The sequence below is a fragment of the Streptomyces clavuligerus genome, from assembly GCF_005519465.1.
Lineage (GTDB): Bacteria > Actinomycetota > Actinomycetes > Streptomycetales > Streptomycetaceae > Streptomyces > Streptomyces clavuligerus.
This window is the reverse complement of record NZ_CP027858.1, coordinates 631,285-688,955: the sequence shown is the minus strand read 5'-3', so window position 1 is coordinate 688,955 and position 57,671 is coordinate 631,285. Positions and strand designations below refer to the sequence as shown.

Sequence of the window (57,671 nt, the reverse complement as noted above, 5' to 3'; positions counted from 1 at the left end):
GCGCGTTCCTCCGTGTTCAGCTCCTGGGCCGACGGCAAGGACACCCGCATCCGGCCCGAGGAGTACGCCCAGGCGCGTACGGCCCGCATCGCGATGCGGCACCTGCCCACCGGCCGTGACTCGGTGCTGGAGGCCAACCCGGCCGCCGCCCCGGTCAACCCGGACCCGGCCGAGGGCGCCGGCCGCTCCCCGGCGCTCGGCGTCGCCCCCGCGGGCAGCCCGAGCACGGCGGGCGGCAAGGCCCGGCTGAGCATCGCCGAGCCGGAGGCGGAGCGCACCTGCGCCGTCGAGCGCGGCAACCCGCAGAAGCAGGCGTTCCAGCCCAAGCCGCGGCAGATCGAGTGGGCCGTCAACCGCGCCATCGAGGGCACCCTCGACGCGAAGGTCTCCCGCCCGGCCAACTGGAAGAACATGGGCATGGGCGCCTACTCGCCGCAGGCCCTCGCCGGCGGTCTCACCGCGCTCACGGGCGGCGGACGCATCCCGGCGCAGGTGTTCCTCGGCATCACCGCCCAGGAATCCAACATGTGGCAGGCCACCCGCTTCGCCGCGCCGGGCACCACCGCCAACAGCCTCATCGGCAACTACTACGGCGTCAAGCACAACGCGCACGGCCAGGTCAGCGACCCGTGGCTGATCAACTGGAAGGCCGCCGACTGCGGCTACGGCATCACCCAGGTCACCGACGGCATGCGGCTGCCGAACAAGCCGTACGAGAACGGCACCGTCCGGCCGTCCAAGCCGCGTCTCTACCAGGAGGCCGTGGCGCTGGACTACACCGCGAACGTCGCGGCAGGTGTCAACATCCTCGCCGAGAAGTGGAACCAGACCCGCGGCGAGGGGATGACCGTCAACAACGGCGACCCCAAGCACATCGAGAACTGGTTCTTCGCCCTGTGGGCCTACAACTCGGGCTTCTACCCCCAGGCGAACGCGGGCACCAACAGCGGCAAGTGGGGCGTGGGCTGGGCCAACAACCCCGCCAACCCCACCTACAAGCCGAACCGCACCCCGTTCCTGGAGGGTCCGACCGGCGCGGACGACTACTCCCACGCCGCCAAGCCGCAGTTCTGGCCCTACCCCGAGAAGGTCATCGGCTGGGCCGCCCGCCCGCTGGAGGCCCTGGAGGAGCCGGGCAAGATGGTCCACGGCTACCGTGCCGCGTGGTGGACCCAGACGTCCTTCCGTACCCTGGCCAAGCCCCCGGTCGGTCTCTTCTGCAACACTTCCAACGAGTGCGACCCGATGAAGATCCAGGACGGCGCGTCGAACGACTCGCCCGCGACCGGCCCGTGCCAGCGCGCGGACTGGAAGTGCTGGTGGAACGCGAAGGTCGAGTGGAAGAAGTGCGAGAGCTCGATGTGCGGCTTCGAGCTGTTCCGCTTCAACAGCACCTATCCCGAGGAGGCGGACGGCAACTCGCACCCGCCCCGGTGCAACTCCGGACTGCCGATCGGCACCACGATCGTCGACAACGTGAACACCGGCCAGCGGATCGCGGGCGCGGACTTCCGGCGCTGCACGGACACCGCGCAGTCGTCAGGCTCGTTCTCGTTCAACTTCGCCTCACCCTCGGCCAAGATGGACACCCATCAGCTCGGCGTGGGCTACGGCAACCACATGTGGTTCTCCACCACCCGTAAGGCCGCCTCCGCCGAGGCGCCCCGGATGAAGGTCACCGGCACCTGGACCGGCCCGAGCACGGTCTCCGGCTGGACCCGTGTCCTCGTCCACATGCCGAATGTCGCGGCCCGCTCGCAGCATGCCAAGTACACGGTGTCGGGCACCAACTCCACCTCGCCGCAGCGGGTCGCCCCGCAGCGCATCCGCAGCAACGAGTGGCGTTCGCTCGGTGTCTTCAACTTCACCGGCACCCCGTCGGTGTCCCTCTCCAACATCACCGAGGAGAAGGTCGGCGTCGACATCGCGTGGGACGCCGTCGCCTTCCAGAAGCTCAGCTCCAACCCGACCCACGTGGTCGGCATGGGCGACTCCTTCGCCTCGGGCGAGGGCGCCGACACCGACGGCGGCAAGGACTACTTCCGCGAGACGGACTACAAGGAGTCCCTCGGCGGCACCGAGGTGAAGAACACCTGCCACCGCTCCAAGCACGCCTGGGTCCGGCAGGCGACCCTGCCCGGCAAGACCCAGTCCATCGGCGCCATCTCCGACGCCTACGGTGATGTCGACCTGAACTTCATCGCCTGTTCCGGAGCGCAGACGTTCAACATCTGGAAGGGCGGGAAGCTCCAGGAGAACTCCCTGCCGCAGATGGAGCTGGGCTACCTGGACAACAACACCGACATGGTCACCCTCGCCGTCGGCGGCAACGACAGCCTGTTCGTGCCCATCATCGAGGAGTGCATCTACAAGGCCGGTCTGCTGATGTGCCAGGACGCCGAGATCGGCGTTCCGGACCCGAACACGGGTGACGACACCGGGACGAAGAGCGGGCCGCTGAAGAACTTCATCCCCGGCTGGATCACCAATCAGGTCAAGCCGAAGATCATCAGGGTGCTCAACGAGATCAAGACCGCGGCTCCGAACGCCAAGATCTTCCTCATGGGCTACCCGCCGCTCCTCAGCGGGCTCGGCCAGTGCATCCCGGGCATCGGCACCGGCGAGGCGCCGTGGCTGAACGAGCAGGTCGCCCCGCACCTGGCGACGGAGATGGGCAACGCGGCGGCGGCTGTCGGCGCCACGTACGTCAACCCCGCGCAGGACTTCGCGGGCAAGGCCGTCTGCGGTAACCCCGAGTCCATCCACGGCATCGTGCTCAGCGGCCGTTCCGAGGCCGACACGGACGCGCCCCTGCCGTCGATGAAGTCCTTCCACCCGAAGATCGAGGGCGCGCGTCTCTACGCCAACGCCCTGGACCGCCACCTGTAGGGGTCCCCGGACGGATCGTCACTGATCACGTCCCGGTCCGAACGATGTGAACGGTCTGAAACGATGGGCCCCGGCGCACTCCGCGCCGGGGCCCATCGCCGTGTCCCGGGCTAGGATTCGCCATGCCACTTCACCGCGTACGACTTCTCAAGGGCACCCTCGCCGCCGCGGTCGCCGCGGCCGTCTGCCACTCCGTCATGTCCGTCGGGTATACCTCGGCCCGTGAAGCGGGAGCCGATGACGGCCCCTGGGGCGGCATCGTCGAGTTCGGTTTCGCCACGGGTGCCTCGTGGATTCTCATGCCGATCCTGCTGTGGGCCGGTATGCGGCTGATGCGGGAGAAAGGCACCGTCCTGCTCGCCGTCGTCGGCGGCTTCGTCTGGTTCCTGGTCTCCGGCTGGTTCATCGACGACATCGACAGCGTGGGCGGCCATATGCCGTTCGCCGTCCTCATCGCGTACGCCCTGACGGCGGGAGCCCTGGCGGGCGTCGAGCCTGCCCGGAGGTGAACGGCCCGCCTGCGCCCGCCTCCGGGCCGGACGATTACCCCGTGCCCCGTGCCCCGTGTCGGCGTGGACGATGGCCCCGTCCCGGGGCGGTTCCCCCGGGGCGAGTGAGCCCTCGCCCTTTGCCCTGCCCCGTCCCTGGGCCGGGCGTTTGCCTCCGCCTTGAGGCGAGTGAGCCGAAGGGGTGCCGCGGGTGCCGAAAGTGGAGAGCGCGCGCAGGCCGTGAGGAACGAGCGGCCGAGCACGGTCGACCGTCGGCGCACGCTTCAGCACCCCGGAGGCGAACCGAGCCACAAAGAATCAGGGCGTCACCGGGACGGTCCATTTCTGGGGGGTGCCGCCGTCGCAGTCGGCGAGTTCGAGGGCGGTGCCGTTGGCCGAGGAGCCGCCGTGCGGGGCGAGGCAGCGTTTGGAGGCCGGGTTGAGCAGGGTGCCGTTCTGGGCCCGCCACTGCTGGCCGGTGCCTCCGTCGCAGGTCGAGACCTGGACGGGGCTGCCGGCGGCGGTCGCGTTGTTCGCGACGGTGAGACAGAGTCCGCTCTTCATCAGGTGCACGGCCCCGTCCGCGCCGAGGACCCATGCCTGATTGGCCTTGCCGGTCGCGCGGTAGAGGATCGCCTTGGTGCCGTTGGTGGCCCCGCCCGAGGCGTCGATCACCTTGCCGCCGAGACCGGTGATCGGTCCGCGGACGGAGTTGCCGATGCCGTTGGTCTGGACGCTGCCGGTCGTGGTCCTGTCCACCTGGCTCACCTTGGCACAGGCCGCGCTGACCTTCGTCGAGGAGACGGAGGCGGACACGGTTTCCTTGTCACCCTTCGGCAGTCCGAACTCGGCCCGTGAGTAGGGCTGGTCGTAGCAGGAGGCCCGGGGGTCGTTCCACTCGAAATACTCGGTCCAGTCGACCATGCCGCTCGGTGAGATCGTCGAAGCGGCGGCCCGGATGCTGCCCAGGGTGAAGCTGTCCTTGGTCGTCTCGTCGGTCACGGTCGCCGCGAACCAGCGATCGCCCTCATGGGTGACGGTGGTGCGGTAGGTGTGCCCCTGCACCCACTCGCGGTGCAGTCGGCAGCTCTTGCCGACGCCCTCACCGCCGAAGTCGACGCACTCGCTGCCCGTGCTCCCCGCCTTCGCCTCGGTCGCGTCCCAGACCGAGAAGAGGAAGGTGCGCTGCTGATCGGGACCGTTGGCCTGCATCCCGGTGTACGCGGTGTGCCCTCCGGTGAAGTCGAACTGGTGGCTCCAGAAGACGTTGGCCGCCTGGCCGGGGTCCTGGGTGACCGTGGTACGGAAGGTGATGTCCGAGAACCCGGAGGTGCCGACCGGGAATCCGTAGTTGGTGTAGCTGCCGGGAGTCTCCGAAGCGACCGCGTCGGACACCGGGACGAGCGCCGTGCCCGCCGCCGTCAGCAGCGTCGCCGCCGTCGCGAGGAGGGTACGGGCGAGGGATCGCGTACGGTGCCGGCGCGGGGTCCGGCACGAGGCGCGCCGGAGCGCTGTCTGCCATGCCATGAGATGGTGCCTTTCAGTCGGATATATCCGTTCGGCGTCCCTATCGGCAGGTCAGCCGACCAAGTTGAGCCGCCCCGCCCTTTTTGTGGCTCGGTTCGCCTCCGGGGTGCCAGAGCGTGCGCCGACGGTCGACCGTGCTCGGTTCCTCGTTCCTCGGAACCTCCGCGCGCTCTCCGCTTTCGGCGCCCGCGGCACCCCTTCGGCTCACTCGCCGCGGGGTCGAGGCAAACGTCCAGCCCAGGAGACAGGGGCGCGCTCTCCGCTTTCGGCACTCGCGGCACCCCTTCGGCTCACTCGCCGCAGGGTCGAGGCAAACGCCCGGCCCAGAGGAGACAGGGGCCCGCTCCCCGCTTTCGGCGGTCACGCGCCCCTTCGGCCCACTCGCCCCTGGGCCGAGGCAGTCGTTCGGCCGCGCACGGGGTGCGGGTGGCCCTTCCCCGGGCCGAGTGGCGGAAGAAGGAGGGCTTGCCGAGGGCGGCGCGGCTTTGTAGCTTGGCGAAAGCGCTTTCCGTAAGCGCTTTCTCCATGCATCCGCAGTCGAGCCGCCGCGCCATCGACCGATGAGGTGAACGGGATGCCCACGCCACGAAGAGCCCGGCTGGCGATATCCGCCGGGGCCCTGCTCATCGCACTGTTCGTTCCTCCAGCACACGCCGGGGACGAGTCCCCCATCGCCGATCCGTTACCCGACCCGACACCGTCCCGGCAGGGTCTGGTGCTGACCGAGTTCGCCACGCTCCCGCAGTCCGCGCCGGTGCCGCCGCCCACCGACGCCCGGCTCAAGCGCTGGGCCCGGATCGCCCAGCTCGGGGAGGTGCCCGGCCGCTCCGGCCGGCTCTATGTCCCCGACCTCAACGGCACGCTGTACCTCGTCGACCGCGCGGGCGCCTCCCGCCCCTATCTGGACGTGGGCACGGCCGTCGGCCCCGACTTCTGGTCCCATCAGGGGCTCGGCAGCGGTCTCGGCTCCGTCGCCTTCCACCCCGGCTTCGCGCACAACGGCGTCTTCTACACCGCGCACACCGAGGGCCGGGACGCGCTCACCACCAGAACGCCCGATCTGCCCGCCCCGCAGGGCGCCCGGCTGCACAGCGTCATCACCGAGTGGACCGCCGACGACCCCGCGGCGGCGACCTTCAGCGGCAGCCGCCGCGAGGTGATGCGCCTGGGCTTCGCCAACACATACCACACCATCCAGGAAATCGCTTTCAACCCCCGCACCCCCCGCTGGAGCCGTGCGTACGGACTGCTGTACGTGGGCGTCGGCGACGGCGCGGCGGGCGCGGGCGGCACGGTGCCGCAGGATCTCTCCGTACCCCAGGGCAAGATCCTGCGGATCGACCCCGACAGGCGGGACGGCCCCGGCGGCAAGTACGGCGTCCCCGCGGGCAACCCCTTCGCGTCCGACCCGCCCGAGGCGGGCACCCTCGGGGAGATCTGGGCGTACGGGCTGCGCAACCCCCACCGTTTCAGCTGGGACACGGCAGGCCGGGGGCAGATGTTCACCGGCAACATCGGCGAGCACCGGGTGGACTCGGTGTACGAGGTCCGGGCGGGCGACAACTTCGGCTGGAGCCACCGCGAGGGCCCCTTCGCGTACCGCAAGGCCGACAATCCGACCTGCGGGGTCTTCGCGCTGCCCGCCGACGACGCCCGGTACGGGTACACGTATCCCGTCGCCGCCTTCGATCACACGCCCCGGGCCGACCGGCCCTGCGGCGACAGCGGCAACGCCCTGGTCGGAGGGTTCGTCTACCGGGGGTGGCGGATTCCCGAGCTGTACGGGAAGTACCTCTACGCCGAGGGCGTGGGCGGGCGGATCTTCGCGTCCGACGTACGGGAGATGCGCCGGGGCGGGCCGATGGCCACCACCTACCAACTGCCGCTCTTCGACGCGTCCGGCGCGCCGACCACCATGCGGGACCTGGCCGGGCACGCCCGCGTCGATCTGCGGCTCGGTACCGACCGATCCGGCGCGATCTATGTGCTCTCCAAGGCCAACGGCAGGATCTGGAAGGTGACCGATGTCGCCATCGCCCCCTGAGCGGACGCCGGACGCTCCCGGGCGGGTCCGCCGCTCCGCCGCGGCGGTGGCCGGGGCGGCCCTGCGGCGCCGGGCCGCGCCGCCGCTCGTGGCGCTCGCCCTGGCCCTGCTGCCGTCGCTGTCCGGCTCCGCCGTCGCCGGGCCGGTGAAGGGGCCGGTGAAGGAGGGGCACGGTGGCCCGGCGCGGGACACCGTGCCCGACCCGCGCTCCGGGCGGCAGCCCGTCGCCCACTACGACTTCTCCCACCCCGTCCCCGGCGACCCGGCGCGCGAGCGCGACCTCGGCCGTTCCGGGACGGTGCTGACGCTCGTCAACGGCGGGTCCGCGCAGCGGGTGCGGGACGACCGGCGCGGCGCGGTCCTCCAGACCGGACAGATCACCCCCGCCGAACGGGGCAACGACGACTGGAAGGCGGGGGTGTACGCCGTCGGTGGGGTGCCCTCGCTGCGGGCGTTCAACGCGGCCCGGCAGATCACCGTCATGGGCTGGTTCAAGCCGACCGGTGAGAATCCGGCCCCGAACTCCAACTCCGCCGACCCCGCCGACCGCTACGGGGCCGTCGGGCTCGCCGGGGTGCTCTCCGGGACCTCCCAGGGCCACGACGTCCGCGCCCTGCTGGAACTCATCCAGGTCGACGGGGTGCTGAAGGTGGTGGCGCTCGGCCGCCGTGTCGACAGCGGCGGCTCCCAGACCTTCGCCGCCGACGAGGACTGGCGCACCCTGCTGCCGCACGGCCGCTGGACCCATCTCGCGGCCACCTTCGACTTCGACACCGGCGCCATGGGGCTGTACCGCAATGGCCGCCCGCTGCCCGGCTCCTCTGTACGCCCCGGCGACCCCTGGGAGGTGGCGGGCCCGCCCGAGCCGGACACCGCGTCGCCCAGTGACCCCCGGGGCATCAAGATCGGCGGCAGCTATCCGCAGAACACCCGGGAGGGCAACCCCTGCGCCTGCCGGATGGACGATCTGATGTTCCTCGACCGGGCGCTCACCACCGGCGAGGTCAGGGCACGGTACCGATCGACCCGACAGAGAGGGTAGGCATGCGTTCGACTCTCCGGCCCCTGGTGGGACTTCCGGGGCTCGCACTGGCCGCCACGCTGCTCACCGTCCCGGCCCAGGCGGCCGGGGCGCCGGGCGGGGCGGCCGGGGAGCCCGCCGCCCGCGCCCCGGCGGCGCCCGCCGCCTCGGCCCCCGTCCCCCCGGCCCTGTGGCCAAACCGCTCACCCCGGCCCCCGGCCGCCCGCGCGAACGGCTCGCCCCGGCTCCCGGACGGGCTGGCCCGCACCCCGCCCATGGGGTTCAACAACTGGAACTCCACCGGCTGCGCCATCGACGAGAAGATGATCCGCGACACCGCCGACCTGTTCGTCTCCACCGGTCTGAAGGCCGCGGGGTACGAGTACGTCAACGTGGACGACTGCTGGGCGGCGGAGCGGCGGGACGCCGGGGGCCGGCTCACCCACCACCCCGTCCGCTTCCCGAGCGGGATCAAGGCGCTGGCCGACTACGTCCACTCCAAGGGCCTCAAGTTCGGCATCTACACCAGCGCGGGGACGCAGACCTGCGCGAAGACGATGCCCGGCTCGCTGGACCACGAGGAGACCGACGCGCGGACCTTCGCCGAGTGGGGCGTGGACTATCTCAAGTACGACAACTGCAACAACCAGAACCGGCCCGCCCTGGAGCGGTACACGAAGATGCGGGACGCGCTGCGCGCCACCGGCCGTCCCATCCTCTACTCGATCTGCGAGTGGGGCCAGAACAAGCCCTGGGAGTGGGGCAGGGACGTCGGCCACCTCTGGCGCACCACCGGCGACATCAACGACAGCTGGCAGTCCATGCTGGGGCTGTTCAAGGCCAACGCCCCGCTCGCCCGGTACGCCGGTCCCGGCCACTGGAACGACCCCGACATGCTGGAGGTCGGCAACGGCGGGATGACGGACACCGAGTACCGCTCCCACTTCAGCCTGTGGTCCGTCATGGCCGCGCCCCTGCTGATCGGCACCGATCTGCGCAAGGCGACCCCCGGGACGCTGGACATCCTCGCCGACCGCGAGGTCATCGCCGTCGACCAGGACCCCTTGGGCGTGCAGGCCACGGTGGTGCGCTCCGCGAACGGCCACTGGGTGCTGGCGAAGCCGCTGGCGAACGGGGATCTCGCGGTCGCCCTCTTCAACGAGACCGAGCAGAGCGCCGCGATCGCCACCACCGCCGCCGAACTGGGGCTGCCGAAGCGCTCCGGGTATGCGATCCGCGATCTGTGGCAGAAGAACACCTCCCACACCGCGGGGGCGATCGGCGCCACCCTGCCCGCGCATGCCACGGCCCTGTTCCGGATCACCCCGGGCGGCGACTGGTGGCAGGCCCCGCCCGCCGCCTCCCTCACGCTCGACCTGCCCGCGGAGGCCGAGGGCGTGCCGAGCACCATCATCCGCGCGGGCCGGGTCTTCGCGCTGAAGGCGACCGTCCGCAACGACGGCCGGCTGCCGCTGTTCGCCGCCCGGCTGGCGCTGCGGCTGCCCGGGGGCTGGACGGTCCGGGCCCTGGACGCGGAGCGGGCCGACGTGATCCTGCCGGGCGGACGGCCGCTGACCACCCGCTGGCGCGTCCAGGTGCCCTCGGGGGCCCCGCCGGGCCCGGCCGGGCTGCTGGTCGCGCTCGACTACCGGGCCGTGGGCCACGGCACCGTGCGGCGGACGCTCGCGGACACCCTCACCGTCCCGGCGCCCGTCCCGGCCGGGGTCTCCGGCCTGGGGGACCTCACCTGGGCCTGGGCGAGCAACGGCTACGGCCCCGTGGAGCGCGACATGTCCAACGGCGGGCCCCGTGCCCGCGACGGCAGGCCCCTGACCGTCAACGGGGTCCGCTACGCCAAGGGGCTCGGCACCCATGCCCCCGTCCAGCTCGTCTATCTTCTCGACGGCCGCTGCTCGAAGCTCACCACCGACGTCGGCATCGACGACGAGCGCGACCCGAGGGAGCCGGAACAGGCCACGGCGACGGCCGAGATCTGGGCCGACGGCGTCAAACGGGCCGACAGCGGACTGCTGACCTGGCGCGACCCGGCCGTCAGCCTCACCGCGGACCTCAGCGGGGCACGTTTTCTGCGGCTGGTGGGCACCATCGGGCCCGATACCAACCGCTATGACCGGATCGACTGGGCGGAGCCCGTGCTGACCTGCGCCCCCTGACGGGTCGTACGGGACGCCGCCCGGCGGTCCGGGCGGGAGCGGGGCGCGGCCGGGGGGTTTCCCCGTCCCGCGTACCCCGTCCCGTCCCGCCCGGGGGCGCGCGGTCGCTCCAGCCGGGCGCGCGGCCGGGCCCATGGGCCCTCTGCCAGCACTTCCTGACGGCACGACCGGTACCGCGCGCCATGGACTCTGCTACGTTCCTGGGGCGGGAAACCGGTTTCTCATCACCGTGTCCACCGCGCGCAAGCCGTGTGCCCGAAGGAGAGCGGTCCTGATGGTTGCCTCGAAGCGTGCGAAGAGAGTCACGATCGCCGATGTCGCGCGGGAGGCCGGGGCGTCGGTGGCGACCGTCTCCCGGGTCCTCAACGGCGTGGACACCGTCGCGCCGGGGCTGGCCGAACGGGTCCGCTCGGCCATGGCCGACCTCGGCTACCGGCCCAGCGCCGCCGCCCAGGGGCTGGCGCGCGGCCGGTCGGGGACGATCGGTGTGCTCGTCCCCGATCTGGCCAACCCCTACTTCCACGACATCATCAAGGCGGTCTCCGCCGTGGCCCGGGACGCGGGCAGCCGGGTCCTGGTCATGGACTCGGGCGAGGATCCGGCGGTGGAGCGGGAACTCACCGAGGACCTGCTGCGGTACGCGGACGGGCTGCTGCTCTGCTCGCCCCGGATGCCGCGCGCCGACCTGGCGGCGCTGGCCGGTCGCGGCACCCCGATGCTGGTGACCGACCGTCAGGTGCCGGGGCTCGCCCTGCACTCCATCACGGTGGACTTCTTCCGGGGGATCATGGCGCTCTGCGGCCATCTGGCCCGGCTCGGCCACCGCAGGGTGCTCTTCCTGGAGGGCCCCGAGCACGCGTGGGCCAACAGCGAGCGGCTGCGGGCACTCTCCGGCGCCGAGGCGTTCGGCCTGGAGGTGATCACCCTGCCCTGCGGCTCCACCACCGACGAGGGGTACGCGGGCGCGCCCGCCGCGCTGGAGAGCGGGGCGACCGCGGTGATCGCCTACAACGACTTCGTCGCCCTCGGGGTGCTCGCCCGCTTCTCGGAGCTGGGGGTGAAGGTCCCCGACGACATCTCGCTGACCGGATTCGACGAGATCGACATGGCGCGCTTCTCCGCGCCGCCGCTGACGACGGTAGCGGTTCCGCGCCATCGGCTGGGGCAGATCGCGGGCGGGGCGCTGGGCCGGATCATGGCCGGGCGGGACGATATCGAGCCCGAAACCGTACCCGTTGAGCTGCGGGTCCGCAGTTCCACCGGCGCACTCTCTTGACAGGACCCCGGGCGGGGTGGACTTTGTTCGGGCACAGGGCTGAGTAAGCGCTATCTCACCCAGAGGGGTGCCTGACGCCATGTCCCTTCCACTGAGCCACCGTTCAGCATGGACCGTGCTCGCGGTGACCGCCGCCGGCTGCGGGGCTGCCGACGGCGGTGGCTCCGGTTCGGACGGCACCCGCCACATCGCGGGGATGCCCCGGGTGAGCGGCGCGCACTCCCCGGCCCGGGGCGGCCCCCCGGGCCGGGGCCCGGACGTCGGACGCCCGGGGCCCGCGGCGGCGGCGCCGTGCCGGACGCGAACCCCCGCACGGACCCGGACCGGAGCCGGGCGCACGGCCGGGAACGGGGGCCGGCCGGTGCCGCGCGACCGGCTCGCCGAGCGCGGCACCGACCGCACCCCGGTCGTGGCAGCCGCGGGGGATTCCCGCCGTGCTGTGCCGACCCCACCCAGCCGGTGACCCGGGCGCAGGAGGACCGGACCGCCGGCTGACGACCCGTACCCCTGTTGAAGAGGTGACACGCCACATGCATCCGCACCCCTCGCGTCGCTCGGCCCTGAGGGCCGGGGGAGCGCTGGCGGCGGGCACCGTCCTGCCCGTCGCCGCCTCCGATGTCGCCGACGCGCAGATCCGGAGGTCCGATCCGGCGGCAGCCGCCCGGGCCGCCTGGAGCAGGCTGCCGGACATCCTGGACCGTATCCGGCCGCCCCGTTTCCCCGACCGCTGGTTCGACATCACCCAGTACGGCGCGGTCGGCGACGGGACCACGAAGAACACGGCGGCCATCCGGGCCGCGATCACGGCCTGCCACCGCGCGGGCGGCGGCCATGTCCTGGTGCCCGCCGGGCGCTTCGTCACGGGCGCGATCCATCTGCGCGGCGGGGTCGACCTCCATGTGAGCGAGGGCGGCATCCTGGCCTTCAGCCCCGACCCGGCCGACTATCTGCCCGCCGTCCTCACCCGCTGGGAGGGGACCGAGTGCTGGAACTACTCGCCGTTCGTCTACGCCCACAACCAGCGCGGCGTCGCCGTCACCGGTGAGGGCATCCTGGACGGGCAGGCCCGCCGCGGCCCCTGGGAGAGCTGGTACCGCACCGGCACCCTCCAGGGGCCGGACCAGCGACTGCTGCGGAAAATGGGCAGCGAGGGCGTCCCGGTGAAGGACCGGCTCTTCGGCGCGGGCCACTATCTGCGCCCGAAGATGGTGCAGTTCAACCGCTGCCGCGATGTGCTGATCAGCGATCTGACGATCGTGGACCCGCCGATGTGGACCGTCCACCCCGTCCTGTGCACCAATGTGACGGTACGGAACATCACCGTCGAGAGCCTGCTGCACAACACCGACGGCGTCGACCCCGAGGCGTCGCGCCTCGTGCACATCACGGGCTGCCGCTTCAACACCAACGACGACTGTGTCGCGGTGAAGGCGGGCCGGGACGAGGACGGCCACCGGGTCGGCGTGCCCAGCGAGGACATCGTCGTCCAGGACTGCGACTTCTCCGGCCGCTGGGGCGGGATCACGGTCGGCAGCGAGATGTCCGGCGGGGTGCGGCGGGTCTTCGCCGAGGACTGCCGGATCAACCCGCCCGACTTCCCCGGCCACTACCCGGTCAAGTACCCGGTCTACCTCAAGGCCAGCAAGAAGCGCGGCGGGTTCGTCGACGGGGTCTACGTCCGCCGCTTCAGCGGGCAGGCCGTCGAACGCGAGGTGCTCTTCGTGAACATGGACTACAACGGCGGCGAGGGCGGCACCCACCCCGTCTCCGTGCGCGACATCCACCTCTCCCACTGCCGTATCGACGGCGCCCGTGCCGTGCTCCGGCTCGTGGGCCTGGAGACGGACCGGCTGCGCGGCGTCCATCTCGCGCACTGCGACTTCACCGGGGTGCGGGGCCCCGACGCGGTCGCCTTCACCGAGGGGCTGACCCGGCGCCGGGTCACCGTGAACGGAGTAGAAGTGTCATGATCATGACATTACGCCGCTGGGCGGCGCTGCTGACGGTGGCCGCCCTCGCGTGCGCCGGGGCGCTCCAGCCCCTGACCGCGACCGCCCGCCCGGCCGGCCCGGACGCCGGGTCCGCCGCGACGGCCCCGGCGTCCGGGCCGCCCGTCCGCGGCTGGACCCTGCTGTCCGACAGCGACCGGGGCGCCGACGAGGTGCTCGCGGCGGCCCCCGCGTACGGCGTCAACCATCTCCAGATCAGCCATCACATCGTCCATGACCTCCGCCAGGTGCGGGAGGAGCGGCGGCGGGTCCAGGCCAACCGGATCACCGCCGCCGCCCACCGGGCGGGCATCGGCGAGGTGGCGATCTGGGACCACGCCCTCTACCGGCTCGACCACTACCCCGAGCGCTTCCGCACCGGCCCCGGCTCCACCATCGACCTGGACAACCCCGCCTTCTGGGAGTGGTTCAAGAACGACTACCGGGAGATGCTCGACCTCGTCCCCGATGTCGACGCGGTGGTGCTGACCTTCATCGAGACCGGCGCCCGGGTCGAGCGCCAGCACTCCACCCGGCTCCTCACCGAGGAGGCCAAACTCGCCCACCTCGTCGACCAGGTCGCCGACGTGGTGAACGAGGAGCGCGGACTCGGGCTGTATCTGCGGACCTTCGGCTACTTCCCGCAGGAGATGGAGCGCACCATCAAGGCCATCGACCTGGTCGAGAACCCGGCGGCCAAGGTCATGATCAAGGCGATGCCGCACGACTTCTTCCTCACCCACCCCGTGGACACCACGGTGACCCGGATCAAGCGGCCCGTCCTCGTCGAGTACGACACCACCGGCGAGTACCACGGCCAGGGGAAGATCGCCAACGCGCTCGTCGAGGACCACGTCGGCCGGATGCGCTACTACCAGAAGCAGCCGAACGTCATCGGCTATGTGGCACGCACCGACCGCTACAAGGAGTCCCGGATCGTCGGCACCCCCACCGAGATCAACCTCTACGCCCTCGCCCGCGCCGACCGCGACCGCCGGGTCCGGCCCGGGGCGCTCCACCGCGAGTGGGCGGCGCGGACCTACGGCCCGAAGGCGGCGGCCCGGGTCGGCTCCGCGCTCGCGAAGTCCCCCGAGATCGTCAGCTCGGTCATGTACATGTTGGGCACCAACAACGCCAACCACTCCCGGCTGGACTACGACCCGTACTGCAACAGCTACGACCGCAGCATCTCGGGCAAGTGGATCGACCCGCCCCACACCTTCGTCCGGCACACCGTGAACAAGCGCTACCACTTCTGGACCGGGGTCATCGAGCACCTCGCCCCCGGCTACTGCAAGACCTCGGCCGTGATGCAGCGCGAGAACCCCCATGTCATCGCCAACGGCTGGCTCACCGGCGCCAACACGATGAACCTCGGCTATCTGCGCGATGTGCTCAAGGAGAAGCGGTACGGGGTGTCCGTGGCCCGCTCCGCGCTGCGCGACATCCAGCGGGCCGAACGGGATCTCTCACCCGCCCACCACCGGCAGCTCACCGCCTACTTCGAGCGGACCCTGCTCACCGCCCGGCTCCATCTGAGCGTCTCCGCGGCCTACTTCGGCTACCGCGTCTGGGTCCGCGGCCCCGAACACCGCACCCCGCAGCTCGGGCGGCTGATCTGGGCCGGGCTCGACGCCGCGAAGGCCACCGCCGACGCCATGCGGGCCCACCCCGACCAGGGCGCCACGGGGGAGTGGGAGTGGATCCGCGACGCCGCCGAGGCCGACAAGTACCACACCCGGATCTCCCAGGGCTGGGACCGCTACGACCACATCGCCGTCCCCCGTCCCGCCGACCCGGAGAGGTGATCCCATGTCCCCCATCAGCCGACGGACCGCCCTCGGGGTCGCGGGCACGGTGACGGCCGCCGGACTGCTGCCGCCCGCGCTCGCCGCCGGTGCCGCGCACGCGGACACCACCGTCGCGGGGCTCGCCCAGGACCCCTGGGAGCGCGTCCCCGCCATCCTGGCCCGTATCCGTCCGCCCACCTTCCCGAACCGCCGGTTCGACATCACCCGCTACGGCGCGGTCGGCGACGGTGTCACCAAGAACACCAGGGCCTTCCGGGACGCCATCAGGGCCTGCCACCGGGCAGGCGGCGGCCGGGTGGTCGTCCCCCGCGGCCGGTTCCTCACCGGCGCCATCCAACTGCGCAGCCAGGTCGAACTCCATGTGCGGGAGGGCGGCACCGTCCTCTTCTCCACCGACCCCCGGGACTATCTCCCGATGGTGTTCACCCGGTGGGAGGGCACCGAGTGCTGGAACTACTCCTCCTTCATCTACGCCAGGGGGCAGCAGGACCTCGCCATCACCGGCCGGGGCACCCTCGACGGCCAGGGCATGGCGGGCCCGTGGAAGAGCTGGCGCGACCCCGGCGGCAACGCTCTCGTCGACCAGGCCGAACTGCGCCGGATGGGCACCGAGGGCGTCCCCGTCGACCAGCGGCTCTTCGGCGACGGACACCATCTGCGCCCCAACATGATCCAGTTCTATGACTGCCGCAATATCCTGATGCAGGACATCACCGTCCTCGAACCCCCGATGTGGACCATCCACCCGGTGCTCTGCCGCAATGTCACCCTGCGGAACGTCGATGTCATCGGCCGGATCAACAACAGCGACGGCGTCGACCCCGAATGCACCTCCGACATGCTCATCACCGGCTGCCGCTTCCACACCGAGGACGACTCCATCGCCGTGAAGTCCGGCCGCGACGAGGACGGCCACCGGATCGGCGTCCCCAGCCGGAACATCGTCATCCGGGACTGCGTCTTCTCCGGCCGCTGGGGCGGCGTCGCCGTCGGCAGCGAGATGTCCGGCGGAGTGCGCGACGTCTTCGCCGAGGACTGCCGGATCAACCCGGTCGACTTCCCCGGCCGCTACAACCCCCGCCACCCCGTCTTCATCAAGACCAACAAGAAACGCGGCGGCTCCATCACCGGGGTGTACATCCGCCGCTTCACCGGACGCGCCATCGACCGGGACTGCGTCTACCTCACCACCCGCTACGCCGGCCAGCAGGGCGAGAGACCCGCCGTCATCCGCGACATCAGGATCGAGGACATGGTCCACGACGGGGCCCGCCGCGCCATCCACCTGGAGGGCCTGGACTCCGACCCGTTCACCGGGGTCCACATCGCGCGCTGCCGCTTCACCGGCATGGCTCAGGCCAATGTCATCGGCTTCGCCCGCGACCTCACCATCCGCGATGTCCTCGTCAACGGAACCGAGGTGGTGTACCCGTGAAACGGAGCACCGGACCCCTGACCCGCCGGGGCCCCCGCACCGGCACCCCCGCCACCCGGACCGGCGCCGCCGTCGTCTGGGCGGCGGTCCTCGCCCTGCTCGGCGGGGTGCTGCTCGCCACACCCTCCGCCGCCGGGCCGCGCGCCCCGGCCGCCACCGCCGCCCCGAGCGCCGCCCGGCCCGCGGCCGAGCACGCCCAGGGCCCCGACCGGCAGCGCATGCTGCGCGACGCCACCGCCGGACTCTTCCTCCACTGGGGCATGTTCACCCGGCCGCTGCACACCGACTGCCGCGCCTGGGAGAAGGCCGTCACCGACGGCGGCTGGGACGCCCGCTACTGGGTGGACGAGGCGAAGAAGCTGCGGGCGAGCTATATCGTCCTCGCCACCTTCCACTCCCGCCTCGGCTACGCGCGCCCCTGGCCCTCCCGCGTCCCCGGGAGCTGCGCCACCGAACGGGACATCCTCGGCGAGCTGATCACCGCGGCCCGCGCCCGGGGCATCGAGGTCATCCTCTATATGACCGACGACCCCAAGTGGCACAGCGAGCAGGGCTTCACCACCCTCGACTCCGCCGCCTACTCCGCCCACAAGGGCCGCCCCGTCGACCTCACCACCCGCCCCGGCTTCGGCGAGTACTCCTACGACCTCTTCTTCGAGGTGATGGAGGGCTACCGGGAGCTGGCCGGGTTCTGGATCGACAACGACAACGAGTACTGGGAGCAGCACGGGCTCTACGAGCAGATCCGGCGGCTCCGCCCGGACATGACGCTCAGCAACAACAACGAGGACACCCCGATCATGGACATGGTCTCCCATGAGCAGAAGACCGGGATGACCCCGCCCTACGACCAGCCCTCGGCGATCTGGACCCCGATGCCCCGGCTGACGGAGTCCTGCTACAAGGTCCCCGACACCGGCGCCTGGTGGTACGACGGCCAGGACCGGCCGGTCTCCACCGGGCTCAACGTGGGCCGCTACATCGCCAACGCCGGGACCTCCATCAAGTCGCTGATGAATCTGACCGCGATGGTCGACGGCCGCTTCCCGCCGCAGCAGCAGCGGTTCACCGACTTCATGAAGGGCTATCTGCCGCCGATCTGGAAGTCCCTCTCCGGGGTCGACGGCGGCGGCTACATGTACGGCGGGATGCAGCCCGGGGCCTGGAACGACGGCGCGTACGGCTATCTGACCGTCAGCCGCGAGGACCGCACCCGCTCCTATGTCCATGTGACGACCCGTCCGGTCCGGGGCAACGCGGTCCGTGTCCGGGACAACGGCCACCGCGTCCGGCGCGTCACCGATCTGCGCACCGGCGAGCGCCTCGCCTTCGACCAGCGCGACGGCACCCTCACCATCCGGGGCATCACCCGCTGGGACCCCTATGACACGGTCTTCACCGTGGACACCCTGCCGGACCGCGAGGGCGTGTACCCGGCGCGCTCCGTGCGGGCCACCGCGACCTCGGCGAAGGAGGGCTTCCCCGCCACGGCCCTGAGCGACGGCGACTTCACCACGTACTGGGACTCCGCCGCGCAGCTCCCGGCCGGGGTGACCCTGGACCTCGGCCGTACCAAGAAGGTCAGGTTCCTCGGGCTCAACCAGCGTGAGTGGTCCCCGACGTACAACCGCGAGACCTTCGGCCGGGCCGAGGACTCCGCCCGGATCAAGGACTACCGGGTCGCGCTCAGCCGGAACGGCACCACCTGGGAGACGGTCCGTACCGCCGTCCTGGAGAGTGCGCGCGGCACCCGCTTCATCGACCTCGGGGAGCGGAGCGCCCGGTATGTCCGGCTGACGGTCGACACCACCTGGGCCAGTGCCTCCGTCCCCCGGTTCCACCGGCAGCTCCAGATCGACGAGATCCAGGTGGGCCACGGCCATCCGCGCGGCGGGGGCCGCTGACGGAGGCCGCCGATCCGGGTCCCTGACCCCCGGGCCCGACCCCGCGCCGATCCGGGGCACGGGCCCGGGCCGCCGACCGGACCGCGCCGAGGGGACGGCGGCGCCCGGCGGCACGGGAGGCGGCGGTGTGTCCTCCGGCACACCGCCGTCCCCGTCTTCTTCTCGTACGGATCAGCCCAGGTCGAGCAGGTTCGGCAGCCCCATCCGCAGCCGCAGCCGGTCGTGGCGCTTGGCCGCCTCCAGCTCCGGCGCCCGGAACAGCGGGGTGATCACGCACCGTCCGGCCGGGGAGCCCACCCGGTCCAGCAGACCGTTCACCGCCGCGCGGGCGGAGGCGTTGGCGCCCTCCATGGTCGCCAGGTCGATGTCGACGGCCACATAGTCCCCGGCGAGGAAGAGATTGGGGACACGGGTCACGGCCTGGGGCCGCAGCCGCAGCGTGCCCACCGGGTGGATCAGCAGCTCGTCCTCGTTGACGGGGTGGGGGGTGCCGAGCCCGGACACCCCGGGGTCCAGGTACCACGAGTGCAGGGCGCTGTCCTTGAGCACCGTGCGGCCGGTGTCGTTGAGTGCCGCCTTGAGCTGTGCCCACACCTCGCGGGCCACCTGGTCCGGGGTGCACTGCTTGGCCGTCCGGCCGTAGAGGACGCCCGGGTTGTCCCACTCGGAGATGTCGACGGAGAGACAGTCCACGACGGTGCCGTCGCCGAAGTCCGCCGGGAAGTCGTGTCCGGGCCAGTGCCGGGCCTGCTGGATGCCCGTCAGGGACCAGGGCGAGTCGACGCAGTTGATATGGCCGTGGACCATCGGCGCGCGCTCGGTCAGATAGAACTGGATGCCCGTCATCCAGTCGGTGCGCAGCCCGTCGCAGCGGGCGAGCTGCGGATCGGCGGCGCGCAGCGCCTGCCCCCAGGTGCGCCGGGCGTGCTCCACGGGCATGGCCTGGATGTAGTGGTCGGCGGTGACGGTGCGGCGGGCGCCGTCCGGGTCGGTGACGGCCGCACCGGTGACCCGCCCGGCGCCGTACAGCACCTCCCGTACCGTCCAGCCGATCCGGAACTCCACGCCGAGGGAGGTCAGATGGGTCACCCAGGGGTCGATCCAGGCGTCGTTCGTGGGCGCGTTCAGGACGCGGTCGACGGGGCCGTCGGCGCCCCGGCCGAGGCCGTTGAGGATGAACGCCTCCATCAGGGTGCCCACCGTGCGGGTGCTGGCCTCCTCCGCCTTGGTGGCGACGATGTTCCGGGTGATCCCGACGGCGAGCAGCCGCTGGTAGTCGCGGCTCATCCGGTCAGCCCCGGTGAACTCCCACCAGGTGCGGTCCTCCCAGGGCCCGTCGCGCCGCTCGTCGCAACTGGTGAAGAAGATCAGCATCCGGTTGACGAAGTACGCCGTCTCGTGGGCGGGGACGGAGACGAAGGTCTCCGCCAGCGCGGTCAGCGCCCGCCGGATGTCGTCCAGGGTGAGGCCCGGTGGCCGGTGGCCGGACCAGGGGATGGGGAAGCGCAGATCCTCCCCGCCGGTGCGGACCATGGACATCTCGGACGGGGCGACGAGGTTGTCCCAGACGCCGCGCGCGTTGCCCGGGAACGGGATGCGCCGCATCGTGTCCGGCAGGTTGTGGTAGATGCCGGGGATGAAGCGGAAGCCGTGTTCGGCGGGCAGCTCCCCCCGGCCGCCCCGGGCGCTGCCGGGGACCCCCATGCTGCGGGCCTTGCCGCCGAGGGCCCGGCGTTCGTAGACGGTGACCGCGAAGCCGCGCTCGGCCAGCTCATGGGCGGCGGTGAGCCCGGCGACCCCGCCGCCGAGCACGGCCACCGACGGCCGTGCCGCCGCGCCCGCCCGGCCGGTGGCTTCCGCCGCCGCGGGGGACGCCGCCGTCCCCGCCGCCGCCGCGCCGACGGCGGCGGCCGTGGCCACGAAGGTCCGCCGTGTGCTGCCCGTATCTGCCATCCGCCGCCCCTTACCGCGAGTAACTTGTCATGTGCGGATCAGGAGCATACGGATCTCGCCCCGGTCCCGGAAGGTGCCGGGCGGCTCAGGTACGCAATGGCCGAGAATGGTTCCATGTCCCGACGCAGCTCCCGCCCGAAGCGCTCCGCCGCCCCCGCCCTCACCGCCGCCTCGCCCTGCCCCTGCGGGCTGCCCGCCGCCTACGGCGCCTGCTGCGGGCGTTTCCACGCGGGGGACCGGACGGGGGAGAGCGCCCCCACCGCCGAGGCGCTGATGCGCTCCCGCTACAGCGCCTTCGTCGCCGGTGACACCGCCTATCTGCTGCGCACCTGGCACCCGGCCACCCGGCCCCCGGCCCTGGAGCTGGACCCGGCGATGCGGTGGAGCGGGCTGGAGATCGTCGCCACCACGGACGGCAGCGCCTTCCACGCCACGGGGACCGTGACGTTCCGCGCCCGCTACCGCCACCACGGACAGCGGGGCGAGCTGCACGAGCGCAGCACCTTCGAGCGGGTCGGCGGCGCCTGGGTGTATGTGGACGGCACCTTCATCGAGTGAGGGCCCCGCCCGGCCCACCGGGCCCCGCGTCCCACCGGGACCGGCGGACCGGCCCCGCGGCCGGGTCGGCCGGGCGGTCGGTGGACGGGGGGCTCAGCGCGGCCGGCGCGGGCCGATGACCAGCCGCGGGTGGTACGCCCCCAGCACCTTGTTGGCCCGTGCGAGCTGGGACAGGGCCTGCTCGCGGTCGGCCCGGTCCTCGTCGCACAGCGGCCCGTGGAAGCGGTGCACCTCGCGTACGGCGCACTCCGCCTCGATCTCCGCCCGCAGCACCCGTTCCGGCATACAGGCGCCGATGAGGACGGCGACGCGGTCCGGAATGGGTACGGGGACGAGGGGTGTGGGGATCACGGCGCGGACCCTTCTCTGTTCCAGCTCTGCTCTCCGGGAGCCGTCGGGTGCCCCGACAGCCCCTACCACTCCCTACACGGCGGAACGGATCGGCGTTCGACGGAAAGGTGCGGAAAGACACATCGGTCTCCGGCGGGCCGGGAGGACCGACGGTTCGGTGGAGGCGACCGCGCGCACCGTGCGCCCGGTTCCGTCCGCTGCCGACTGGGGCAGCACGACGGTTCACGATACGTGAGGGGCCCCGCCGCACCCGAATCGATCACCCCGGGGCTTGTCGCCGGAGTGGGACCGGTGGTAAGGGGCCGTCCCGGAGCGGCGGAACCCCCGGTGGCGGCCGGGCCCCGGCGCGTGGCGGCGCTCAGCGGCCCCGCAGCCGCAGCGCCCGCAGCACCACCTCGATCGCGAACCTCCGGTCGGTGTCCCGCAGCCGCTCGCCCAGGATGGTGTCCAGATTCCGCATCCGGTACCGCACCGTCTGCGGATGGACGTCCAGCAGCTCGCCCATCCGCGCCGCGGTGCCCCGGGTGTCGAGCCAGATCCGCAGGGTGTCGATGAGCCGGTCGCGCCGGGACGGGGTGAGCGCGGCGAGCGGGGCCAGCTCCCGCCGTGCGAGCTGGTCGAGCAGCCCCGGGTCCGCGAGCAGCCACAGCGACACCAGATGGTCCGCGCTGAACACCAGCGGACCGTCCGCGGCCACCCCGCTGTCCACCAGCTCCAGGGTGCGCCGCGCCCAGCGGATGGAGTCATGGGCGTCCGCGGTGGCGACGGTGAGGCCCACCGCCGCCCGGTTGCCGAGCAGGGCCCGCTCCAGCACCCCCCGGCGGGCCTCGTCCACCGGCCCCGGCACCAGCAGATGGGGCTGCGGATCACCGAGGTCGGCCAGCACGTCCGGGGGCAGATCGCCCGGCTCCAGGACGGCGGGGGAGCGCAGGGCCACCAGGGTGACCTGCGCCGGGAGCGGCCACGCCGCCTGGTCGGCCAGCTCGGCGACGGCGGTGCGCGGCACGGGCGGCCCTGCGAGCAGCAGGTGGAGCAGTCGGCGGCGCAGCAGTTGATGCTGCTCCCCGGCCCGGGAGCGCACCTCCAGATAGCCCTCGCGGGACAGCGACTCCAGCTCGTCGACATAGGCGAAGAGCGCGTCGGCGAAGGCGAGCATCGTCGAGGGGGAGAGGTCGTAGCTGCGGCCGACCTTCTGCGCCCGGCGCAGCGCGATCCGGGCGCCCAGCCGGTAGGCCCCCTGGAGGCTGTCGAGGGTGCGCCCCTCGTACGCCTCGTAGCGGCCGAATCTGCGGCACATCTCGTCGCGCAGGGTGGACGGGGCGGAGGGCTCGGCCACCTGGTCGACGAAGACGGAGATGCTCTGCTCGACGCCGACCCGGATGCCGTGTCCGAACGGCCCGTTGAGCAGCCGGGCGTATTCGGGATAGGCCCGGGTGACCTCGACGCCTATTTCCTTGATCAGTCCGGGCAGTTCGGGCCGGATGATCGCCGCGAACTCCTGGGGCAGCGGCCCCAGCGCCTCCCCGGTCTCCGACGGGCCGACGGTTCCCCGCATGGCTGTCCCCCTCCCGTGTCCGCGCTCTCCCCTCGCCTCGGCTGGTTGAACATAGACCAACCCCGGAGCGGAGGACACCACTTCGCGGAATACGGCCGAGGGGCCCGGGGAGCGTTTTTGGCCAAGCTCCGCAGAGGGCCGCTTCCGGCGGGTGCGACGCGGTGCCGCGCCCGCCCCGCGGAGGCGCGCGGCACCGGGGCGCGGCCCGGGCGGCCCGGCGCGCCGCGGCGATGGCGCCGCCGCGCGCCGGAGCACTGTCGGCGGGTGACAGGACCCGTTCCGGCCGTTCCCGGGGAAACGGCCCCCGGCAGCGGAATTGCGCACACAATGACAAAGGAGCAGTACTGAACCACTCACTCCGGTACGAGGAAAAAATCTCCTCGGGAGAATCATGAACGGCGGGATTGTGCGCCATGTTTCCCGCAAGTAACGTCTGGCGGCGTCACACATGCCGGGTGGCCGATTCCCATGGGACGCGTCGACGGGATTCGGTCGTGCCGCGAACCACCGCTCCCCCCACATCCGTGGTGGAACGCGTCGCAAGCAGTGCGGGATCACCGACGAATTCGGAGGAACCTTCCGTGCGCAACTCCCTCGCCAAAGCCGCGTTAGCCTTCACCGGGGCCACCGCCGCCCTCGCCCTGACCGCCGCCCCCGCCCTGGCGGCACCCACCACCTGGACGGTCGGCCCCACTTCGCCCGTGACCTTCGCGGCGTCGTCGACCAACACCGCGCTCACCCTCAACAACATCCGGGTGACCTGTCCCACCGCCACCGCCGGTGGCACGCTCTTCAGCGCGACCGGCAACCCCGCGCACATCGGCAACATCGCGACAGCCGCCTTCGGCACCACGGCCCGGCCCTGCACCAGCCCGCTCGGCCAGGTGCGGCCGGTCGCCAAGACCAACCCGCCCTGGCGGCTGATGGGCACCGACCACGCGGCCGGTCTCACCACTGGCTACATCACCGGGGTCAACGCCACCCTGACGGTGCTGACCTGCACCTTCGATGTCGTGGGTGAGGTCCACATCACCTACGCCAACTCCACCGGCACCCTCACCGTGTCCAACAACGCCACCCGTCAGCTCACCGTCGTCAACGCGAGCGCGGGCTGCGGGACGCTCATACCCAACGGCGCCCACCCGACGTTCACCGGCAGCTACAAGGTCATCGGCCCGGTGGGCGGCACCACCAGCCCGACCGTCGTCGGCGTCTGACCGGACGCCGCGCGACGGACCGAAGGGGATCGCACGGCGGCCGTCCGGGCCCGCCGTGCGATTTCCCGCGTGGGGCCGCGCGCGGAGCACGGGCCGCGCGGGGAAAAGCGCGGGGAAAAGCGCGAGGAGCAGACCGAAGGGCCTGAGCAGCCCGAGCAGCACGGACGGTGCGGACAGTGCCGAGGGGGAGTCGTATGGTGCGCGGCCCAGGGGGGAACGGTGGTTCCCCGAGGACCGTACGGGGGGCGCTGGCCGCCGTGGTGGTGCTGCTCGCCGGGGTGATCCCGGGCGCGCGGGCCGAGAGCGACGGGGCCGCCCCGGTGCGGTACGACACGACGGTGGACCGGGTCTGCGCCCTCCCCCCGGAGCTGTCCCCGGGACCGGCGACGGCGACGGTGCCGGCGAGGGTGCGGATCAGGGCGTCCCTGCCGACGCGGGGCCGGGTCGGGGAGCCGGTCCTGGCCACGGGGGTGACGGTCACGGTCACCCTCCCGGGCGCGTCGCGGACCGCGCTCGCCGGACGGGGCGCCGTCACGGTCGGGGCGACGAGCCGGCTCGCGGTCGCCGCGGCCCAGGGCGGGCGCCCGGCCGACGCGGTCTGGACGGGCCGCACGGACACCCCCGTACGGATCGCGCCCGGGAACGACGGTGCCGCGTCCGGCGGGACGCCCGGAACGCCGTCGGCCGCGCCCGGGGGGACGGACGCCACGGGCGGGCCCGGCGGGCCGGACCGGACAGGCCCGGACGGCGGGACCGACGCGACCGGCGGGACCGGCGGCGCGGCGGGCCCGGCGGGCCCCGGGCCCGGCGCACCCAGCGGAGCGGCCGGGGAGACGGCCCCGGCCACCGGTACCCCGTCCGCCACCGCGCCCACGCCCCCCGTGTCCCCCTCCGCCCCGGCGCCCGGCCGCCCCACCGCTCCGCCCGGTCCGCCGCTGGAGCTGACCCTCGGCGGCCCCGTGCCCGCCGTCACCGCCTCCGGCGCGGGAGAACTCACCCTCACCCCGGGCACGCTGGCCCTGGAGCTGACCCCGTTCACCGCCGACGGCACCCCCGCGAAACCGGCCGCCCTCCCCGTGACCTGCTCCCCGCGCGAGCCGCAGTCGCCGCAGCCGCCCCTCGCCACCGTCCGGATCACCGGCGCCGACGGCACCGCCCCGCCGCCCGGCCGCGAGCAGGACCCCGCCCCCGCGACCGGCGGCGGACCGGGCACCCTCGTCATCGAGCCGCTGCCCGGGGAGCGCGCCGCCCGGCCGCCCCGCTGTGTCGGCGACACCGTCGATGAACTGGCCCTGGTCGCCTATGTCACCGGCTTCTCGAACGTCGAGAAGCTCGACGGCGCGGCCCGGCTCCCCCTCGCCTGCGTCCAGCTCGTCGACGCCTTCAAGGAGATCGTCGAACGGCCCGACGGTTTCCATCTGCTCCAGCACGCCACCGGGGAACTCGACTACCGGGGCAAGCGGATGATGCCCCCGGCGAAGGCCACCTTCCTCAGCTTCGGCGGGGTGCCCACCACGGCCACGATGGAGCTGACCCAGCTCAGGACGATGACCATCGACACGGACATCCTGCTCCTGCCGTCCACCGGCACCACGCTGGCCCGGGTGGCGCTCTCCCTGCGGCTGTACGACGTCGAGGTCAACGGCGTCCCGCTGGACGTGGGGCCGAACTGCCGCACCCGGGGGCCCCTGTACTCCAAGGACCCCGACCCGGCGCGGGACACCCGGGACCATGTGGTGCTCACCGGTGTGCTGAAGGGGCCGGGCGACGGCTACCAGCTCGTCACCGGAGGGGTCCTCGACGGCACCGTGACCATTCCGCCGTTCACCGGCTGCGGCGTCGGCGAGGATCTCGACCCGCTCCTCACCGCCGCTGTCTCCGGCCCCGGCAACTACATCAAACAGGTGCAGGGGGCGCCCTGCTCCTCGGGCAACCCCCGCCCCGACCCCGAGTTCTGCACACCCGGGCATGAGCCCGTCAAGGTGCCGAAGCCGGAGCGCTGAGCCGTCGCCGCCGCACCGGGCGGGACCGACACGATCGAGGGACACCATGAGAATCGCCCCGCAGGGACACCCGGCCGCCCGCCGGGTGCGCACCGCCGTCCTCGCCGCCCTCACCGCGGCGGTGACGGCGCTGCCCCTCGCCGCCGCAGCACCGGCACCCGCGCACGCCGCCGCCGCGCCCCCGGCGGCCGCGGCGGCGCACCCGGGCGGGGCCAGGACGGACGAGGCACGGCTCAACGGCCACTGGGCGCCCTTCGGCCGCTGTCCCGTCGACGACCCCGCGATGCTCGCCGCCGACGGCGAGGAGACCGTCGCGAGCTGTGTCTCCTCGGTCTCCGCCGGGGGCAGCATCACCCTGGGCAGGACCACCGCCCGCACCGGGGCCAACAACCTCCAGTTCGGGGTGGTCTACCACACCACCAGCCAGACATTCACCGTCGTACCGCCCCCGGCCGGATCGATCGTCGGGGCGCCGACCGAGATACCCGGCGGACTGCTCGGCCTGATGTGCCCCGGCAACCTCCCCGTCGTCACGGAGATCTGCCGGCTGCTCACCGACAACAGCCTCAACCGGGTCACCGCCACCGTCGAATCGGTCGGCGCCCCCACCGGCTTCAGCCTGACCGCCGGGCTCTCGGCCGGGGAGCCCATCGTCACCCTGCCGGTACGGATTCGGCTGCGGAACCCGTTCCTCGGCTCCCAGTGCTTCATCGGCTCCGCCGCCGACCCGATCGTGCTGCGCCCGCGGAACGCCGTCGCGCCCGCCTTCGGCGTCGAGCTGTTCCGCGGTGACGGAACCCCCGACGAGGAGGGCGAGATGGTCCGCTTCGCCCTCACCGGCACCGCGCAGGAGGACCGTACCTTCGCCGTCCCCCGGGCCCGGGGCTGCGGCGCGCTCGGCCTCCTCAGCGGCGCGCTCGACCTGAAGACCGGGCTGCCGTCGCCCGCCGGGCGCAACAGCCTGGTGCTCGACGCCGCCGTCACCCACAACGGCGCGCTGAACGCGCCCGGTCTGTACTTCCCGGACGCCGGACGGCAGCTCGCCCGGTTCCGGCACTCCGCCGTGCTGCCCTAGCCCGACCGCGGCCGTCGTCGTCAACGAGCGCAGCGGGAGGCGCCATGGGAATCGAAGTCGTCGTCGAGGGGCTGACCAAGTCCTTCGGTGAGCAGAACATCTGGCAGGACGTCACGCTGACGCTGCCCGCCGGGGAGGTCAGCGTCATGCTCGGCCCCTCCGGCACCGGGAAGACCGTCTTCCTCAAATCGGTCATCGGGCTGATCAAGCCCGAGCGCGGCCGGGTCCTCGTCGACGGCGTCGACATGGTGGGCGGCTCCGAGCGGGACATCTACGAGGCCCGCAAGGTCTTCGGGCTGATGTTCCAGGACGGCGCGCTCTTCGGCTCGATGACGCTCTTCGACAACATCGCCTTCCCGCTGCGCGAGCACACCCGCAAGAAGGAGTCGGAGATCCGCCGGATCGTGATGGAGCGGATGGACCTGGTCGGCCTGGTCGGGGCCGAGGAGAAACTGCCCGGTGAGATCTCCGGCGGGATGCGCAAACGGGCCGGGCTCGCCCGCGCGCTCGTCCTCGACCCGCAGATCATCCTCTGCGACGAGCCCGACTCCGGCCTCGATCCGGTCCGCACCGCCTATCTCTCCCAGCTTCTGATCGACCTGAACGCCCGGATCGACGCCACGATGCTGATCGTCACCCACAACCTCGACATCGCGGCCACCGTCCCCGACAACATGGGCATGCTCTTCCGTCGCGGACTGGTCGCCTTCGGGCCCCGGGAGGTGCTGCTCACCAGCGAGGAACCGGTGGTCGCGCAGTTCCTCGGGGGGCGCAGGGAGGGCCCGATCGGGATGTCGGAGGAGAAGGACGCCGCGACGCTCGCCAAGGAGCGGGGAGCCGCGGCGCCCCCTGCCCCCCGCCCGCTGGTGCCCCAGCTCGAACCCTCGCCGGGGCTGCCGGAGCGCAAGGCGGTGCGGCGGCGGCGGGAGCGGGTCCTGTCCATGCTGGACCGGCTGCCCGAGGCCGCGCGGATCGCGATCGAGCGGAGCCACGCGGCGGCGGGCGAAGGAGCGGCCCGGTGACCGAGCCCCGCCCGCCCGCTCCCGACGGGCCCCCGGGCCCCGCCGCCGGGGACGCTCCCGCCGGGCCCCCGGCAGCGGCCCCGGCCGCGCAGGGCTCCCCGCGCCCACCGCTGCGGGCGCTCGCCCCGCTGCACGAGACGGGCCGGTTCTTTGCCCTCACCGCCGAGATCGTCCGGTCGGTCTTCCGCCGCCCCTTCCAACTGCGGGAGTTCATCGAGCAGTTCTGGTTCGTCGCGAGCGTCACGATCCTGCCCGCCGCCCTGGTCTCCATCCCCTTCGGCGCGGTGATCGCCCTTCAGGTCGGCTCCCTCACCCAGCAGCTCGGCGCCCAGTCCTTCACCGGCGGGGCCAGCGTCCTCGCCGTCATCCAGCAGGCCAGCCCGCTGATCGTGGCCCTGCTGATCGCGGGCGCGGGCGGCTCCGCGATCTGCGCCGACCTCGGCTCCCGCAAGATCCGTGAGGAGCTGGACGCCATGGAGGTCATGGGCGTCTCCCCGATCCAGCGCCTGGTGGTGCCCCGGGTCCTCGCCACCATGCTGGTCGCCTTCCTGCTCAACGGCATGATCTCCGTCGTCGGCACCCTCGGCGGCTACTTCTTCAACGTGATCATGCAGGACGGCACCCCCGGCGCCTATCTCGCCAGCTTCTCCGCCCTCGCCCAACTCCCCGACCTCTACATCAGCGAGTTCAAGGCCCTGGTCTTCGGCTTCATCGCGGGGGTCGTCGCCGCCCACCGGGGCCTCAACCCGCGCGGCGGCCCCAAGGGCGTCGGCGACGCCGTCAACCAGTCCGTCGTCATCACCTTCCTGCTGCTGTTCTTCGTCAACATGATCATTACGGCGATCTATCTCCAGGTCGTCCCCGCGAAGGGGGGCTGAGCCCCATGTCCCCGCTCCGCTGGCTGGAACGCTCCGGAGACCAGCTCGCCTTCTATCTCCGGGCGCTGCTGTGGATACCCCGCACCCTGCACCGCTATCTCAGGGAGGTGCAGCGGCTGCTCGCCGAGGTCGCCTTCGGCAGCGGCGGCCTCGGCGTCATCGGCGGCACCATCGGGGTGATGGTCGCCATGACCCTCTTCACCGGCACCGTCGTCGGCCTCCAGGGGTACGCGGCCCTCAACCAGATCGGTACCTCCGCCTTCACCGGCTTCGTCTCCGCCTACTTCAACACCCGCGAGATCGCGCCCCTGGTCGCCGGGCTCGCCCTCTCCGCCACCGTCGGCGCGGGCTTCACCGCCCAGCTCGGCGCCATGCGGATCAACGAGGAGGTCGACGCGCTGGAGGCGATGGGCGTGCGCTCCCTGCCGTACCTCGTCACCACCCGGATCATCGCCGGGGTCGTCGCCATCATCCCGCTCTACGCGATCGGGCTGCTCAGCTCCTATCTCGCCTCCCGCTGGATCACCGTGGTCTTCAACGGCCAGTCGACCGGCACCTACGACCACTACTTCCAGCTCTTCCTCTCCCCGGACGACGTCCTGCTCTCCATCCTCAAGGTGCTGATCTTCAGCGTGATGGTGATCCTCGCCCACTGCTACTACGGCTTCCGCGCCGAGGGCGGACCCGCCGGGGTGGGCGTGGCCGTCGGCCGCTCCGTACGGAACGCGATCGTGCTCATCAGCGTCACCGACTTCTTCCTGTCGCTGGCGATCTGGGGCGCGACCACAACGGTGAAGGTGGCCGGATGAACGCGAAACGGCTCCGACTGCGGCTCGCCGGAGTCGTCTTCCTGCTGGTGCCCGCCCTGCTGGTGGGGGTGTCGGTCGCCGTGTACGAGAAGGAGTTCAGCGACGACGTCACCGTCACCCTGCTCACCGGCTCGACCGGCAACGAGATGCACCGGGGCGCCGAGGTCAAGATGCGGGGCGTCGTCATCGGCTCCGTCCGCTCCATCCGCGCCGAGGGCGACGGTGCCCGGCTCACCCTCGCCATCCGCCCCGGCGAACTCCACCGCGTCCCCGCCGACGTCACCGCGCAGATGCTGCCGACCACCCTGTTCGGTCAGCGGTTCGTCGCCCTCGTACCCCCCGCGGACCCGTCCGCCGGACGGAGCCTGAAGGCGGGGGACACCATCCCCCAGGACCGCTCCCGCAACGCCATCGAACTGGAACAGGTCCTCGACCATCTGCTGCCGCTGCTCACCGCCGTCAAACCGGAGAAGCTGTCGGCGACCCTGACCGCCGTCTCCCAGGCCCTCGAAGGGCGCGGCGAGAAACTGGGTACCACCCTGACCACCCTCGACGCGCATCTGCGCCGCCTCAATCCGCAGCTCCCCGCGCTCAACCGGGACATCGCCCGGCTCGTGGAGGTCAGCGAACTCTACGCGGACGCCGCCCCCGACGTGGTGCGCGCGCTCAGCGACTTCGCCACCACCAGCTCCACCCTCGCCGGTGAACGCGCCTCGCTCGAAGCCCTCCAGACCACCACCACCGGCACCGCCCGGCAGCTCACCGCCTTCCTGCGGCGCAACAGGGAGCAGCTCATCCGGCTCGCCGACGTCAGCCGCCCCACCCTGGAACTCCTCGCCCGCCACTCGCCCGCGTTCCCCTGCACCCTGCGCACCCTGGCCGGATTCGTCCCCGCCATGGACAAGGCGCTCGGCAAGGGCACCGACCGTCCCGGACTCCATGTGGACCTCCACCCGGTGCGCTCCCTCGGCGCCTACCGCTATCCGAAGGACCTGCCCCGCCACCCGGCGGGCGGCCGCGGCCCGCGCTGCTACTCCGCGCCCTACACGAGCCTCCCCGCGCCCGCCGTCCGCTCCGCCCCCGGGCTCGGCCTGCCCAACTCGCCCCAGGAGGCCCGGTTGGTCAATGAACTGATGGCCCCCGGGCTGGGGACCACGCCGGACGAACTCCCCGACTGGAGCACCGTCCTGACCGGACCCCTCTACCGGGGAACGGAGGTGAGGCTCAAGTGAGCCGCCGCTCCCTCGCCGCCCCGCTGGCCAAATCGCTGGTCTTCGTCCTCGTCACCACGCTGGCCACCACCGTGCTGGCGCTCTCCATCGCCAACACCGGTGTCGGCGACACCACCTCGTACCGGGCCCGCTTCAGCGATGTCACCGGGCTGATCCCCGGCGACAGCGTACGGATCGCGGGGGTGAAGGTCGGCCAGGTCGACGCGGTGAAGGTGGCCGACCGGCGGGTGGCCGAGGTCCGCTTCTCCGTGCAGAGGGGACGCGGCCTGCCTGCCTCAGCCACCGCCTCCATCAAATATCTGAACATGGTCGGCCAGCGCTATATCGACCTCGACCGCGGAACCGGCCCGGTCGGTGCCTCGCTGCCGCCCGGGGGCACCATCCCCCTGGACCGCACCACGCCCGCACTCGACCTCACCCAGCTCTTCAACGGCTTCCAGCCCCTGTTCGAAGGGCTCTCCCCGAAGGACATCAACGAGCTGGCCGGGTCCATCGTCAAGGTGCTCCAGGGCGACGGCGGCACCGTCGACAGCATCATCCGGCACATCGGCTCGCTCACCGGCACCGTCGCCGCCAAGGACCGGGTCATCGGCGAGGTGATCACCCGGCTGAACACCGTGCTCGCCACCGTCAACGAACGGGAGGAGGGCCTGAACGACCTCATCGTCACCCTGCGCCGACTGGTCTCCGGCTTCGCCGCCGACCGCAAGCCCCTGGGCGAGGCCACCGAGGCGATGGGCGCGCTGACCACCGTCACCGCCGGACTCCTCGACGAGGCGCGCGCCCCGCTGCGCCGCGACATCCGCGAACTCGGCCGGCTCACCGGGCAACTGGACGACCACCGCCCCGCCATCGAGAACTTCCTCCGCAAGACCCCCCAGAAGATGCGCTCGCTCGTGGTGCTCACCTCGTACGCCTCCTGGCTCAATCTCTATCTCTGCGAGCTGAAGGTCACCGGGGTCACCACCGACGACGGCAGCCCGCCGCCCACCGGCATCGCCGTCACCAGCCCGAGGTGCCGAGGATGACCCCTGCCCCCGAACCCGGCCGGACCCCCGAATCCGGCGCCGCTCCGGCCCCCGACCCCTTCGCGGGGTCCGCCACCGCCCCCCGGGCCGTACGGCTGCCCGCGTGGCTGCGCCGGCCCCTGCGGGAGCGCAACCCCGTCGCCGTCGGCCTCGCCGGGCTGCTGCTGCTCGCCCTCATCGGGGTCGGCGCCTACAACGTCGACGCGCTCGGCGGCGGCACCACCTACACCGCCGAGTTCACCGAGGCGGCCGGGCTCACCGAGGGCGACGAGGTCCGCGTCGCCGGAGTGAAGGTCGGCGAGGTGACCTCCGTCGCCCTCCACCGGGGCGTGGTACGGGTCCGCTTCCGCGCCGGGGACCTCTGGATCGGCGACGCCAGCACCGCGGCCATCGCCATCAAGACCCTGCTCGGCGAGAAGTACCTGGCCGTCGACCCGCTCGGCGCCCGGACCCAGGACCCCGGCACCCCCATCCCGACCAGCCGCACCACCTCCCCGTACGACGTCACCCAGGCGTTCACCGGACTCGGCGAGACCATCGGGGAGATCGACACCGACCGGCTCGCTGCGAGCTTCCGCGCCCTCGCCGACACCTTCGAGAACTCCGCCCCGAACGTCCGCCCCGCCGCCACCGGACTCGCCGCACTCTCCCGGAGCGTGGCCGAACGCGACACCCGGCTCGCCGAACTCCTCTCCCGGAGCAAACGGCTCACCCGCACCCTCGCGGGCAAGGAGGACAGCGTCGAAACCCTGCTCAAGGACGGCACCCTGCTGCTCGACGAGATCCGCGCCCGCCGGGACGCCATCCACCGGCTGCTCACCGGCACCCGGGACCTCGGCGAGGAACTCTCCGGAGTGGTCCGCGACAACCGCGAACACCTCGAACCCGCCCTCACCTCGCTGCGCAACGTCACCGCCGTCCTGGTGCGCAACCGGGAGAGCCTGGAGGAGGCGCTGCGCCTCGCCGGTCCCTACTACCGGCTCGTCAACAACGCCGTCGGCAACGGCCGCTGGCTCGATGTGTACGTCTGCGGCCTCGTGCCCCCCGAGTACTATCTGCCGCCCGGCAGCCCCGACCGGCCCTGCGCCCCCACGCCCGGACCCCGGGGAGGCACCCGATGACCCGCGCCCCGCTGCGGCGGCGGATACACATCCTGCTGACGACCCGGCCCGTCCGGGAGCGACCGGACAAACCGGTGCGGTGGTGGCCCGCGGGCCGCTCCCGCGTCCCCGCCATCGCCGTCGCGCTCGCCGTCCTCGCCGCCGCCGGGATCTGGGGGGCCATCGCCCTCGACGAGGCCCGCGCCACCCGCGTCACCGCCTACTTCACCCGGGCCACCGGCGTCTACGAGGGCTCCGACGTCCGCATCCTGGGCGTACGGGCGGGCACCGTCGACGCGGTCGAACCCGTCGGAGACCGGGTCAGGGTCACCCTGCTGGTCGACGACGGCATCGAGGTCCCCCGCGACGCCCACGCCGTCGTCGTCGCCCCCAGCGTGGTCGCCGACCGCTATGTCCAGCTCGCGCCCGCCTACACCGGGGGGCCCCGGCTGACCGACGGAGCGGTACTGCCCGCCGAACGCAACGCCCTGCCGATGGAGGTCGACCAGCTCTACGCCTCCCTCACCGAACTCACCACCGCCCTCGGCCCCGAGGGCGCCAACGCCGACGGCGCCCTGACCCGGCTCCTGGCGGTCGGGGCCGAGAACCTCGACGGCAACGGCCGGGCGATCGGCGACTCCATCGACCAGTTCGCGCGGGCCGCCCGGACCCTCGACCGCAGCAGCGGCGACCTCTTCACCACCCTGGAACACCTCCAGACCTTCACCGCCATGCTCCAGCGGAACGACCGCACGGTGGTACGGGCCGAACGGCAGCTCGCCGCCGTCACCGGGTTCCTCGCCGACGACAAGGAGAACCTGTCCGCCGCGCTGCGGGAGCTGGGGACCGCGCTGCGCCTGGTCAAGAGCTTCATCGAGGAGAACCGGGACGGACTCAGGGAGAGCGTCGACGACCTGGTCCCGCTCACCCGGGCCCTGGTCGACCAGCGCCGCTCGCTCGCGGAGGCCTTGGACGTCGCCCCGGTCGCCGTCGGCAACGCCCTCAACCTCTACGACCGCGAGAACCGCACCCTCAACGGCCGGGCGAACCTCCGGGAGATCACCCCCCGAAGCCCCCGGAGCCCCCAGGACGCCGCGCGGGACCCCGCGTCCGGCTCCCGGTCCGCCGCCCCGCCGCCCGGACTGCCCCTGCCGGCCGTCGGCCCCGTCCACGACAGCGCCGCGGACCCCGCGGGCACCCGGCCGGGAGGCACCCGATGAGGCGCGCCCCGGCCCCCGCCCTCGCCCTCGCCCTGACCGTGGCCCTCGTCCTGAGCGGCTGCTCCGCGCTGCCCGGCGGCACCGGCCTGGACCGGCTGCCCCTGCCCGGCGGAGCCGACCTCGGCAGCCACCCGTACGAGGTCACCGCCGAGTTCGCGGATGTGCTGAGCCTGGTGCCGCAGTCGGCCGTCAAGGTCAACGACGTCGCCGTCGGCCGGGTCACCCGGATCCGGCTCGACCGCGAGGACTGGACCGCCCGGGTCACCCTGCGGATCAACGGCTCGGTGCGGCTGCCCGCCGACGCCTGGGCCCAGCTCGAACAGTCCAGTCTGCTCGGCGAGAAGTACATCCAGCTCACCCCGCCCCCGGCGACCGGGAGCCCGGGGCGGCCGGGCGAACCCGGGGAGCCGCTGACCGGCGCCGGTCCCGGTGCCGCCCCCGTCACGGCGTCCGGCGGCGCCGGGCGGCTGCGCGACGGCGCCACCATCCCCGTCTCCCGCACCAACCGCAACCCCGAGGTCGAAGAGGTCTTCGGCGCCCTCTCCCTCCTCCTCAACGGCGGCGGCATCGACCAGATCAAGAACATCGCCACCGAACTGAACCAGGCCATCGGCGGCCGGGAGCCCCGGGTGCGCTCCGTGCTCCGGCGCATCGACACCCTTGTCACCAGCCTCGACCGCAACAAGAAGAACATCACCGCCGCGCTCGACGGGGTCAACCGGCTCGCCGCCAACCTCGCCGCCCGCAAGACCGAGATCGGCCGGGTCCTCACCGGGGTCTCACCCGGTCTGAAGGTCCTCGACGAACAGCGCGGCTCCCTGATCACCATGCTCCGCGCCCTCGACACCCTCTCCGACGTCGCCGTCGACACCGTCGAACGGAGCAAGGACGACACCGTCGCCGACCTCAAGGCCCTCGGCCCCGTCCTCACCGCGCTCGCCGACTCCGGCCGCGCCCTGCCCGACTCGCTCCAGGTGCTCTTCACCTACCCCTTCACCGACGAGGTGCTGAAGGGCATCAAGGGCGACTATCTGAACGCGTACCTCCGACTGGCCGCCGCGCCCGGCACCGAGGTCATCCCGGCCCTCACCCCGCCCCGTCCGGCCACCGCCGCCGGACCGGACGAGCGGCGGGCCAGGACCCCCCTGCCGCTCCCGGCCGTGTCCTCGACCCCGGGGAGGCAGCAGTGATCACCCCCGCCATCCGGCTGAAGAACCTCGCCTTCCTCGTCATCGCCGTCCTGGTGCTCGGCTTCGTCGGGGTCCGCTACGCCGACCTCGGCCATCACATCGGCATCCGCGACCACTATGTCGTCCGGGTCCAACTGGAGCGCACCGGCGGGCTTTTCACCCACTCCAACGTCACCTACCGGGGTGTCTCCGTGGGCCGGGTCGGCCCGCTGCGGCTCACCGACGACGGTGTCGAGGCCGAGCTGCGCATCCAGAAGTCCGCCCCGCCGATCCCCGCCGACCTCGAAGCGGTCGTCGCCAACCTCTCCGCCGTCGGCGAGCAGTACATCGATCTGCGGCCCCGGGGCACCGGCGGGCCCCACCTCGGTGACGGCACGGTGATCGCCCGGGCCGACACCCGGGTGCCCGCCCCCGTCACCGATCTGCTCACCGGCATCGACGACCTCGCCACCTCCGTCGACCTCGCCTCGCTGCGCACCGTCGTCGACGAGCTGGGCACCGCCTTCGCCGGGCGCGGCGACGACCTGGGCGCCCTCATCGACAGCGGGCACGCCTTCATCCGCGCGGCCGACAAGGCCCTGCCCGTCACCACCCGGCTGATCGCCGACGCCGAGACCGTGCTGCGCACCCAGACCGAACAGGCCGCCTCGCTGCGGGCCTTCGCCACCGGCGCCAGGGAACTCGGCGCCGAACTCAAGGCGTCCGACCGCGATCTGCGGCGCCTGCTCGCGGCGGCGCCCGAGGCCGCCGGGCAGCTCGGCGGCCTCCTCGACGACCTCGAACCCGGACTCGGCGTGGTGATCGCCAATCTGCTCAGCCCGGCGCAGATCGCCGTCACCCGCCAGCGCGGCCTGGAGGAACTGCTCGTCAAACTCCCCCCGCTGACCGCCGCCGGAGCCACCGCCGTCAACCGGAGGGAGGGCCGGGTCGGGATGTCCCTGACCTTCTTCGCCCCCCTGCCCTGCGAGAAGGGGTACGAGGGCACGGTGGAACGCCCCGGCGATGACACCTCGCCGCCCCGCCGGGCCAACACCGCCGCCCGGTGCGCCGAGCACCCCCGTACCGGTGTCAACGTACGGGGCAGCGCCAACGTGCCCCGGGGCGGTCCCGTGCCGCGCCCGGTGGTCCCGGGGCCGCTGGACCTGCCCTCCGTCGAACGGGGGCCGGACGGGCTCGCGGGACTGCTCGGGCCGGTCGGCGCGGCGGCCGGGGAGGGCCGCCGATGAACCGCCGGGCCGTGAACCGCCGGACTGCGCATCACCGGACTGCGCATCGCCGGGCCCTGAACCGCCGGTCCGTCGTCGCCGGGGGCGCGCTCGCCCTCGCCCTGCTCTTCTGCGCCGTCGCCGCCCGGGACCACGTCCGCGCCCGGGGCGACGCGTCACTCGCCCACGCCCGCGCCCGGGACGCCGCGCTCGCCGACGGCCGGACCCGGCTCGCCGTGCTCGTCGGGACGGACGCCCGGGACCCCGGGGGCACCCGGAGCCGCTGGCTCGACGCCGCCACCGGGCCGCTCCACGAGGAGCTGCGGCGCGCCCCGCGCCCGAAGCCGGGACCGGGGACCCGGGCCACCGTGACCGCCGCCGCCCTCACCGCGCTCGACACCCGCGCCGGGACCGCGACCCTGATCGCGACCGTCCGGGTGGACCCGGCCGACGCGGGCGGCGCGCGGGCCGGGGCGGCGGCCGGTGAGCGCAAACGGCTGGAGGCGACGCTCGCCCGCACCCCGGACGGCTGGAAGGTGGAGTCCCTGGACGCGGTACCGGTCGGTGACGCGTGAGCGGCGACACCCGGCAGCGGAACACGGCGGACCCCGCCCTCCCCGACGCCTCCGGCCCTTCCGGTCCGTCGGCCCCTTCCGACGCCTTTGGCCCCGCCGATCCCTCCGGGCCTTCCGGTGCCGCCCCCGACGGACCCGATGGCCCCGACGGTCCGGGGCGTGCCGCCGGGCCCAGGTGGCGCACCCCCGTCACCGTCTGCGCCGTCCTCGTCCTCCTCCTCACCGGCACCGTCCTGCTGATGCGGACGGACAGCCTCCGGGACACGCCCGCCGCCCGCAATCAGGCCCTCACCGACACCGCCGCCACCGATCACGTGGCCGACGCCGTCGGCGACAGCCTCGTCCAGGTCCTCTCGTACACACCCGACGGCGTCGGGGCCACCCGCCGGGCGGCGGGACGGCTGCTCGCGGGGAAGGCCCGGCGGCAGTACACGGAACTGTTCACCCAGGTCGAGAAGGAGGCCGCGGCGCAGCGGCTGAGCCTCACCACCCATGTCGTACGGACCGGTGTCACCCGGCTCACCGACCGCACGGCCGAGGTGCTCGTCTTCCTGGACCAGGTGGCGCGGCGCCCCGGCCGGGCGCCCGTCACCACCGCCGCCCAGCTCACCGTCACCGCCGAACGGTACGACGGACGCTGGCTGATCACCGGCCTCGCCTCCCGCTAGCGGGAGGCGAGGCCCCGAACGGCCCCCGCACCACGCGGGAGGCGCACCACCCCGGCAGGGGGAGAAAGGGACACCATGGCACCACGCAGCAGGTTCAATCCGCTTCTGGCGGCGGCGCTCGCGCTCACCGTCGGCGCCGCCGGATGGGCGGGCTGGAACGGCTGGGACTGGTACGCGGCGGCCCACGACGACGGGGCGGCCTTCGCCGCCGAGCGGGACCGGGCGCTGGCCGCGGGGGAGCAGGCGATCCTCAACCTCAACACCCTGGACCACCGCGACCTCGCCCGGGGGCTCGACACCTGGGAGGACTCCGCCACCGGTGAGCTGCGGAAGCAGCTCACCGACGGCCGGGGGGAGTTCGAGCGGCAGATCCAGCGGGCGCGGACCGTCAGCAGCGCGGAGGTCGTCTCCGGGGCGGTGACCGAGCTGGACGACCGGGCGGGCCGGGCGAGTGTCCTGGTCGCGCTGCGGATCACGGTGACGGCGCCGAAGACGGAGCCCGTGCGCAAGGAGAGCCGGATGCTGGGCGAGCTGACCCGGACCCCCGAGGGGTGGAAGCTCAGCGCCCTCGGACAGCCCACCGTCGGCGCGGCGCCGACCGACTGACCCCGCCCCCGCCCCGCGCCCCCGAAAGGAACCGCCACCCGTATGTCCACCACGCGCCACCTCCTCAACCGCCACCGCCGCCGCACCGCCTCCGGCGCGGAGACCGCCCCGCCACCGGCCCCGGGGCCCGCGCCCGCCCCGGCCGGCCGCCGTGACGGGGCCGCCCCGGAAACGGGAATCCCGGACCCGGCGGGCGCGGGGCGGGACGCTCCGGCGGCGCCGGATCCGTCGGCCGGTCCGGTCGTCCACCACGGGGGAACGGCCCGGGACGCGGCGGCGCCGGACTCCGTGCCCCGGGGGGCGGTCGCCCCGGCTCCGGCTGATCCGGAAACGGAGACCCCGTACCCGGCGGGCCCGGAAACAGCCGGGAGGTCCCGGCGGCGCGGGCTCCTCGGGCGGGGGGCCGGGGGCAGCCGGGGCGTTGCCGTCCTCGGCGCGCTGACCGTCCTGCTCGGCGGCTTCGCCGCGTACGCCGGGTCCCGCGCGGACGCCGTCCGCGCGGAGCCCGCCACCCGGAACACGGCGCTCGTGGACGTCGGCCGGACCAGCGAGCTGAAGGGCCGGATCACCCGCGCGGTCGAGTCGGTCTTCTCGTACGACTTCACCGACCCGGAACGGCTGGACCGCGCGGTACGGGAACACCTCACCGGCCGCGCGGTGGCCCGGCACCGGGAGCTGCTGGACACCGTACGGGCCGAGGGGCCCCGGCAGAAACTCGTCCTCACCACCACGGTCACCCACAGCGGGGTGGAGCGCGTCGACGGCGACCGGGCACGGGTCCTCGTCTTCGCCGACCAGAACAGCACCAGCGCCACCGCAGGGAAGGGCCGCAGCCGCACCGCGTCCGCCGCCGCGATGCTCGCGCTGGACGCCGTCCGGGGCGACGGCGGCTGGCGGATCTCCGGCATCGACACCTTCGGCGGGAACGCCTGATGCGCCAAATGGATCGCGTCCACAGATCGCGTCCATGGTCGAGAAGCCCGATTCGCCCTCGATGCACAGGCCGGCAGGGTGGGGCTCGGCCTCCGGACCACTGACCCGGGCCACGCCTCGGCCGGCTCCCGTCCCGGCCGACCACCCGCCGGAGCCCCGGCCGTCATGGCCCGCCACCCCCTCCACGGCGCGGGGGCCAGGCCGGAGCGGGCCCCGACGGTCATAGCCCGCCACCCCCTCGATGGCGCGGCGGCGCGGCCGGAGCAGGGCCCCGTTCCCCGGCCGCCCCGCCGTTCCCGGTCGTTCACCGCTCGCCGCCCCCGGCGCGCCCCGCCCGCCTGCCGGACCCCGGCCACCCGCCGTTGCCCGGCCCCGTTCCCCGGCCGCGACGGCCGCCGACCGCGCGGCCCGGCGCGGGTCACCCCGACGGCGGCCCCGCCAGCACCTCCGCCAGGTCGTACCGCACCGGCGTCTCCAACTGCGCGTAGGTGCACTCCTCGGGAACCCGGTCCGGCCGCCACCGCCGGAACTGCGCGGTGTGCCGGAAGCGGTCCCCCTCCATGTGGTCGTACGCCACCTCCACCACCCGCTCCGGCCGCAGCGGCACCCAGGACAGGTCCTTCTTCCCCGTCCAGCGGCTCGGCGCCCCCGGCAGCCGCGCCCCGGCGTGCGCGCCCTCCTCGGCCCACGCGGCCCACGGATGGCCGTCCGGCACCTCCATCACCAGCGGCGCCAGCTCCTCGATCAGCTCCGCCCGCCGCTTCATCGGGAAGGCCGCGCACACGCCCACATGCTGGAGCACCCCGGTGTCGTCGTGGAGCCCGAGCAGCAGCGACCCGAGGACGGGCCCACTGCGGTGGAAGCGGTATCCGGCCACCACCACATCCGCCGTCCGCTCATGCTTGATCTTGAACATCAGCCGGGCGTCCGGGCGGTACGGCAGCTCCAGCGGCTTGGCCACGATCCCGTCCAGGCCCGCCCCCTCGTACTGCTCGAACCAGCGCGCGGCCAGCTCCCGGTCGGTGGTCGCGGGCGCCAGGTGGACCGGGGGCCGGGCCCCGGCCAGCACTTCGGTGAGCAGGGCCCGCCGCTCCACGAGCGGCACGTCGAGCAGTGAGCGGTCGTCCAGCGCCAGCAGATCGAAGGCGACCAGGCTCGCCGGGGTCCGCTCCGCCAGCGTGCGCACCCGGGAGGCCGCCGGATGGATGCGTTCGCTCAGCCGGTCGAAGTCGAGCCGCCCCCCGTGCACGACCACGATCTCCCCGTCCACCACACAGCGCGGCGGCAACTGCTCGGCCACCTGGGCGACCAGCTCGGGGAAGTACCGCGTCAGCGGCTTGCCGGTGCGCGATCCGAGCACCACCTCGGCCCCGTCGCGGTGCACGATCGCCCGGAACCCGTCCCATTTGGCCTCGTACTGCATCCCGGGCGGGATCGTCTTCACCGCCTTCGCGAGCATCGGTTTCACGGGCGGCATCACCGGAAGATCCATGGAGAGAATTGTCCGGTATGCGGGGCTCTTCGGCACGGCCTACGCTGATCGGCATGGCGGCCAAGGCGCTCGAACTGGAGGTGGGGGACCGGACCGTCCGTGTCTCCAACCCGGACAAGGTCTACTTTCCCGAGCGCGGCTACACCAAGCTGGACATGGTCACCTACTACCTCGCCGTCGGCGAGGGCATCACCCGTGCCCTGCGCGACCGCCCCACCACCCTGGAGCGCTACCCCGACGGGGTGACGGGCGAGTCCTTCTTCCAGAAGCGCGCCCCGAAGTACCTCCCCGACTGGATTCCCACCGCCCACATCACCTTCCCCAGCGGCCGGTCCGCCGACGAGATGTGCCCCACCGAACCGGCGGCCGTGGTGTGGGCCGCCAACCTCGGCGCGGTCACCTTCCACCCCTGGCCGGTCCGGCGCGCCGACCCCGACCACCCCGACGAACTGCGGCTCGACCTCGACCCGCAGCCCGGCACCGGCTACGCCGACGCCGTGCGCGCCGCCCATGAGCTGCGCGCGGTCCTCGACGAGCACGGACTGTGCGGCTGGCCCAAGACCTCCGGCGGGCGCGGGCTGCACATCTTCGTCCCCATCGCGCCCCGGTGGACGTTCACCCAGGTCCGGCGGGCCGCGATCGCCTGCGGACGGGAACTGGAACGCAGAATGCCGGACCGGGTCACCATCAAGTGGTGGAAGGAGGAGCGCGGGGAACGGATCTTCGTCGACTACAACCAGACCGCCCGCGACCGCACCATCGCCTCCGCCTACTCGGTGCGCCCCCGCCCCCACGCCCCGGTCTCCGCGCCGCTGCGCTGGGAGGAGATCGACGACGCGGTGCCGGAGGACTTCGACATCACCACCATGCCGACCCGCTACGCCGAGCTGGGCGATGTCCACGCCGACATGGACGAACACCGCTTCGGCCTGGAGCCCCTGCTGGAGCTGGCCCGCCGGGACGAGGCCGAGCACGGGCTCGGCGATCTGCCCTATCCGCCGGAGTACCCGAAGATGCCCGGCGAGCCCAAACGGGTCCAGCCCAGCCGCGCCCGCGACCCGGAGGGCTGACGGCCCCCGCCCCGGACCGGGCGAAGGCCGTCGGCTCCCGTACCGGCTCGCTCCCGGAGCCCTACAGCTCCTGAATCCGGATATTGCGGTACGAGATCACATCGGTGGTGCCGTGCACCTGGAGCCCGATGAACCCGGTGGCGTACCGGCGCCCGTCCGTGCCCGGGTCGTCCGAGCGCGGCGGGACGAAGTCCTGACCCCCGGTGTTCTCGAACCGGTTGATCAGCACCCCGTTGCGGAGGACGGAGTACGACTGGCCGACCACCCGGATCTCGTACTCGTTCCAGGTGCCCTTGGGCGTCACCCCGGCCCCGCCGAGCCCGACGCGGTCGAAGCCGTACACCGAGCCCGTCTTGTACATGTCGCCGTCGGGCCGGTCCAGGATCTGCACCTCATGGCCGTACTTGATGGCCACCCACTCCGGGCGCGACTCCTCCGGGTTGTCGTGCGGGGAGGGGAAGCGGACGAAGACCCCGCTGTTGGCGTTGGCGGCCCCCGGGCCGTCGTCCCGCCACTGGAGCTTCAGCGAGAAGTCCCCGAACCGCGTCTGCGGATACCAGAGCATCCCCAGGCCGCCCCGGGTGGTGCCGCTGGTCAGCACCCCGTCGGCACCGCGGGCGAAGGAGCCGCCGCCCACGTGCTGCCAGCGGCTGAACGAGGACTCGCTGCCGTCGAAGAGGCTGCGGTAGCCGGTGTTCTGGCCGGGCCTGCCGATCCCGGAGTCCTGGGCGGCCCGGTACACGGCGCCGTGCTCGCGCGCGTCGAGCACACCGTCCGTGAGCAGCCGGTCCACCACCCGGTCCACATGCTTGAGGAAGAGCGCGTGGGAGGACCAGGCCCGCTCGTCCTCGATCAGCTCGTTGACCGTGCAGCGGGAGCGGGTCATCCGGTTGGGCACGCCCGAGTCGACCGTCCCCACGATCACCGTGAGCCGCTCGTCCCACTCGGGACAGCCCGGCGCGGGCACCCCGCCGCCCTCGGCGACCGTGAGGGTGGTCCGCCGGGCCTGCGAGGTGTTCCCCGCCCGGTCGGTGGCCCGGTGCAGCACGGTGTGGAAGCCCACCCGGTCCACCGTCAGTGGAGCCGTGTACTCCAGATAGGGCCCTCCGTCGAACGAGTACTCCACCTTCGCCACGCCCGAACCCCCGGCGTCGGTGGCGGCCACCGCCACCCGGGCGCTGGTGATGTACGCGCCGTCCGCGTTCTGCTGCCCGGTGACCTCGGCGGCGGTGACGGGCGGCTCCCGGTCCGGCGCGGGCGTCGCCACCACGGTGAACTCCACCGACCTGGCCGCCGCCGCGTTCCCGGCCCGGTCGGTGGCCCGGTAGCGGACCGTGTGCGCCCCGAGCCGGTGCACCATGACGGGCGCGGTGTACGGCTGCCAGGCCCCGTCGGCGCCCAGCGCGTACTCGATGGTGTTGACGCCCGAGCCGGTGTCGGACGCCGTCACCGTCACCGTCGCCATGTCGAGATAGCGCCCCTGCCCGTCCTGCTGGCCGCCGACGGTCGCCGAGGTCTGCGGCGGGACGGTGTCGTCGCTCGGCGGCGGGGCGACCGTGAACGCGGCGGTCTTCTCGGCCGCCGTGTTCCCCGCCCGGTCGGTGGCGCGGTAGCGGACGGTGTGCTGTCCCACGGTGTTCACCACGACGGGCGCCGTGTACGGCCGCCAGGGCCCGTCCGCGCCGGTCGCGTACTCGATCCGGTCGACGCCGGAGCCCTCGTCGGTGGCGGTCACGGCCACGGTGGCCTGCCCGATGTACGCGCCCTCGGCGTTCTGGTCACCGTCCACCCGGGCGCCCGTGACGGGCGGCGCGGTGTCCCCGCCGGGGTTCTCGGTGACGGTGAGGACGCCCTGCATCGTCCCGTGCCCGGGGATGGTGCAGAAGAAGCGGTAGCGGCCCGGGGTGAGCACGACCTCGGCGGTGTGCCGCCCGCCCCGGTCGTCACCCGGGTTCGCCAGGATGTTCAGCGGGACGTCGTGGTTGTACTCCGGGTCCGAGACGTCGAACGTGAGCGTGTGCGGCATCCCCGTCGTGTTGCCGGTCGCCCTGCTGTTCTCGAACACCAGCGTGGTCCGGCCCGCCACCGCCGTGGTGGGGAAGGAGAGATAGCGGTCGATCGGGTCCCCGGCGGTCCAGGTCAGCACCTGCGCCGCGGCGGTGGACAGGGCCGGTCGGCCGTCGGGCGTCCCCTCCTGCCGCCCGTGCGCCACCGCCGACAGCAGCCCCACGACCAGCGCCAGCGAGACGGTGAACGCCGTCCAGATCCGTCGCGTCATCGCGCCGCCCTCCGCGCCAGCCGGTCGGCCGCGGGCGTCGCCCCGCCGCCGTGATAGGTGATCTGCCAGAGCGCGGAGCGGGCGTCGGAGGTGAAGAAGCCGCCGCCGTAGTCGAGGACGTAGAGCGAGCCGTCGGGCGCGAACTTCCAGTCCATCAGATTGCGGATGCCGCCCGCCCCCACCGGGATGATCTTCTTCAGGGACTCGGCGTGCACCGGGAGGCCGCCCCGGCCCACCGTCTTGGGATCGGTCAGCACCGCGTGCCGGGGCTGGCCGCCGTCGTAGAAGTCGCCCACGAACCACTTGCCGTCCCAGTAGGCGGGCCACTTCACGGTGCTCGCCGTCGCCGGGTCGTGCCGGTAGACCGGGCCGGTCATGGTCGCCTGCGCGCCGCCCCTGAGCCAGGGCAGCAGCAGTCTCTGCTCGGAGAGCTGATAGCTGGGGATCCCCTGGGCGTCGCGGGGGAAGTCGGGACCGCCGCCCTGCGGCGCGTACCAGATGGTGTTGGGGGTGACGGGCGGCAGCCGCACCAGTCCGTCGTTGTGCGGGGACTCGTTCCTCGGCGCGGCGCAGTCGTACCAGCCCAGCGGCCGGCCCGGATCGGGCAGATTGCGGTCCCGGTAGGGCTGGTTGTTGCCCATGCAGTACGGCCAGCCGTGGTTGCCGGGCTGGGTGATCGCGGCGAAGGTGTCGTACTTCGCGGGCCCCCAGACCGGTGACGGGGCCCCCGCGTCCGGGCCCACCCAGCCCGCGTAGAGGATGTCGGTCTGCCGGTCCACGAAGATCCGCGAGGGGTTGCGGACCCCCATCACATAGATCTCGCCCCGGGTCTTCCCGCCGCCCTCGTCGGGCTCCCGGCCGGTGAAGAGGTTCCCGGCGGGGAGCGTGTACGTGCCGTCCGGCTCGGGGTGGATGCGCAGGATCTTCCCGTTGAGGTTGTTGGTGTTCCCGGAGGTGCGGCGGGCGTCGGCGAAGGGGAGCCCCCGGAAGTTCGGCACCGGGTTGTTGCCGGAGTAACCGTCGGTGAAGCCGGAGGAGTTGGTGTCCCCGGTGGCGATGTAGAGATTGTCCTTCGAGTCCCAGGCCAGACCGCCGCCCGCGTGGCAGCAGCTGTGGATCTGCACCGGCCAGGACAGCAGCACCTTCTCACTGGAGAGGTCCAGCCGCCGGGTGGCGCGGTCGTAGGTGAAACGGGACACCCGCCGCTCGCCGGTCCGGGTCTCGCGGTCGATCCGCGCGTGCGGCGTGTAGTGCAGATACACCCAGCCGTTGGAGGTGAAACGGGGGTCCAGCTCGATCCCGAGCAGCCCCTCCTCGTTCTTGATCAGCTCATCGCCGCCGCCCTTGTTCCCGAAGACGGTCACCTCGCCCGCGAGCGTCACCCGCCCGGTCGCGGGCTCATACACATGGATCTGGCCCTGCCCCTTGCCGACCTCCGGGTTGTTCCAGTCGGTCACGACCGGACGGGAGGAGTCCGCGCCGCCGCGGCCGATGTAGAAGACCGTGCCGTCGGGGGCGGTGACCAGCCCGTGGGGCTCGCCGATCTGGTCGTTCTGCCCCGGCTGATTGGGGCGGGTGACCCGCTGCGCCCGGTAGTGCGAGGTGATCGTCGCCTTGCAGTCGGCCCGCGCCAGCCGCGCCGTCCAGGCCAGCGCCCCGCGCAGATGCTCCCGGAAGTCGGTCTCGGCGAAGCTGTCGACCGTACCGCCCATCCCGCTGTAGAAGGACCGGCCGCCGTCGTAGTCACGGCACCAGGAGATCGGGTGGTCCCAGCCGTTGGCCCCGCTCACCGGGGTGTACGAGCTCTCCCGCAGCCGGGCCACCGTGTGCACGGAGCCCGAGGGGTTCACCGCCCAGTTGAACCACTTGTCGGGCCGCTTCCACTGGAGCGGCAGCGCGGCGGTGGCCGGATGCCGGCGGTCGCCGACCTCCACGACCGCGCGCTGGGCACCGCTCGGCGCCCCCGTGGGCCGGGCGCCGATCAGACCGGTGAACCACTCGGAGTACGGCTCGGTCCGTGCGGCCTCGTGGAGCCCGACGAAGCCCCCACCGGCCTCCATGTACGCCTCAAGTCCGGCCTCCTGCTCGGGGTCGAGCACATCGCCCCCGCCGGTGAGGAAGACGATCGCGTGGTAGCCGCCCAGCCGTGCGGTGTCGGTGAAGACGGAGGCGTCGTCGGTGGCCTCGGTGGTGAAGCGGCCCGCGGCGGGGCCCGTCAGACCGATGGACTCCACGGCGGCGATCCCCGCGTCGACGGTGGGGGACTCGGCGGTCGCGGAGGCGTGGAAGACGAGCACCTTCACGCCGCCGCCGCTCCCGCCCGGGGGCGAGGGCAGGACCGGCGCCGCCGCCCTGCCGGGCTCCGACGGTGGCAGGGCCGACGCCGTCGGAGCCCCGCCGAGCAGGGACGCGGTGAGCGCGCCGATGCCGAGAACCGTGGCGAGCACGCCCCTTCGGGATCTCGGTCCGCGCTGTGGTGCGCGGTGCTGTGGTGTGCGGTGCATACGGTCACCCACCCCTCTGTGGTCACAACCGGCAGGACATTGGTCACCACGACAGCCTTGGAAAGTAGACCTCTTTTGCCGGTTCGCCAATAGGTACGACCGTAAAAGAACGAACTTTGTCCTGACTGTGGAAAAACAGGGGTCGCCGGGCTACCGTATGGCCTCCCCGGGGTTCCGTGCGCCCCGTCAATCCGCCCGACAGCGTGGGGAGTTCACGATGGACAGACGGAGCTTCGGCCGACGGGTCCTGGCGGGAAGCGCGGTCGCGGCGGGCGGGGCCGCTCTCTCCCTCTCCCCGGCCGCCGCCGCGCAGGCCGGGGGCGGGGCCCTCGCCGGGGGTGCCGCACTCGCGGCGAACCCGCCCCGGACCGCCCCGGCGGGCGGCCGGGTCCGCCATATGCGGCTCTGCGCGGAGAGGCTGCCCGACGGCCGGATGGGGTACGGCCCGGAGAAGGGGAAGGCGACGGTCCCCGGCCCGCCCATCGAGCTGACCGAGGGCGACACGCTGCACATCGCGTTCGAGAACACCATGGACGTACCGGTCAGCCTGCATGTCCACGGTGTCGACTACGACATCGCCAACGACGGCACCCGGCTCACCCGCAGCCATGTGGAGCCCGGCGAGACCCGTACCTACACCTGGCGCACCCATCTCCCGGCCCGGCGCCCGGACGGCACCTGGCGGCCGGGCAGCGCGGGGTACTGGCACTACCACGACCATGTCGTGGGGACGGACCACGGCACCCAGGGCATCCGCAACGGGCTCTACGGCCCGGTGGTGGTCCGCCGGGCGGGCGACATCCTGCCGGACCGGCAGTTCACCATCGTCTTCAACGATATGACGATCAACAATCTGCCCGGCCACAGCGGACCCGACTTCCGGGCCACCGTGGGCGACCGGGTCGAGATCATCTCGATCACGCACGGTGAGTACTACCACACGTTCCATCTCCACGGTCACCGCTGGGCGGACAACAGGACCGGGCTGCTGGAGGGCCCCGGCGACGTCAGCCGGATCATCGACAACAAGATCTGCGGCCCCGCCGACTCCTTCGGCTTCCAGATCCTCGCGGGCGAGAACGTGGGCGCGGGCGCCTGGATGTACCACTGCCATGTGCAGAGCCACTCCGACATGGGCATGGTCGGGCTGCTGCTGGTGGCGAAGCCGGACGGCACTATTCCGGGGTATGACCCGCACCATCCGCCCGGTCACGCCGCCCGCTGAACCCCGCCGTCCGGCAACGGGCTCCCGGGCGCCCGGCCCGGATGCCCGGCCCGGCTCCGGCATCGGATGCGCCCCCGCCGGGGGCGGAGGAGACTGGAACCACCGCACCCGGACCTCCCGAAGGCACCCACCATGCTCACCACCCGTTATGTCTCCGGTTCCCCCAACTGGCTCGACCTCGGCACCCCCGACATCGGCGCGGCACGGGAGTTCTACGCGGACCTCTTCGGCTGGACCTTTGTCCCGGCGGGGCCCGAGGCGGGCGGCTACGGGATGTTCCAGCTCGACGGGGAGACGACGGCGGCCGGAATGCCCCTCGCCCCGGACCAGGGGCACCCCGCCTGGAGCGTCTATTTCCAGTCACCGGACATCGACGCCACGGCGGAGGCGGTCCGCCAGGGCGGCGGGGCGGTGCTGCACGGCCCGATGGACATCTGGGACCAGGGCCGCATGGCGTACTTCGCCGACCCGTCGGGTGCCTCGTTCGGCTGCTGGCAGCCGAACCGGAACAAGGGCCTGGACCGGGTCGGCGCCGAGGGCGCGCTGTGCTGGACCGAGCTGTACACCCCGGACGAGAGTGCCGCGCTCGCCTTCTACACCGCTGTGCTGGGATGGGGCACCTCGTCGATGCCCTTCCCCGACGGCTCCGGCTCGTACACGATGGTGCACCCCGCGTCCGCCGGGCCCGACGCGATGTTCGGCGGTCTGGTCCCGCTCGCGGCGACCGGCGGGACCACCCCCCACTGGCTTCCCTACTTCGCCGTCCGCGACTGCGACGCGACCGTCACCCGGGCCCGCTCCGGCGGCGGCTCCGCCCTCACCCCCGCCGTCGACCTCCAGGGCGTCGGCCGATTCGCGACCCTGACCGACCCCGCCGGTGCCCGGTTCGCGGTGATGCAGGGCGAACCTCAGGATGGCTGAAACCCCGGTGCCGAGCGTGTTGATCCTTCATTGAGCCGGTGTTTATCGGGGTGCGGGAGGGTGCTTGCATGCCGATCAACACCACGACCACCGACGACGAACTCGCCTGGCAGGAGTCCGCCCTGTGCGCGCAGACGGGCCCGGACTTCTTCTTCCCCGCGCCCGGGGCCTCGACGAAGGAGGCCAAGCGGCTGTGCGGGGCGTGCGCGGGACGGGTGGAGTGCCTGGAGTACGCGCTGCGGCACGACGAGAAATTCGGGGTGTGGGGCGGGCTCTCGGAGAAGGAGCGCTCCCGGCTGAAGAGAGCGCGGGGATGACCCGCACCCCCACAACGCCCGCGTCCGCGCGGGAGCGGTGATCCGTCCCGGGTCACCGCTCCCGCGTGTACGGGTGTGTTCAGCCTGCCGCGCGGGCCGCCATCCGGGCCTTGCGGGCGGCGAGCTTCTCGTCGAACTTGAGCGCCTCGGAGTCGAGGCCGTTCATGAAGAGCCCCAGCTCCTCCTGGGCCTTGCGGCCCTCGGGGCCGAGCCCGTCGATCTCCATGACCTTCAGGAAGCGCAGCACCGGCGCGAGGACGTCGTCGTGGTGGATGCGCAGGTTGTAGATCTCGCCGATCGCCATCTGCGCGGCGGCCCGCTCGAAGCCGGGGATGCCGTGGCCCGGCATCCGGAAGTCCACGACGACATCGCGGACGGCCTGCATGGTCAGGTCGGGCGCCAGCTCGAAGGCGGCGCTCAGCAGATTCCGATAGAAGACCATGTGCAGGTTCTCGTCGGTGGCGATCCGGGACAGCATCCGGTCGCAGACCGGGTCGCCCGAGTGGTGGCCGGTGTTGCGGTGCGAGACCCGCGTGGCCAGCTCCTGGAACGAGACATAGGCGACCGAGTGCAGCATCGAGTGCCGGTTGTCCGACTCGAAGCCCTCGGACATGTGGGACATCCGGAACTGCTCCAGCTTGTCCGGGTCGACGGCGCGGGAGGTGAGCAGATAGTCCCGCATCACGATCCCGTGCCGGCCCTCCTCCGCGGTCCAGCGGTGCACCCAGGTGCCCCAGGCGCCGTCGCGCCCGAAGAGCGTGGCGATCTCATGGTGGTAGCTGGGGAGGTTGTCCTCGGTGAGCAGATTCACCACCAGTGCGATCCGGCCGACATCGGTGACCTTGGACTGCTCCGGCTCCCAGGCCACCCCGTCCTCGAAGAAGCCGGGGAAGTTGCGGCCGTCGCCGAAGGGGACGTACTCGTGCGGCATCCAGTCCTTGGTGACCTTGAGATGACGGTTGAGTTCCTTCTCCACGACCTCCTCCAGCGCGTACAGCAGCCGGGCGTCGGTCCACGCGGCCGAGCTGCCGAGGTGAGGAGAGGTGATCGTCACTGGTGCTCCTGGGGACGGGAGAGTTACCTACGGGTTCGTAGGTTACGAGACCGTAGGTTAAGCGGGCCGTAAGTCCCCGACCAAGTCGACCTGGGTGAATGTCCAGTTACATTCGGTTATGTACCGCCCCTGACGGGGGAGAAGGAGGTAGAAGACGGACACGGGCCCCGCCGCCGGGCCCTGTGGCGGCGGAGCGGGAGACAGCTCACATCAGCGGGCGGGCGCGGGGCGGCCGAGGTCCCGCCGCAGATGCTCCGCCGTGCACGAGGACGGATGGCGGAGCAGCTCCGCCGGGGTGCCCTCGAACACCACCTCGCCGCCGTGCTTCCCACCGTCCGGCCCCAGGTCCACCACCCAGTCCGCCCGCTTGACCACGTCCAGGTTGTGCTCCACGCAGATCACCGAGTTCCCGGCGTCCACCAGCCGGTCCAGCAGCCCCACGAGGGTGCTCACATCCGCCAGATGGAGTCCGGTGGTCGGCTCGTCCAGGACATAGGCGCTGCCGGTCCGGTGCAGATGGGTCGCCAGCTTGAGCCGCTGCCGCTCCCCGCCGGAGAGCGAGGAGAGCGGCTGCCCCAGCGCCAGATAGGTGAGCCCCACCTCGTGCAGGGCGCGCAGTCTGCGCCGCAGCGCCGGGTCGTCGAAGAACGCGCCCGCCTCGGCGGCCGTCATCCGCAGCACATCCGCGATGGACCGGCCGTCCACCCGCAGCCGCAGCACCTCCTCCCGGAAGCGCTCGCCCCCGCAGACCGGACAGACCGTGGTCACCGGGTCCATGAACGCCAGATCGGTGTGGATGGCGCCCCGTCCGGAGCACTCCCGGCAGGCGCCCTCCGAGTTGAAGCTGAACAGCCCCGGCCGCACCCCGGTCCGCCGGGCGAAGACCTTGCGCACGGTGTCCATCACCCCCAGGTACGAGGCCGGTGTCGACCGGGAGGACGCCGTGATCGCGCCCTGGTCGATCACGACCGCCTCCGGGTACGCGGCCGTGAAGACCGTCGACACCAGCGTGGACTTGCCGGAACCCGCCACTCCGGTGACGGCGGTCAGCACCCCGGTGGGGAAGCGCACCGCGATGTCCTTGAGGTTGTGCAGCCGGGCCCCGGTCACCGGAAGCCAGCCGTCCGGGGTGCGGAACGACTCCTTCAGCGGGGTGCGCCGCCGCAGGGCGCGGCCGGTGACGGTGTCCGCGTCGCGCAACAGCCCGCCGGGTCCCTGGAAGACGACCTCGCCGCCCTCCGCGCCTGCCCGTGGCCCCATGTCCACGACATGGTCGGCGATCGCGATCACGTCCGGGTCGTGCTCCACCACCAGGACCGTGTTGCCCCGGTCCCGCAGCCGGAGCAGCAGCTCGCCCAGGCGCCCCACGTCCCGCGGGTGCAGACCCGTACTCGGCTCGTCCAGGACGAAGAGGAGCCCGGTCAGCGAGCTGCCCAGATGGCGCACCATCTTCAGGCGCTGCGCCTCGCCGCCGGAGAGTGTGGTGGTCTCCCGGTCGAGGGAGAGATAGCCGAGACCGATGCCCACCACCCGCTCCAGGCGTTCCCGCAGGGCGGCGGCGACCGGGGCGGCCACCGGGTCGTCGATCCGCCCGGCCACCGCCACCAGATCGGCGATCTCCATCCGGCTCCAGTCGGCGATGGTGCGCCCGTCGATCCGGGTGGCCAGCGCGGCCTCGTTCAGCCGGGCCCCGCCGCAGGACCCGCACGGGCGCTGGACCACGAAGCGGTTGGCGGCCTCCTGGCGCCTGGCGGAGAGGTCGCCCGTGTCGCGCTTGAGATACAGCCGGGTGAACCGGTTGACGATCCCCTCGAAGCGCATGTCGAACGAGCCCGACTTCATGGTCACCCGTACGCTGAAGTCCGCGCCGTGGAGCAGGAGTTCCCGTTCCTCACCGGTGTACTTCCCCAGCGGTTTGTCCAGGTCGAAGCGGCCGGAGTCGGCGTACAGGTGCCACTCCCAACCGCCCGGGGCGAGACCGGGCAGCAGCAGCGCGCCCTCGCGCAGGGACTTCGACGGGTCGACGGCCCGCTCGACGTCCAGATGGAGGGTGCGGCCCAGGCCGTCGCAGGCCGGGCACATGCCGGACGGGTCGTTGAAGGAGTACGCGGTGGCCGGACCGGCGCTCGGGGTGCCGTGCCGGGAGAACAGCACCCGGAGCGCCGCGTGGATGTCGGTCATGGTGCCGACGGTGGAGCGCGCGTTGCCGCCGACCGGCTTCTGGTCCACCACGATCGCCACCGACAGCTCGTCGATCGCGTCGACCCGGGGGCGTTCGTACTTCGGCAGCCGGTTTCTGACGAACGAGCTGTAGGTGTCGTTGAGCTGGCGCTGCGATTCGACGGCGATGGTGTCGAAGACCAGGGAGGACTTGCCCGATCCCGACACCCCGGTGAAGACGGTGATCCGGTTCTTGGGGAGGGTCAGGGAGATGTTCCGGAGATTGTTCTCGCGGGCGCCCTCGATGACGATGTCGCGTTCCATGCGGGCGAAGCTAATCGTGAATCCGGACAGTTCCCGTCGGGATTTCCGTACGGTTTTCCGTACGGGCTCTCCGCCGGGCCGGGCCGATCCGGGCGGAGCCGGGGCGGGGCGGGTACCCCGGCCGGGGCCGTCCGGCGCCGGGGCCGGCACGGACGGCCCCGGCGGCAGGGGTCAGGACGGGAGTGCGGCGGGCGGCGTGCCCTCGCGGGCCTGTGCCGGGCCCACGTCGTGGAGGCCGCCGTCCAGCAGCAGCCAGCGGGTGATCCCGAGGGACTCCAGGAACGCCATGTCGTGACCGGCCACGATCAGCGCCCCCTCGTACGCCTCCAGCGCCTGGGCCAGTCTGCGGACGCTGGCCATGTCCAGGTTGTTGGTCGGCTCGTCCAGCAACAGCAGTTGCGGGGCGGGCTCGGCCAGCAACTGCGCCGCCAGCGCGGCCCGGAAGCGCTCCCCGCCGGAGAGTGTGCCCGCGAGCTGATCGGCCCGCGCCCCCTTGAAGAGGAAGCGCGCGAGCCGGGCCCGGACGCGGTTGTCGCTCGCCCCGGGCGCGTGCCGCGCCACGTTCTCGACCACGCTCAGCCCGTCGTCGAGGATGTCGAGCCGCTGGGGCAGAAAGCGCAGCGGGACCTCGGCGACGGCCTCGCCCGCCACCGGGTCCAGCTCGCCGGTGAGGGTGCGCAGCAGCGTCGTCTTGCCCGCCCCGTTCCGCCCCACCAGGGCGATCCGCTCCGGACCGCGCACCTCCAGGTCGATGGGCGGACCGGCGAAGTGGCGCGGTGTCAGACCGGTCAGCCGCAGCACCCCCCGCCCTGGATGGACGGTGGTGTAGGGCAGTTCGATCCTGATCTCGTCGTCGTCCCGCACGGCGGCGACCGCGTCGTCGAGCCGTTCCCTGGCCCGGTCGAGGCGTTCCGTGTGGGTGACCCGCAGCTTCCCCGCGGACACCTGGGCGGACCGCTTGCGGTTGTTGGCGACGATCTTGGGGACGCGCTTGTTCTCCTGTGCCTTCTGGCCGAAGCGCTTGCGGCGGGCCAGTTTGACCTGGGTGTCCACCAGTTCGCGCCGCTGACGCTGCACATCGGCCTCGGCGTTGCGCACCATCCGTTCGGCGGCCTCCTGCTCGACGGCCAGGGCCTCCTCGTACGCGGAGAGGTTCCCGCCGTACCAGGTGACCTCGCCGTTGCGGAGGTCGGCGATCTGGTCGACCAGCTCCAGCAGCTCACGGTCGTGGCTGACCACGACCATCACCCCGGACCAGGAGCCGACCGCCTCGTACAGCCGCTGCCGGGCGTGCCGGTCGAGGTTGTTGGTGGGCTCGTCCAGGAGGAGGACGTCCGGCCGGGCCAGCAGCAGCGCGGCGAGCCGCAGCAGGACGCCCTCGCCGCCGGAGAGTTCACCGATGGCGCGGTCGAGGCCGATGGTGTCCAGGCCGAGCTGGTCGAGGGTGGCGCGGGCCCGCTCCTCGATGTCCCAGTCGTCGCCGACGGCGGCGAAGTGCGCCTCGTCGGCGTCGCCCGCCTCGATGGCGTGCAGGGCGGCGCGGGCGCGGTCGATGCCCAGCACCTCGTCCACCCGCAGCGCGGTGTCGAGGACGACGTTCTGCGGCAGCAGGCCGACCTCGCCCGCGGCGCGCACCTGACCCCCGGTCGGGGCCAGCTCCCCGGCCATCAGTTTCAGCAGGGTGGACTTGCCGGAGCCGTTGAGGCCGATGAGCCCGGTACGGCCGGGGCCGACGGAGAGCTGGAAGCCGTCGAAGACCTCCGTGCCGTCGGGCCAGGCGAACGAGAGTCCGCCGCACAGGACATGGGCGGAAGGGGTAGCCATAAAGGGGTCTCCTGTTGCGTGGAAGGGTCGGGGCAACGGGGGAGACACCGCGTCGCGTACGACGGCCCGCTCGGGGGCCGGTCCACCGGGAGACGAGGATCAGGGCGAGTGCCCTGGCCGAACGGGGTTCGGCCCTCGGGGAGGACGGCTCGGAACGCCGAGGTCGCACGCGTGGCGCACCCACCGGGACGCGGTGGTGACGCACGGTGTCTCAGACCTCAGACGAGCAATGTCCTTCTCCGATCAGTGGCAACAGAAGCGGTTCCACCGTAGGAAGGGGGCCGCGGGGCTGTCAACGCGATTAAACGGGGACGCGATTAAACGGGGAGAGGATCGGGACGGGGGAGGGCGCGGGGCGGGGAGCGGCGTGGGCCGATCAGCGGACGTCGCGCAGCAGGTCGGTCAGGTCCCGGTCGAGATCGAGGTGCAGATGCTCCTCGCCCGAGGGGACGAGCCCCTGGGCACGCTGAAGGAAACGCCGCAGCTCACAGGTGCGGACATGGACCACGGCCACCCCTTCGCTCGCGTGGAACTCCAGCACCGTGCGGTCGTATCCGTACGGCCGCACCCGGACGTCGCCGGTCCCGGCGGGCTCGTCGATCCCGGCGGCGAGCAGCTCCCGGCCGAAGGCCCAGGTGATCTCGGTCCCCTCCAGCGTCGCGGGGGCGGGGAAGTCCATGCAGACGGCGAAGGGGTCCTCGCGGTCGTAACGGAGCGTCGCCGGGACGGTCTCCATCCGGGGCGCGGGGGCGACGAGCCGGGCCTCCACGGACTGTTCGATGACGGTGGGCACGGCCTGCTCCTTCGCGTGTGACGGCTGACGCCTCCCGGACGCCTCCCTTGCTGGCACCGGTAAGGACGGGGAAACAGGGGGGAGGGTGCATCGGGGAGGAGGGTGAGTTGGATCACCGCCTCCCAGGGGAACCGTGCGGGGACGATGGGCGTTGCCGGAGCGTTCTCGTCCACTATTGCTCACGGAGCGTCACCGGCAAGGGGGTGGGGCGCACTCTGGACGGCCACCGGGGCGTGGGCTACGTTCCACCGCCATGACGGACAAGGGAACGACGGGATCGGGAACGACGGGCACGGTCCGCCCGGCGGGGCGGAGCCGGGCGGGGCGGAGCCGGGCGGGGCGGAGCCGGGCGGGGATCCGCGCGGCCGGGGCGTGCGCGCTGGCGCTGGCCGCCGTGCTCACCACTCCGGCCGGGGCGGCGCCGCCCGCCCCGGCACCGGCCCGGGGCGGGGGCGACGGCGCCGGGAGCGTGTGGAGCCTCAAGGAGACCGGCACGGACGTCAGACTGCGGGGCCTCGCCGCCGTCGGGCACCGGACCGCCTGGGCGGCGGGCTCCCGGGGGACCGTGCTGCGCACCACCGACGGCGGCCGGAGCTGGCGGAACGTCGCGCCGCCCGGGGCGGCGGGGCTCGAACTCCGCGATGTCGAGGCGTTCGACGACCGCACCGCCGTGGTGCTCGCCATCGGCGAGGGCGAGGCGTCCCGGATCTTCCGCACCGCCGACGGCGGGGCCACCTGGACCGAGTCCTTCCGCAACACCGACCCCCGGGCCTTCTACGACTGCGTCGCCTTCTTCGACCGCCGCCACGGGCTGGCCATGAGCGACCCCGTGGACGGGAAGTACCGGATTCTCTCCACCCGCGACGGCGGCCGGACCTGGCGGACGCTGCCCGGTGACGGGATGCCGCCCGCGCAGCCGGGGGAGGCGGGGTTCGCGGCGAGCGGGCAGTGCCTCGTCACCGCCGGGTCCCGCGATGTGTGGCTGGCGACCGGCGGGGGAGCGGTGGCGCGCGTCCTGCACTCCGCCGACCGGGGCGTCACCTGGACGGCCGCCGCCACGCCCATACCCGGCGGGGACCCGGCGCGCGGGGTGTTCGCGCTCGCCTTCCGCGACCGGGGGCGGGGCCTCGCCGTCGGCGGCGACTACCGGCCCGGCCTGCCCTCGCCGCGGGCGGCGGCCGTCACCCGGGACGCGGGCCGCACCTGGGAGCCGTCGGCGGCTCCGCCGCCCGCCTACCGTTCGGGTGTGGCCTGGCTCCCGCGCTTCCGCTCGGCGGCCCTCGCGGTCGGCCCCACCGGCACCGATCTCACCCTCGACGCGGGCCGCACCTGGCGCACCGTCGACACCGGCTCCTTCGACACCGTCGACTGCGTCCCCACCGCCTGCTGGGCCTCGGGCGAGAAGGGCCGCGTCGCCCGTCTGGAACCGCCCGCCCGCTGACCCGCGCGGGACCCCGCCGACGCCGTCCGCGGTGGACGGGCGGGTGGCGCCCGGGGCCCGCCGGTGGGCGCGGACGCACGACGGGGGGAGCCCCTGCGCGGGGAGTCTGCGGGGTGGGGAGTCCCTGGGGGGAGGCCCTGGGGTGGGGGCACCTCCACCCCGGCCGCAGGGCACAGGGCGAGTGAGGAGGCGCGGCGCACACGGACGCCGCCGACACGACCTGGCGGGGCCCGTGTGCGCCCGGCGTGGCACTCCCCGGGCGGGGCGCCCCCGCCCGGGAGGGCCCCACCCGCGCCGTGCGGCGCCCCCACCGGACTCCGCTTCCGATCCGGCCCGAGCCGTACCACAGGCCCTGGCTAGGGTGAGGGAATGACGATCATCGAGGTGCCCGAGGGGTGGCCCGCGGACGAGCGGGAGGCGCGGGCGGTCCAGGACGCGCTGCGGGCGCGGGTCTCCCTGGACGAGGCGGGGCCGCGGCCCGGCGTCGGCGCGGTGACCGGGGTGGACGTCGCCTACGACGACGACCGGGGCCT

At 72.9% G+C, this 57,671-nt stretch carries 44 protein-coding genes (2 of these 44 only partly in view); 33 read left to right on the top strand and 11 right to left on the bottom strand.

All coding sequences use genetic code 11. The annotated features are described in order from the left end of the window. Together CRV15_RS02775 and CRV15_RS02770 are read left to right on the top strand one after the other, a co-directional pair. Nucleotides 1-2,889, top strand: partial view of a GDSL-type esterase/lipase family protein gene (locus CRV15_RS02775; protein WP_003957686.1) — the 3' portion only. 1,143 nt of this gene lie to the left of the window's left edge; the window shows 2,889 of its 4,032 coding nt (coding positions 1,144-4,032); the start codon falls outside the window, past its left edge; the stop codon is at nt 2,887-2,889. 122 nt (nt 2,890-3,011) lie between these two features. After that, nucleotides 3,012-3,398 carry a hypothetical protein gene (locus tag CRV15_RS02770; RefSeq protein WP_003957687.1) on the top strand — a complete coding sequence of 129 codons (387 nt, stop codon included), beginning with the start codon at nt 3,012-3,014 and terminating at the stop codon, nt 3,396-3,398. A 297-nt stretch (nt 3,399-3,695) separates the two neighbouring features. Here CRV15_RS02770 and CRV15_RS02760 read toward each other — a convergent pair whose 3' ends face one another. Then, the gene (locus CRV15_RS02760) at nt 3,696-4,904 is read right to left on the bottom strand and encodes a ricin-type beta-trefoil lectin domain protein (RefSeq protein ID WP_003962435.1); all 1,209 of its coding nucleotides are present in this window, start codon (nt 4,902-4,904) and stop codon (nt 3,696-3,698) included. A 574-nt stretch (nt 4,905-5,478) separates the two neighbouring features. Here CRV15_RS02760 and CRV15_RS02750 point away from each other — a divergent pair. The 8 genes from CRV15_RS02750 to CRV15_RS02715 all read left to right on the top strand — a co-directional run bounded on the left by CRV15_RS02750 (nt 5,479) and on the right by CRV15_RS02715 (nt 18,557). Further along, nucleotides 5,479-6,948 carry a PQQ-dependent sugar dehydrogenase gene (locus CRV15_RS02750; protein WP_003957689.1) on the top strand — a complete coding sequence of 490 codons (1,470 nt, stop codon included), beginning with the start codon at nt 5,479-5,481 and terminating at the stop codon, nt 6,946-6,948. Beyond that, entirely contained in the window at nt 6,929-7,990 is a 1,062-nt protein-coding gene (locus tag CRV15_RS02745) for a LamG-like jellyroll fold domain-containing protein (protein ID WP_009997972.1), read from the top strand. Before CRV15_RS02750 ends, CRV15_RS02745 begins: the two co-directional genes overlap by 20 nt. 2 nt (nt 7,991-7,992) lie before the next feature. After that, complete coding sequence (locus CRV15_RS02740; protein WP_003962436.1) at nt 7,993-10,143, top strand: NPCBM/NEW2 domain-containing protein; 2,151 nt, start codon at nt 7,993-7,995, stop codon at nt 10,141-10,143. Nucleotides 10,144-10,417: 274 nt separating this feature from the next. Next, nucleotides 10,418-11,419 carry a LacI family DNA-binding transcriptional regulator gene (locus CRV15_RS02735; RefSeq protein WP_009997974.1) on the top strand — a complete coding sequence of 334 codons (1,002 nt, stop codon included), beginning with the start codon at nt 10,418-10,420 and terminating at the stop codon, nt 11,417-11,419. Between the two features lie 530 nt (nt 11,420-11,949). Beyond that, entirely contained in the window at nt 11,950-13,389 is a 1,440-nt protein-coding gene (locus CRV15_RS02730; RefSeq protein ID WP_003962438.1) for a glycoside hydrolase family 28 protein, read from the top strand. Beyond that, the gene (locus tag CRV15_RS02725; protein ID WP_009997976.1) at nt 13,386-15,215 is read left to right on the top strand and encodes a hypothetical protein; all 1,830 of its coding nucleotides are present in this window, start codon (nt 13,386-13,388) and stop codon (nt 15,213-15,215) included. Before CRV15_RS02730 ends, CRV15_RS02725 begins: the two co-directional genes overlap by 4 nt. 4 nt (nt 15,216-15,219) lie before the next feature. After that, nucleotides 15,220-16,653, top strand: coding sequence for a glycoside hydrolase family 28 protein (locus CRV15_RS02720; protein ID WP_003962440.1), 1,434 nt, complete (start codon nt 15,220-15,222; stop codon nt 16,651-16,653). Further along, nucleotides 16,650-18,557 (top strand): alpha-L-fucosidase, encoded by a 1,908-nt coding sequence (locus tag CRV15_RS02715; protein ID WP_003957698.1) that lies wholly within the window; start codon nt 16,650-16,652, stop codon nt 18,555-18,557. Before CRV15_RS02720 ends, CRV15_RS02715 begins: the two co-directional genes overlap by 4 nt. A 171-nt stretch (nt 18,558-18,728) precedes the next feature. Here the strand turns inward: CRV15_RS02715 and CRV15_RS02710 are convergent, their stop codons facing one another. Further along, nucleotides 18,729-20,510 (bottom strand): hydroxysqualene dehydroxylase, encoded by a 1,782-nt coding sequence (locus tag CRV15_RS02710; protein ID WP_003962441.1) that lies wholly within the window; start codon nt 20,508-20,510, stop codon nt 18,729-18,731. A 114-nt stretch (nt 20,511-20,624) separates the two neighbouring features. On the opposite strand from CRV15_RS02710, the gene CRV15_RS02705 reads away from it, so the two are divergent. Further along, the gene (locus CRV15_RS02705) at nt 20,625-21,068 is read left to right on the top strand and encodes a YchJ family protein (protein WP_003957700.1); all 444 of its coding nucleotides are present in this window, start codon (nt 20,625-20,627) and stop codon (nt 21,066-21,068) included. A 93-nt stretch (nt 21,069-21,161) separates the two neighbouring features. Here CRV15_RS02705 and CRV15_RS02700 read toward each other — a convergent pair whose 3' ends face one another. Next, the gene (locus tag CRV15_RS02700; RefSeq protein WP_009997979.1) at nt 21,162-21,419 is read right to left on the bottom strand and encodes a hypothetical protein; all 258 of its coding nucleotides are present in this window, start codon (nt 21,417-21,419) and stop codon (nt 21,162-21,164) included. Between the two features lie 358 nt (nt 21,420-21,777). Then, entirely contained in the window at nt 21,778-22,974 is a 1,197-nt protein-coding gene (locus CRV15_RS02695) for a PucR-like N-terminal domain-containing protein (protein WP_003957703.1), read from the bottom strand. Nucleotides 22,975-23,555: 581 nt separating this feature from the next. Here CRV15_RS02695 and CRV15_RS02690 point away from each other — a divergent pair. The 16 genes from CRV15_RS02690 (at nt 23,556) to CRV15_RS02610 (ending at nt 39,735) form a co-directional block, all read left to right on the top strand. Continuing rightward, complete coding sequence (locus CRV15_RS02690) at nt 23,556-24,191, top strand: hypothetical protein (protein ID WP_003957704.1); 636 nt, start codon at nt 23,556-23,558, stop codon at nt 24,189-24,191. A 194-nt stretch (nt 24,192-24,385) separates the two neighbouring features. Beyond that, on the top strand, nt 24,386-26,194 hold the full coding sequence (locus CRV15_RS35805; RefSeq protein WP_009997980.1) for a DUF6801 domain-containing protein: 1,809 nt from the start codon (nt 24,386-24,388) through the stop codon (nt 26,192-26,194). A 46-nt stretch (nt 26,195-26,240) separates the two neighbouring features. Beyond that, on the top strand, nt 26,241-27,269 hold the full coding sequence (locus tag CRV15_RS02675; RefSeq protein WP_003962449.1) for a hypothetical protein: 1,029 nt from the start codon (nt 26,241-26,243) through the stop codon (nt 27,267-27,269). Nucleotides 27,270-27,313: 44 nt separating this feature from the next. Next, nucleotides 27,314-28,291: an ABC transporter ATP-binding protein gene (locus CRV15_RS02670; protein ID WP_003957709.1), complete on the top strand. Its 978-nt coding sequence runs from the start codon at nt 27,314-27,316 to the stop codon at nt 28,289-28,291. Further along, nucleotides 28,288-29,169: an MlaE family ABC transporter permease gene (locus CRV15_RS02665; protein WP_003962450.1), complete on the top strand. Its 882-nt coding sequence runs from the start codon at nt 28,288-28,290 to the stop codon at nt 29,167-29,169. The genes CRV15_RS02670 and CRV15_RS02665 overlap by 4 nt, the downstream gene beginning before the upstream one ends. Nucleotides 29,170-29,174: 5 nt before the next feature. Next, nucleotides 29,175-29,978 (top strand): MlaE family ABC transporter permease, encoded by an 804-nt coding sequence (locus CRV15_RS02660; protein ID WP_003957711.1) that lies wholly within the window; start codon nt 29,175-29,177, stop codon nt 29,976-29,978. Further along, the gene (locus tag CRV15_RS02655; protein ID WP_003957712.1) at nt 29,975-31,210 is read left to right on the top strand and encodes an MCE family protein; all 1,236 of its coding nucleotides are present in this window, start codon (nt 29,975-29,977) and stop codon (nt 31,208-31,210) included. The genes CRV15_RS02660 and CRV15_RS02655 overlap by 4 nt, the downstream gene beginning before the upstream one ends. Beyond that, complete coding sequence (locus CRV15_RS02650; protein WP_003962451.1) at nt 31,207-32,238, top strand: MCE family protein; 1,032 nt, start codon at nt 31,207-31,209, stop codon at nt 32,236-32,238. Before CRV15_RS02655 ends, CRV15_RS02650 begins: the two co-directional genes overlap by 4 nt. Beyond that, nucleotides 32,235-33,359: an MCE family protein gene (locus CRV15_RS02645; RefSeq protein WP_003962452.1), complete on the top strand. Its 1,125-nt coding sequence runs from the start codon at nt 32,235-32,237 to the stop codon at nt 33,357-33,359. Before CRV15_RS02650 ends, CRV15_RS02645 begins: the two co-directional genes overlap by 4 nt. Beyond that, the gene (locus CRV15_RS02640) at nt 33,356-34,558 is read left to right on the top strand and encodes an MCE family protein (RefSeq protein WP_003962453.1); all 1,203 of its coding nucleotides are present in this window, start codon (nt 33,356-33,358) and stop codon (nt 34,556-34,558) included. Before CRV15_RS02645 ends, CRV15_RS02640 begins: the two co-directional genes overlap by 4 nt. Then, complete coding sequence (locus CRV15_RS02635; protein ID WP_003962454.1) at nt 34,555-35,748, top strand: MlaD family protein; 1,194 nt, start codon at nt 34,555-34,557, stop codon at nt 35,746-35,748. Before CRV15_RS02640 ends, CRV15_RS02635 begins: the two co-directional genes overlap by 4 nt. After that, nucleotides 35,745-36,974 carry an MCE family protein gene (locus CRV15_RS02630; RefSeq protein ID WP_003962455.1) on the top strand — a complete coding sequence of 410 codons (1,230 nt, stop codon included), beginning with the start codon at nt 35,745-35,747 and terminating at the stop codon, nt 36,972-36,974. The genes CRV15_RS02635 and CRV15_RS02630 overlap by 4 nt, the downstream gene beginning before the upstream one ends. Beyond that, on the top strand, nt 36,971-37,528 hold the full coding sequence (locus CRV15_RS02625) for a hypothetical protein (RefSeq protein ID WP_003962456.1): 558 nt from the start codon (nt 36,971-36,973) through the stop codon (nt 37,526-37,528). Before CRV15_RS02630 ends, CRV15_RS02625 begins: the two co-directional genes overlap by 4 nt. Then, nucleotides 37,525-38,196 (top strand): hypothetical protein, encoded by a 672-nt coding sequence (locus CRV15_RS02620; RefSeq protein ID WP_003962457.1) that lies wholly within the window; start codon nt 37,525-37,527, stop codon nt 38,194-38,196. The genes CRV15_RS02625 and CRV15_RS02620 overlap by 4 nt, the downstream gene beginning before the upstream one ends. Before the next feature lie 75 nt (nt 38,197-38,271). Further along, on the top strand, nt 38,272-38,802 hold the full coding sequence (locus CRV15_RS02615; RefSeq protein WP_003962458.1) for a hypothetical protein: 531 nt from the start codon (nt 38,272-38,274) through the stop codon (nt 38,800-38,802). A gap of 42 nt (nt 38,803-38,844) precedes the next feature. After that, the gene (locus tag CRV15_RS02610; RefSeq protein ID WP_003962459.1) at nt 38,845-39,735 is read left to right on the top strand and encodes a hypothetical protein; all 891 of its coding nucleotides are present in this window, start codon (nt 38,845-38,847) and stop codon (nt 39,733-39,735) included. Nucleotides 39,736-40,153: 418 nt separating this feature from the next. Here CRV15_RS02610 and CRV15_RS02605 read toward each other — a convergent pair whose 3' ends face one another. Continuing rightward, a complete protein-coding gene (locus CRV15_RS02605) occupies nt 40,154-41,227 on the bottom strand; it encodes an ATP-dependent DNA ligase (RefSeq protein WP_003958638.1) in 1,074 nt (357 codons plus the stop codon). Nucleotides 41,228-41,280: 53 nt separating this feature from the next. On the opposite strand from CRV15_RS02605, the gene ligD reads away from it, so the two are divergent. Next, nucleotides 41,281-42,297, top strand: coding sequence for a non-homologous end-joining DNA ligase (gene ligD, locus CRV15_RS02600; protein WP_003958639.1), 1,017 nt, complete (start codon nt 41,281-41,283; stop codon nt 42,295-42,297). 61 nt (nt 42,298-42,358) lie between these two features. Here the strand turns inward: ligD and CRV15_RS02595 are convergent, their stop codons facing one another. Next, nucleotides 42,359-44,575: an OmpL47-type beta-barrel domain-containing protein gene (locus CRV15_RS02595; RefSeq protein WP_003962460.1), complete on the bottom strand. Its 2,217-nt coding sequence runs from the start codon at nt 44,573-44,575 to the stop codon at nt 42,359-42,361. Next, nucleotides 44,572-47,079, bottom strand: a complete 2,508-nt coding sequence (locus tag CRV15_RS02590) for a ThuA domain-containing protein (RefSeq protein WP_003962461.1) — start codon at nt 47,077-47,079, stop codon at nt 44,572-44,574. Before CRV15_RS02590 ends, CRV15_RS02595 begins: the two co-directional genes overlap by 4 nt. A 217-nt stretch (nt 47,080-47,296) precedes the next feature. Here CRV15_RS02590 and CRV15_RS02585 point away from each other — a divergent pair, with 217 nt between their 5' ends. From CRV15_RS02585 to CRV15_RS02575, 3 genes are all read left to right on the top strand, one after another. Then, complete coding sequence (locus CRV15_RS02585) at nt 47,297-48,304, top strand: multicopper oxidase domain-containing protein (protein ID WP_003958642.1); 1,008 nt, start codon at nt 47,297-47,299, stop codon at nt 48,302-48,304. A 132-nt stretch (nt 48,305-48,436) separates the two neighbouring features. Then, nucleotides 48,437-49,225 (top strand): VOC family protein, encoded by a 789-nt coding sequence (locus tag CRV15_RS02580; protein ID WP_003958643.1) that lies wholly within the window; start codon nt 48,437-48,439, stop codon nt 49,223-49,225. A 68-nt stretch (nt 49,226-49,293) separates the two neighbouring features. Then, complete coding sequence (locus tag CRV15_RS02575) at nt 49,294-49,542, top strand: WhiB family transcriptional regulator (protein WP_003962464.1); 249 nt, start codon at nt 49,294-49,296, stop codon at nt 49,540-49,542. Between the two features lie 79 nt (nt 49,543-49,621). Here the strand turns inward: CRV15_RS02575 and CRV15_RS02570 are convergent, their stop codons facing one another. The 4 genes from CRV15_RS02570 to ssgD all read right to left on the bottom strand — a co-directional run bounded on the left by CRV15_RS02570 (nt 49,622) and on the right by ssgD (nt 55,697). Continuing rightward, complete coding sequence (locus tag CRV15_RS02570) at nt 49,622-50,596, bottom strand: acyl-ACP desaturase (protein WP_003958645.1); 975 nt, start codon at nt 50,594-50,596, stop codon at nt 49,622-49,624. Nucleotides 50,597-50,806: 210 nt separating this feature from the next. Next, nucleotides 50,807-53,080, bottom strand: a complete 2,274-nt coding sequence (locus tag CRV15_RS02565) for an ATP-binding cassette domain-containing protein (protein ID WP_003958646.1) — start codon at nt 53,078-53,080, stop codon at nt 50,807-50,809. A 171-nt stretch (nt 53,081-53,251) separates the two neighbouring features. Beyond that, nucleotides 53,252-54,904, bottom strand: coding sequence for an ABC-F family ATP-binding cassette domain-containing protein (locus CRV15_RS02560; RefSeq protein WP_003962465.1), 1,653 nt, complete (start codon nt 54,902-54,904; stop codon nt 53,252-53,254). A gap of 376 nt (nt 54,905-55,280) precedes the next feature. Next, nucleotides 55,281-55,697: a spore wall synthesis regulator SsgD gene (ssgD, locus tag CRV15_RS02555; RefSeq protein ID WP_009997984.1), complete on the bottom strand. Its 417-nt coding sequence runs from the start codon at nt 55,695-55,697 to the stop codon at nt 55,281-55,283. Nucleotides 55,698-55,950: 253 nt separating this feature from the next. On the opposite strand from ssgD, the gene CRV15_RS02550 reads away from it, so the two are divergent. Both CRV15_RS02550 and CRV15_RS02545 read left to right on the top strand, forming a co-directional pair. Beyond that, nucleotides 55,951-57,138 carry a WD40/YVTN/BNR-like repeat-containing protein gene (locus tag CRV15_RS02550; RefSeq protein ID WP_003962467.1) on the top strand — a complete coding sequence of 396 codons (1,188 nt, stop codon included), beginning with the start codon at nt 55,951-55,953 and terminating at the stop codon, nt 57,136-57,138. A gap of 369 nt (nt 57,139-57,507) precedes the next feature. Continuing rightward, nucleotides 57,508-57,671, top strand: partial view of an endonuclease V gene (locus CRV15_RS02545; protein ID WP_003962468.1) — the beginning only. 574 nt of this gene lie beyond the right edge of the window; 164 of the gene's 738 nt are visible here — the first part of the coding sequence; its start codon is at nt 57,508-57,510; the stop codon falls past the right edge of the window.

What these genes read in the sequence shown, in the direction of transcription:
- CRV15_RS02770 (WP_003957687.1), top strand. Translation starts at nt 3,012, where the DNA reads ATGCCACTTCACCGCGTACGACTTCTCAAGGGCACCCTCGCCGCCGCG.
- CRV15_RS02760 (WP_003962435.1), bottom strand. Translation starts at nt 4,904, where the DNA reads ATGGCATGGCAGACAGCGCTCCGGCGCGCCTCGTGCCGGACCCCGCGC.
- CRV15_RS02750 (WP_003957689.1), top strand. Translation starts at nt 5,479, where the DNA reads ATGCCCACGCCACGAAGAGCCCGGCTGGCGATATCCGCCGGGGCCCTG.
- CRV15_RS02745 (WP_009997972.1), top strand. Translation starts at nt 6,929, where the DNA reads ATGTCGCCATCGCCCCCTGAGCGGACGCCGGACGCTCCCGGGCGGGTC.
- CRV15_RS02740 (WP_003962436.1), top strand. Translation starts at nt 7,993, where the DNA reads ATGCGTTCGACTCTCCGGCCCCTGGTGGGACTTCCGGGGCTCGCACTG.
- CRV15_RS02735 (WP_009997974.1), top strand. Translation starts at nt 10,418, where the DNA reads ATGGTTGCCTCGAAGCGTGCGAAGAGAGTCACGATCGCCGATGTCGCG.
- CRV15_RS02730 (WP_003962438.1), top strand. Translation starts at nt 11,950, where the DNA reads ATGCATCCGCACCCCTCGCGTCGCTCGGCCCTGAGGGCCGGGGGAGCG.
- CRV15_RS02725 (WP_009997976.1), top strand. Translation starts at nt 13,386, where the DNA reads ATGATCATGACATTACGCCGCTGGGCGGCGCTGCTGACGGTGGCCGCC.
- CRV15_RS02720 (WP_003962440.1), top strand. Translation starts at nt 15,220, where the DNA reads ATGTCCCCCATCAGCCGACGGACCGCCCTCGGGGTCGCGGGCACGGTG.
- CRV15_RS02710 (WP_003962441.1), bottom strand. Translation starts at nt 20,510, where the DNA reads ATGGCAGATACGGGCAGCACACGGCGGACCTTCGTGGCCACGGCCGCC.
- CRV15_RS02705 (WP_003957700.1), top strand. Translation starts at nt 20,625, where the DNA reads ATGTCCCGACGCAGCTCCCGCCCGAAGCGCTCCGCCGCCCCCGCCCTC.
- CRV15_RS02695 (WP_003957703.1), bottom strand. Translation starts at nt 22,974, where the DNA reads ATGCGGGGAACCGTCGGCCCGTCGGAGACCGGGGAGGCGCTGGGGCCG.
- CRV15_RS35805 (WP_009997980.1), top strand. Translation starts at nt 24,386, where the DNA reads ATGGTGCGCGGCCCAGGGGGGAACGGTGGTTCCCCGAGGACCGTACGG.
- CRV15_RS02675 (WP_003962449.1), top strand. Translation starts at nt 26,241, where the DNA reads ATGAGAATCGCCCCGCAGGGACACCCGGCCGCCCGCCGGGTGCGCACC.
- CRV15_RS02670 (WP_003957709.1), top strand. Translation starts at nt 27,314, where the DNA reads ATGGGAATCGAAGTCGTCGTCGAGGGGCTGACCAAGTCCTTCGGTGAG.
- CRV15_RS02660 (WP_003957711.1), top strand. Translation starts at nt 29,175, where the DNA reads ATGTCCCCGCTCCGCTGGCTGGAACGCTCCGGAGACCAGCTCGCCTTC.
- CRV15_RS02655 (WP_003957712.1), top strand. Translation starts at nt 29,975, where the DNA reads ATGAACGCGAAACGGCTCCGACTGCGGCTCGCCGGAGTCGTCTTCCTG.
- CRV15_RS02645 (WP_003962452.1), top strand. Translation starts at nt 32,235, where the DNA reads ATGACCCCTGCCCCCGAACCCGGCCGGACCCCCGAATCCGGCGCCGCT.
- CRV15_RS02640 (WP_003962453.1), top strand. Translation starts at nt 33,356, where the DNA reads ATGACCCGCGCCCCGCTGCGGCGGCGGATACACATCCTGCTGACGACC.
- CRV15_RS02635 (WP_003962454.1), top strand. Translation starts at nt 34,555, where the DNA reads ATGAGGCGCGCCCCGGCCCCCGCCCTCGCCCTCGCCCTGACCGTGGCC.
- CRV15_RS02625 (WP_003962456.1), top strand. Translation starts at nt 36,971, where the DNA reads ATGAACCGCCGGGCCGTGAACCGCCGGACTGCGCATCACCGGACTGCG.
- CRV15_RS02615 (WP_003962458.1), top strand. Translation starts at nt 38,272, where the DNA reads ATGGCACCACGCAGCAGGTTCAATCCGCTTCTGGCGGCGGCGCTCGCG.
- CRV15_RS02610 (WP_003962459.1), top strand. Translation starts at nt 38,845, where the DNA reads ATGTCCACCACGCGCCACCTCCTCAACCGCCACCGCCGCCGCACCGCC.
- CRV15_RS02605 (WP_003958638.1), bottom strand. Translation starts at nt 41,227, where the DNA reads ATGGATCTTCCGGTGATGCCGCCCGTGAAACCGATGCTCGCGAAGGCG.
- ligD (WP_003958639.1), top strand. Translation starts at nt 41,281, where the DNA reads ATGGCGGCCAAGGCGCTCGAACTGGAGGTGGGGGACCGGACCGTCCGT.
- CRV15_RS02595 (WP_003962460.1), bottom strand. Translation starts at nt 44,575, where the DNA reads ATGACGCGACGGATCTGGACGGCGTTCACCGTCTCGCTGGCGCTGGTC.
- CRV15_RS02590 (WP_003962461.1), bottom strand. Translation starts at nt 47,079, where the DNA reads ATGCACCGCACACCACAGCACCGCGCACCACAGCGCGGACCGAGATCC.
- CRV15_RS02585 (WP_003958642.1), top strand. Translation starts at nt 47,297, where the DNA reads ATGGACAGACGGAGCTTCGGCCGACGGGTCCTGGCGGGAAGCGCGGTC.
- CRV15_RS02580 (WP_003958643.1), top strand. Translation starts at nt 48,437, where the DNA reads ATGCTCACCACCCGTTATGTCTCCGGTTCCCCCAACTGGCTCGACCTC.
- CRV15_RS02575 (WP_003962464.1), top strand. Translation starts at nt 49,294, where the DNA reads ATGCCGATCAACACCACGACCACCGACGACGAACTCGCCTGGCAGGAG.
- CRV15_RS02565 (WP_003958646.1), bottom strand. Translation starts at nt 53,080, where the DNA reads ATGGAACGCGACATCGTCATCGAGGGCGCCCGCGAGAACAATCTCCGG.
- CRV15_RS02560 (WP_003962465.1), bottom strand. Translation starts at nt 54,904, where the DNA reads ATGGCTACCCCTTCCGCCCATGTCCTGTGCGGCGGACTCTCGTTCGCC.
- CRV15_RS02550 (WP_003962467.1), top strand. Translation starts at nt 55,951, where the DNA reads ATGACGGACAAGGGAACGACGGGATCGGGAACGACGGGCACGGTCCGC.